General features: G+C 62.1%; 56 protein-coding genes (1 of these 56 cut by a window edge). 29 read left to right on the top strand and 27 right to left on the bottom strand.

Annotation, left to right across the window (positions count from 1 at the left end):
• Positions 1 to 187 carry the 5' portion of a phenol hydroxylase subunit gene (locus AWB80_RS29770; RefSeq protein ID WP_061178276.1) on the bottom strand. Its footprint begins 83 nt before the window's first position, so the window shows 187 of its 270 coding nt (coding positions 1-187); its start codon is at positions 185 to 187; the stop codon falls past the left edge of the window.
• A 438-nt stretch (positions 188 to 625) separates the two neighbouring features.
• Between AWB80_RS29770 and AWB80_RS29765 the strand changes: the two genes are divergently transcribed.
• Positions 626 to 2,365 (top strand): sigma-54-dependent Fis family transcriptional regulator, encoded by a 1,740-nt coding sequence (locus AWB80_RS29765; protein ID WP_061178329.1) that lies wholly within the window; start codon positions 626 to 628, stop codon positions 2,363 to 2,365.
• Positions 2,366 to 2,406: 41 nt separating this feature from the next.
• Positions 2,407 to 3,252 (top strand): DUF3667 domain-containing protein, encoded by an 846-nt coding sequence (locus AWB80_RS29760; RefSeq protein WP_061178275.1) that lies wholly within the window; start codon positions 2,407 to 2,409, stop codon positions 3,250 to 3,252.
• Positions 3,253 to 3,268: 16 nt separating this feature from the next.
• Here the strand turns inward: AWB80_RS29760 and AWB80_RS29755 are convergent, their stop codons facing one another.
• From AWB80_RS29755 to AWB80_RS29735, 5 genes are all read right to left on the bottom strand, one after another.
• The gene (locus AWB80_RS29755) at positions 3,269 to 4,465 is read right to left on the bottom strand and encodes an MFS transporter (protein WP_425266899.1); all 1,197 of its coding nucleotides are present in this window, start codon (positions 4,463 to 4,465) and stop codon (positions 3,269 to 3,271) included.
• Positions 4,466 to 4,552: 87 nt separating this feature from the next.
• Complete coding sequence (locus tag AWB80_RS29750; protein WP_061178273.1) at positions 4,553 to 5,653, bottom strand: porin; 1,101 nt, start codon at positions 5,651 to 5,653, stop codon at positions 4,553 to 4,555.
• Between the two features lie 29 nt (positions 5,654 to 5,682).
• Positions 5,683 to 7,299 carry a bifunctional 3-(3-hydroxy-phenyl)propionate/3-hydroxycinnamic acid hydroxylase MhpA gene (gene mhpA, locus AWB80_RS29745; protein WP_061178272.1) on the bottom strand — a complete coding sequence of 539 codons (1,617 nt, stop codon included), beginning with the start codon at positions 7,297 to 7,299 and terminating at the stop codon, positions 5,683 to 5,685.
• Positions 7,300 to 7,387: 88 nt separating this feature from the next.
• Positions 7,388 to 8,326 carry a VOC family protein gene (locus tag AWB80_RS29740; protein WP_061178271.1) on the bottom strand — a complete coding sequence of 313 codons (939 nt, stop codon included), beginning with the start codon at positions 8,324 to 8,326 and terminating at the stop codon, positions 7,388 to 7,390.
• 58 nt (positions 8,327 to 8,384) lie between these two features.
• Entirely contained in the window at positions 8,385 to 9,230 is an 846-nt protein-coding gene (locus AWB80_RS29735) for a fumarylacetoacetate hydrolase family protein (RefSeq protein ID WP_061178270.1), read from the bottom strand.
• A 175-nt stretch (positions 9,231 to 9,405) separates the two neighbouring features.
• On the opposite strand from AWB80_RS29735, the gene AWB80_RS29730 reads away from it, so the two are divergent.
• Entirely contained in the window at positions 9,406 to 10,092 is a 687-nt protein-coding gene (locus AWB80_RS29730) for a TetR/AcrR family transcriptional regulator (RefSeq protein ID WP_061178269.1), read from the top strand.
• Positions 10,093 to 10,228: 136 nt separating this feature from the next.
• On the opposite strand, the gene AWB80_RS29725 is transcribed toward AWB80_RS29730, so the two are convergent.
• Positions 10,229 to 11,188, bottom strand: a complete 960-nt coding sequence (locus tag AWB80_RS29725) for a GlxA family transcriptional regulator (RefSeq protein WP_061178268.1) — start codon at positions 11,186 to 11,188, stop codon at positions 10,229 to 10,231.
• 133 nt (positions 11,189 to 11,321) lie between these two features.
• On the opposite strand from AWB80_RS29725, the gene AWB80_RS29720 reads away from it, so the two are divergent.
• Positions 11,322 to 12,296: a nitrilase-related carbon-nitrogen hydrolase gene (locus tag AWB80_RS29720; protein WP_061178267.1), complete on the top strand. Its 975-nt coding sequence runs from the start codon at positions 11,322 to 11,324 to the stop codon at positions 12,294 to 12,296.
• A 36-nt stretch (positions 12,297 to 12,332) separates the two neighbouring features.
• Positions 12,333 to 12,875, top strand: a complete 543-nt coding sequence (locus tag AWB80_RS29715) for a carbonic anhydrase (RefSeq protein WP_061178266.1) — start codon at positions 12,333 to 12,335, stop codon at positions 12,873 to 12,875.
• 18 nt (positions 12,876 to 12,893) lie between these two features.
• Here AWB80_RS29715 and AWB80_RS29710 read toward each other — a convergent pair whose 3' ends face one another.
• The gene (locus tag AWB80_RS29710; RefSeq protein WP_341866837.1) at positions 12,894 to 13,679 is read right to left on the bottom strand and encodes a bestrophin-like domain; all 786 of its coding nucleotides are present in this window, start codon (positions 13,677 to 13,679) and stop codon (positions 12,894 to 12,896) included.
• 43 nt (positions 13,680 to 13,722) lie between these two features.
• Positions 13,723 to 15,204, bottom strand: a complete 1,482-nt coding sequence (locus AWB80_RS29705) for an MltF family protein (RefSeq protein ID WP_087131682.1) — start codon at positions 15,202 to 15,204, stop codon at positions 13,723 to 13,725.
• Between the two features lie 193 nt (positions 15,205 to 15,397).
• Between AWB80_RS29705 and AWB80_RS29700 the strand changes: the two genes are divergently transcribed.
• Positions 15,398 to 16,726, top strand: coding sequence for an NAD(P)/FAD-dependent oxidoreductase (locus tag AWB80_RS29700; protein ID WP_061178263.1), 1,329 nt, complete (start codon positions 15,398 to 15,400; stop codon positions 16,724 to 16,726).
• A gap of 13 nt (positions 16,727 to 16,739) precedes the next feature.
• Here the strand turns inward: AWB80_RS29700 and AWB80_RS29695 are convergent, their stop codons facing one another.
• Both AWB80_RS29695 and AWB80_RS29690 read right to left on the bottom strand, forming a co-directional pair.
• Positions 16,740 to 17,381 (bottom strand): DUF1109 domain-containing protein, encoded by a 642-nt coding sequence (locus AWB80_RS29695; protein ID WP_061178262.1) that lies wholly within the window; start codon positions 17,379 to 17,381, stop codon positions 16,740 to 16,742.
• Positions 17,378 to 17,926 carry a sigma-70 family RNA polymerase sigma factor gene (locus AWB80_RS29690; RefSeq protein WP_061178328.1) on the bottom strand — a complete coding sequence of 183 codons (549 nt, stop codon included), beginning with the start codon at positions 17,924 to 17,926 and terminating at the stop codon, positions 17,378 to 17,380. The genes AWB80_RS29695 and AWB80_RS29690 overlap by 4 nt, the downstream gene beginning before the upstream one ends.
• Before the next feature lie 294 nt (positions 17,927 to 18,220).
• Between AWB80_RS29690 and AWB80_RS29685 the strand changes: the two genes are divergently transcribed.
• From AWB80_RS29685 to AWB80_RS44660, 8 genes are all read left to right on the top strand, one after another.
• Entirely contained in the window at positions 18,221 to 18,859 is a 639-nt protein-coding gene (locus tag AWB80_RS29685) for a cytochrome b/b6 domain-containing protein (RefSeq protein ID WP_061178261.1), read from the top strand.
• Positions 18,860 to 18,879: 20 nt separating this feature from the next.
• Positions 18,880 to 19,656 (top strand): molybdopterin-dependent oxidoreductase, encoded by a 777-nt coding sequence (locus AWB80_RS29680; protein WP_061178260.1) that lies wholly within the window; start codon positions 18,880 to 18,882, stop codon positions 19,654 to 19,656.
• A 66-nt stretch (positions 19,657 to 19,722) separates the two neighbouring features.
• Positions 19,723 to 19,971, top strand: a complete 249-nt coding sequence (locus tag AWB80_RS29675; protein WP_061178259.1) for a pentapeptide MXKDX repeat protein — start codon at positions 19,723 to 19,725, stop codon at positions 19,969 to 19,971.
• A 165-nt stretch (positions 19,972 to 20,136) separates the two neighbouring features.
• Positions 20,137 to 20,421: a CopG family ribbon-helix-helix protein gene (locus AWB80_RS29670; RefSeq protein ID WP_061178258.1), complete on the top strand. Its 285-nt coding sequence runs from the start codon at positions 20,137 to 20,139 to the stop codon at positions 20,419 to 20,421.
• The gene (locus AWB80_RS29665) at positions 20,409 to 20,729 is read left to right on the top strand and encodes a type II toxin-antitoxin system RelE/ParE family toxin (protein ID WP_061178257.1); all 321 of its coding nucleotides are present in this window, start codon (positions 20,409 to 20,411) and stop codon (positions 20,727 to 20,729) included. The genes AWB80_RS29670 and AWB80_RS29665 overlap by 13 nt, the downstream gene beginning before the upstream one ends.
• A gap of 75 nt (positions 20,730 to 20,804) precedes the next feature.
• Positions 20,805 to 22,319: an ATPase domain-containing protein gene (locus tag AWB80_RS29660; RefSeq protein WP_061178256.1), complete on the top strand. Its 1,515-nt coding sequence runs from the start codon at positions 20,805 to 20,807 to the stop codon at positions 22,317 to 22,319.
• Positions 22,312 to 23,868: a hybrid sensor histidine kinase/response regulator gene (locus tag AWB80_RS29655; RefSeq protein ID WP_208635708.1), complete on the top strand. Its 1,557-nt coding sequence runs from the start codon at positions 22,312 to 22,314 to the stop codon at positions 23,866 to 23,868. The genes AWB80_RS29660 and AWB80_RS29655 overlap by 8 nt, the downstream gene beginning before the upstream one ends.
• 62 nt (positions 23,869 to 23,930) lie before the next feature.
• The gene (locus AWB80_RS44660) at positions 23,931 to 24,365 is read left to right on the top strand and encodes a response regulator (protein WP_208635707.1); all 435 of its coding nucleotides are present in this window, start codon (positions 23,931 to 23,933) and stop codon (positions 24,363 to 24,365) included.
• Here AWB80_RS44660 and AWB80_RS29650 read toward each other — a convergent pair.
• From AWB80_RS29650 to AWB80_RS29640, 3 genes are all read right to left on the bottom strand, one after another.
• Positions 24,353 to 26,674 (bottom strand): NADP-dependent malic enzyme, encoded by a 2,322-nt coding sequence (locus tag AWB80_RS29650; RefSeq protein WP_061178255.1) that lies wholly within the window; start codon positions 26,672 to 26,674, stop codon positions 24,353 to 24,355. The two genes, AWB80_RS44660 and AWB80_RS29650, sit on opposite strands and share 13 nt — an antisense overlap.
• The gene (gene dctA, locus AWB80_RS29645; protein WP_061178254.1) at positions 26,671 to 28,020 is read right to left on the bottom strand and encodes a C4-dicarboxylate transporter DctA; all 1,350 of its coding nucleotides are present in this window, start codon (positions 28,018 to 28,020) and stop codon (positions 26,671 to 26,673) included. The genes AWB80_RS29650 and dctA (AWB80_RS29645) overlap by 4 nt, the downstream gene beginning before the upstream one ends.
• 159 nt (positions 28,021 to 28,179) lie before the next feature.
• Positions 28,180 to 29,346: a mandelate racemase/muconate lactonizing enzyme family protein gene (locus AWB80_RS29640; RefSeq protein ID WP_061178253.1), complete on the bottom strand. Its 1,167-nt coding sequence runs from the start codon at positions 29,344 to 29,346 to the stop codon at positions 28,180 to 28,182.
• 120 nt (positions 29,347 to 29,466) lie between these two features.
• On the opposite strand from AWB80_RS29640, the gene AWB80_RS29635 reads away from it, so the two are divergent.
• The gene (locus tag AWB80_RS29635; RefSeq protein ID WP_061178252.1) at positions 29,467 to 30,429 is read left to right on the top strand and encodes a LysR family transcriptional regulator; all 963 of its coding nucleotides are present in this window, start codon (positions 29,467 to 29,469) and stop codon (positions 30,427 to 30,429) included.
• Between the two features lies 1 nt (position 30,430).
• Here AWB80_RS29635 and AWB80_RS29630 read toward each other — a convergent pair whose 3' ends face one another.
• On the bottom strand, positions 30,431 to 32,467 hold the full coding sequence (locus AWB80_RS29630) for an NADH:flavin oxidoreductase (RefSeq protein ID WP_061178251.1): 2,037 nt from the start codon (positions 32,465 to 32,467) through the stop codon (positions 30,431 to 30,433).
• 162 nt (positions 32,468 to 32,629) lie between these two features.
• Between AWB80_RS29630 and AWB80_RS29625 the strand changes: the two genes are divergently transcribed.
• Complete coding sequence (locus AWB80_RS29625; RefSeq protein ID WP_061178250.1) at positions 32,630 to 33,256, top strand: TetR/AcrR family transcriptional regulator; 627 nt, start codon at positions 32,630 to 32,632, stop codon at positions 33,254 to 33,256.
• A gap of 11 nt (positions 33,257 to 33,267) precedes the next feature.
• Here AWB80_RS29625 and AWB80_RS44655 read toward each other — a convergent pair whose 3' ends face one another.
• Positions 33,268 to 33,462: a hypothetical protein gene (locus AWB80_RS44655; RefSeq protein WP_208635706.1), complete on the bottom strand. Its 195-nt coding sequence runs from the start codon at positions 33,460 to 33,462 to the stop codon at positions 33,268 to 33,270.
• On the opposite strand from AWB80_RS44655, the gene AWB80_RS29620 reads away from it, so the two are divergent.
• Both AWB80_RS29620 and AWB80_RS29615 read left to right on the top strand, forming a co-directional pair.
• Positions 33,461 to 34,336: a glycine betaine ABC transporter substrate-binding protein gene (locus AWB80_RS29620; RefSeq protein WP_087131681.1), complete on the top strand. Its 876-nt coding sequence runs from the start codon at positions 33,461 to 33,463 to the stop codon at positions 34,334 to 34,336. The two genes, AWB80_RS44655 and AWB80_RS29620, sit on opposite strands and share 2 nt — an antisense overlap.
• 79 nt (positions 34,337 to 34,415) lie before the next feature.
• The gene (locus AWB80_RS29615; RefSeq protein ID WP_061178249.1) at positions 34,416 to 35,312 is read left to right on the top strand and encodes a DMT family transporter; all 897 of its coding nucleotides are present in this window, start codon (positions 34,416 to 34,418) and stop codon (positions 35,310 to 35,312) included.
• 7 nt (positions 35,313 to 35,319) lie between these two features.
• Here the strand turns inward: AWB80_RS29615 and AWB80_RS29610 are convergent, their stop codons facing one another.
• The 3 genes from AWB80_RS29610 to leuC form a co-directional block, all read right to left on the bottom strand.
• On the bottom strand, positions 35,320 to 36,642 hold the full coding sequence (locus AWB80_RS29610) for a 2-hydroxycarboxylate transporter family protein (RefSeq protein WP_061178248.1): 1,323 nt from the start codon (positions 36,640 to 36,642) through the stop codon (positions 35,320 to 35,322).
• A 72-nt stretch (positions 36,643 to 36,714) separates the two neighbouring features.
• The gene (leuD, locus tag AWB80_RS29605; protein ID WP_061178247.1) at positions 36,715 to 37,362 is read right to left on the bottom strand and encodes a 3-isopropylmalate dehydratase small subunit; all 648 of its coding nucleotides are present in this window, start codon (positions 37,360 to 37,362) and stop codon (positions 36,715 to 36,717) included.
• Positions 37,355 to 38,767 (bottom strand): 3-isopropylmalate dehydratase large subunit, encoded by a 1,413-nt coding sequence (gene leuC, locus AWB80_RS29600; RefSeq protein WP_061178246.1) that lies wholly within the window; start codon positions 38,765 to 38,767, stop codon positions 37,355 to 37,357. Before leuC ends, leuD begins: the two co-directional genes overlap by 8 nt.
• A gap of 117 nt (positions 38,768 to 38,884) precedes the next feature.
• Between leuC and AWB80_RS29595 the strand changes: the two genes are divergently transcribed.
• Positions 38,885 to 39,796 (top strand): LysR substrate-binding domain-containing protein, encoded by a 912-nt coding sequence (locus AWB80_RS29595; RefSeq protein WP_061178245.1) that lies wholly within the window; start codon positions 38,885 to 38,887, stop codon positions 39,794 to 39,796.
• A gap of 9 nt (positions 39,797 to 39,805) precedes the next feature.
• Here the strand turns inward: AWB80_RS29595 and AWB80_RS29590 are convergent, their stop codons facing one another.
• Positions 39,806 to 40,135, bottom strand: coding sequence for a DMT family transporter (locus AWB80_RS29590; protein WP_061178244.1), 330 nt, complete (start codon positions 40,133 to 40,135; stop codon positions 39,806 to 39,808).
• Positions 40,132 to 40,836: a glutathione S-transferase family protein gene (locus tag AWB80_RS29585; protein WP_061178243.1), complete on the bottom strand. Its 705-nt coding sequence runs from the start codon at positions 40,834 to 40,836 to the stop codon at positions 40,132 to 40,134. The genes AWB80_RS29590 and AWB80_RS29585 overlap by 4 nt, the downstream gene beginning before the upstream one ends.
• Before the next feature lie 120 nt (positions 40,837 to 40,956).
• On the opposite strand from AWB80_RS29585, the gene AWB80_RS29580 reads away from it, so the two are divergent.
• On the top strand, positions 40,957 to 41,877 hold the full coding sequence (locus tag AWB80_RS29580; RefSeq protein WP_061178242.1) for a LysR family transcriptional regulator: 921 nt from the start codon (positions 40,957 to 40,959) through the stop codon (positions 41,875 to 41,877).
• 2 nt (positions 41,878 to 41,879) lie between these two features.
• Here AWB80_RS29580 and AWB80_RS29575 read toward each other — a convergent pair whose 3' ends face one another.
• Entirely contained in the window at positions 41,880 to 42,167 is a 288-nt protein-coding gene (locus AWB80_RS29575; protein WP_061178241.1) for a hypothetical protein, read from the bottom strand.
• A 330-nt stretch (positions 42,168 to 42,497) separates the two neighbouring features.
• Between AWB80_RS29575 and AWB80_RS29570 the strand changes: the two genes are divergently transcribed.
• Positions 42,498 to 42,701, top strand: a complete 204-nt coding sequence (locus AWB80_RS29570) for a cold-shock protein (protein ID WP_061178240.1) — start codon at positions 42,498 to 42,500, stop codon at positions 42,699 to 42,701.
• Between the two features lie 116 nt (positions 42,702 to 42,817).
• Complete coding sequence (locus AWB80_RS43545) at positions 42,818 to 43,027, top strand: hypothetical protein (RefSeq protein ID WP_143328157.1); 210 nt, start codon at positions 42,818 to 42,820, stop codon at positions 43,025 to 43,027.
• 4 nt (positions 43,028 to 43,031) lie between these two features.
• Here AWB80_RS43545 and AWB80_RS29560 read toward each other — a convergent pair whose 3' ends face one another.
• Positions 43,032 to 43,217 (bottom strand): hypothetical protein, encoded by a 186-nt coding sequence (locus tag AWB80_RS29560; protein WP_061178238.1) that lies wholly within the window; start codon positions 43,215 to 43,217, stop codon positions 43,032 to 43,034.
• Between AWB80_RS29560 and AWB80_RS43540 the strand changes: the two genes are divergently transcribed.
• Positions 43,216 to 43,521: a hypothetical protein gene (locus AWB80_RS43540; RefSeq protein ID WP_143328156.1), complete on the top strand. Its 306-nt coding sequence runs from the start codon at positions 43,216 to 43,218 to the stop codon at positions 43,519 to 43,521. The two genes, AWB80_RS29560 and AWB80_RS43540, sit on opposite strands and share 2 nt — an antisense overlap.
• Positions 43,522 to 43,545: 24 nt before the next feature.
• On the opposite strand, the gene AWB80_RS29555 is transcribed toward AWB80_RS43540, so the two are convergent.
• The gene (locus tag AWB80_RS29555; RefSeq protein ID WP_061178237.1) at positions 43,546 to 45,150 is read right to left on the bottom strand and encodes a hybrid sensor histidine kinase/response regulator; all 1,605 of its coding nucleotides are present in this window, start codon (positions 45,148 to 45,150) and stop codon (positions 43,546 to 43,548) included.
• A 38-nt stretch (positions 45,151 to 45,188) separates the two neighbouring features.
• Positions 45,189 to 45,818, bottom strand: a complete 630-nt coding sequence (locus tag AWB80_RS29550) for an MEDS domain-containing protein (protein ID WP_061178236.1) — start codon at positions 45,816 to 45,818, stop codon at positions 45,189 to 45,191.
• 309 nt (positions 45,819 to 46,127) lie between these two features.
• Between AWB80_RS29550 and AWB80_RS29545 the strand changes: the two genes are divergently transcribed.
• From AWB80_RS29545 to aspA, 4 genes are all read left to right on the top strand, one after another.
• On the top strand, positions 46,128 to 47,042 hold the full coding sequence (locus AWB80_RS29545) for a LysR substrate-binding domain-containing protein (RefSeq protein WP_061178235.1): 915 nt from the start codon (positions 46,128 to 46,130) through the stop codon (positions 47,040 to 47,042).
• 184 nt (positions 47,043 to 47,226) lie between these two features.
• Positions 47,227 to 48,522 carry a dicarboxylate/amino acid:cation symporter gene (locus AWB80_RS29540; protein ID WP_061178234.1) on the top strand — a complete coding sequence of 432 codons (1,296 nt, stop codon included), beginning with the start codon at positions 47,227 to 47,229 and terminating at the stop codon, positions 48,520 to 48,522.
• Complete coding sequence (gene cuyB / locus AWB80_RS29535) at positions 48,519 to 50,006, top strand: cysteate racemase (RefSeq protein ID WP_061178233.1); 1,488 nt, start codon at positions 48,519 to 48,521, stop codon at positions 50,004 to 50,006. The genes AWB80_RS29540 and cuyB overlap by 4 nt, the downstream gene beginning before the upstream one ends.
• A gap of 42 nt (positions 50,007 to 50,048) precedes the next feature.
• On the top strand, positions 50,049 to 51,467 hold the full coding sequence (gene aspA, locus AWB80_RS29530; RefSeq protein ID WP_061178232.1) for an aspartate ammonia-lyase: 1,419 nt from the start codon (positions 50,049 to 50,051) through the stop codon (positions 51,465 to 51,467).
• 19 nt (positions 51,468 to 51,486) lie between these two features.
• Here aspA and AWB80_RS29525 read toward each other — a convergent pair whose 3' ends face one another.
• Entirely contained in the window at positions 51,487 to 52,356 is an 870-nt protein-coding gene (locus tag AWB80_RS29525) for a hypothetical protein (RefSeq protein WP_061178231.1), read from the bottom strand.
• A 71-nt stretch (positions 52,357 to 52,427) separates the two neighbouring features.
• Here AWB80_RS29525 and AWB80_RS29520 point away from each other — a divergent pair, with 71 nt between their 5' ends.
• Together AWB80_RS29520 and dctA (AWB80_RS29515) are read left to right on the top strand one after the other, a co-directional pair.
• Positions 52,428 to 53,363, top strand: a complete 936-nt coding sequence (locus AWB80_RS29520; protein ID WP_061178325.1) for a LysR family transcriptional regulator — start codon at positions 52,428 to 52,430, stop codon at positions 53,361 to 53,363.
• Positions 53,360 to 54,646 carry a C4-dicarboxylate transporter DctA gene (gene dctA / locus AWB80_RS29515; RefSeq protein WP_061178230.1) on the top strand — a complete coding sequence of 429 codons (1,287 nt, stop codon included), beginning with the start codon at positions 53,360 to 53,362 and terminating at the stop codon, positions 54,644 to 54,646. Before AWB80_RS29520 ends, dctA (AWB80_RS29515) begins: the two co-directional genes overlap by 4 nt.
• 12 nt (positions 54,647 to 54,658) lie before the next feature.
• On the opposite strand, the gene AWB80_RS29510 is transcribed toward dctA (AWB80_RS29515), so the two are convergent.
• The gene (locus AWB80_RS29510; protein ID WP_061178326.1) at positions 54,659 to 55,441 is read right to left on the bottom strand and encodes a substrate-binding domain-containing protein; all 783 of its coding nucleotides are present in this window, start codon (positions 55,439 to 55,441) and stop codon (positions 54,659 to 54,661) included.
• Positions 55,442 to 55,465: the final 24 nt, after the last annotated feature.

Raw genomic sequence — 55,465 nt, 5'->3', positions numbered from 1 at the left:
TCACGCGATTCGCGCGGCAGAACGACTGGTATTCGCGCAGCGGCATCACCAGCTCGACGCTCAGCGCCGGATCGCCGATAGAGAAGTCGAACTCAACGAAACCATCGTCGCGCTGCTCCCTGAAGCGCACGAAGCGGCGTGTGATGTCGAATGCGCGCGGCGGCCGCGCATAGGCAGGCGATTGCATCGCTGTCTCCTTGGGTCTTGTGTTCGTCGCCGGCGATCGTTGAATGATTTGATCGAGAACCGGTGTGCGCTCCCTATAAGGCAACAGGCATGCCAGTCGATCGTTGCGGCGAAAGGATCGGCGTACGCGATCGCGGCGATAGCCGCATGGGGCGCGGCTTTCGCGGCATCGCCATGTCTGTGCCGGCACGCGGCGGCGTGCGAGCGCGAACGGAATCGAGTTGATGAAATGCTCGAAAAGCGCGTGATTCGCCTCGCGGCGGTTCGATCAAATCCGCATCAGGGATCACACTAGTACCGCGCGTGATGACGACGCCACGGCATTGCGCGGCACGCGCACATCGCCTATCGTGGTGCCATGAAAACATCCCCACGGCAGGAGATACGCGCAATGCCACGCCGCGAGAAAGCGCCTTCGAAAGAGCAGGAAGGCCTGTCGATGGTGGCGCCCAAGGGCGGTCCCGTCGACAGCCTTCGCTATCCCGACATCGCCGATCTGATGTCGCGTCTGCACTTCTCTCCCGGCGACGGGCGCATCTGGCTCGACGAACAACGCATGCTGCTCGTGCATACCGGCGCGATGGGCACGATGCGCCGCGAATTGATCGAGAGCCTCGGCATCGATGCCGCGCGCGGATTGCTCACGCGCATGGGCTATAACTCCGGCGCGCGCGATGCCGAACTCGCGCGGCGTGTGCGCCCTGAAAACACCATCACGGAAATGTTCGCGGTCGGGCCGCAACTGCACATGCTCGAAGGCATGACCATGGTCGAACCGGTGCGCCTCGAGATCGATGTCGAGCGCGGCCAGTACTACGGTGAATTCATCTGGAAAAACTGTGCGGAGGATGAGGAGCACGTACGCATCTACGGCATCGGCGCGGAGCCGGTGTGCTGGACGCAACTCGGCTATGCGGCCGGTTACACGAGCGTGTTCATGGGAAGGCCGATTCTCTATCGCGAAGTGGAATGCCGCGCGCTCGGGCAGCCGCATTGCCGCATCATCGGCAAGCCGGTGGAGGAATGGGGCGAGGAAGCCGCCGACGATCTGCGCTTCATGCAGGCGCAGACCTTCACGAAAGGACTGTCCGCATCGGGCGCGGCGAGCGAAGGCGCGTTCGGCGACGTGAACATGGTCGGCGCATCGCCGGGCTTCAACGCGGTATGTCACATGATCAAGCGCGTCGCGGGCACGCGTGCGACGGTGCTGTTCCTCGGCGAGAGCGGCGTCGGCAAGGAAGTGTGCGCGCGCACGCTGCACCGGATCAGCGCCCGCGGCGACGGTCCGTTCGTCGCGGTGAACTGCGCGGCGATTCCCGAGGCGCTGGTCGAATCCGAACTCTTCGGCGTGGACAAGGGCGGCTATACCGATGCCACGCAAAGCCGCCCCGGACGCTTCGAGCGCGCGCACGGCGGCACGCTGTTTCTCGACGAGATCGGCATACTCAGCATGACCGCGCAAGGCAAGCTGCTGCGTGCGCTGCAGGAGGGCGAGATCGAGCGCGTGGGCGGTACGGAGACCAAGCGCGTCGATGTGCGCGTGGTCGCCGCGACGAACCTCGATCTGCGCGATGAAATCCGCGCGGGGCGCTTTCGCGAGGACCTGTACTTCCGGCTGAACGTATTCCCCATTCGCGTGCCTTCACTGCGCGAGCGCCGCGAGGATTTGCCGGTTCTGCTCAATCACATGCTGCGCAGATATCGCGAGCGGCACGAACGCGATGTCACCGGCTTCACGCCGCGCGCACTCGATGCGCTGCTGAACTACGGCTGGCCGGGAAATATCCGCGAACTGGAGAACATCGTGGAGCGCGGCGTGATTCTCGCCAACGACGGCGGTGCGATCGATATCGGCCATCTCTTCACGAGCGGCGAGAGCATCGTGACGGAGACGTTCGGCATCGGCGACGATGGGTCGCTGATGGCGTCGCACGCGTTGTCGGCACGCACGGACGATGCGGGTGGCGATGAAGTCGAGCGCGTCACGCGCAAGGTGAATAGTCTGTTGCTGGGAATAGGCGGCGACGTGGAGCCTACATCGCTCGACGATATCGAAACCGCTTTGCTCAGGAGCGCAGTGCAGCGCGCGGACGGCAATCTGTCGGCGGCGGCGCGCACGCTCGGCATTACACGGCCGCAACTGGTGTACCGTCTCAAGAGCCGGGGATTGCGCCTTTAGCGATGAAGGGTAGGTGTACGACCGGTCCAACGGAGGACATCATGCCTGCGACCGAACCCTGGATATGTCCGACGTGTGCTCATCATGTCACCACGCCTTTCTGTCCGATGTGCGGCGAAAGCCCGCTTCGGCCTCCCGATCTGACGTTGCGCGGGATCGGAGCGAAGATTCTGCACGCGGCGACGAGCATCGACGGACGGCTGCTGCGTACGTTCTGGGTTCTGCTGCGTCATCCAGGCGAGCTGACGGTTGCGCATCTGAATGGAAAGCGCATGCCGTACGTGCCGCCGTTCCAGTTGTTCCTGGTCGCAAATGCGTTCTTCTTCGCGTTGCAGTCGCTGACCGACACCCAGGTGTTCGGATCGACTCTGGAGTCTCATCTTTATCATCAGGACTGGAGTCCGCTGGCGCGCTCGCTGGTGGCGGAGCGCGTCGCGAGACTGCGGACGGACGTGGCCCAGTACACGGCAACGTTCGATCGCGCGGCGGTGCTCAATGCCAAGTCGCTCATCATTCTCATGGTGGTTCCGTTCACTTTGTCGTTGCGGATGATCTTTCTCCGTTCGCGCAAACCGTTTGTCACGTTTGTCTATTTCTCACTCCATCTCTACGCGTTCCTGTTATTGGTGTTCTCGCTCGCGCTAGCCGTCGCGGCTATCGATATCCGTCTGGGCGGACTCGGACTCAGTTCGCCATTCATCGACAACCTTCTGTCGATCATCAATCTCTGCTTCTGTGGAGGTTATATCTTTCTCGCCATCAAGCCCGTCTTCGGCTCGCGCGGTAAGGCGCGAGTCGTTCAGGCGGCTGCAATGGCGCTGGTGGCGGGTCTGATCGTTCTTGGCTATCGATTCACCATCTTTCTGGTCACGCTTTATACGACGTGACGTTGAAAATCGTGCCTCAATCCAATGCGACAGCCGGCGCCTGCACACGCTTCCGCGCCGGTGCGGTCTCTTTCAGGCTGAGCGCAACGACAAATCCGATCGCGAGCGCGGCGAGCCCGAGATGCATGATGTACTGAATGCCGAAGTGCTTTGCGATATAACCCGCGATCGCCGGTGCGAGTCCACCACCGAACACTTCGCCGATGCCGACCACCAGACCCGAAGCCGTCGACATCAGTTTGGCCGGCACCGATTCCGCACTCAACGGTCCCACCGTCAGGGTGATCATGCTGAAGACGAACAACAGTGTGAGCGTGAGGTAAGTGAACAGCAACGTCGGATTCGCACCGGTGCGCATGAGAAGAAGCAGAAAGAGCGCCGCGCCGATTACGGAGAAGATCATGACCGGCTTTCTACCGAGCTTGTCGGAGAGAGCGGGCATGACGAGCGTGCCGAGCGTGCCGCCGAAACCGATTGCCGAGAGCACATAACCCATCTGCTGCATGCTCAGATGAAGATAGTCGATCAGATAGCTGGGGAAAAGCGCGCTCAGCACGACGAGGCACGTGAGCCAGCACAGCATGCCGACGATGTTCAACGATATGTTGCGGTAGCGAAAAACGTCGGTCCACTTGTGGTTGGTGGCATCGTGCGTGGCGGTGTGCTGTGCAGCAGATGACGCTTTCGTATCGCGCAACACCTTGAACATCAAGTAAGCAACCAGCAACCCCGGAATCGATACCACCGCGAAAATCCAGTGCCACGGCAAGACTTTGAGCAACTGTGTCACGAGGATCGGCGCGATGCCCAAACCGAAGAGCGGCAACGCCATCTGCTGAATGCCGATGTTGCGCCCGTGGCGCGTCGGCTTCGATGCATCGAGCGTCGCGATGATGCTGGCAGGCGTGTACGCGCCCTCGGCAAAGCCCATCACCGCGCGAATCAGAATCAGGGAGCCGACGCCCGTCGCAAGTCCGCTCAGACCCGCGAGCAGCGAGAACACGACGATCGCCGGAATGATGACCTTGCGGTGGCCCGCGCGGTCGGACAGGTTCCCCATGAACATCGCCGAAACGCCCCACGCGACGGCGAGCGCGCCGGTGATGTGTCCGAGGTCCTGATAGTCGAGATGCAGATCCGTCATCATGACGGGAAAGAGCGGCATGATCATGAACCGGTCGATGCCGACCAGTCCAAAGCCCAGCGACAGCATGGCCACGGCTTTCCACTCATAGGCGGTGTCCCACCTCGAACCGGTGTTGTATTCCATGTTTGCAATCTCCAGATTGATAAGCGCGTGTCAGAAGGAAGTCTGCAGGCCGAGGCGGCCGATGATTTGATGCGTGGTGCTCGACTGTCCCGCACCGTTGATCCAGGCGTTATGTCCGCCTTCGACGTCGCCGCCCGTCCACTGGTAGACCGCTTCGGCGTATAAGGTGGTCCGCTTGGACAGGAGATACTGCGCGACGCTGGTGACTTGTTGCGCCCTGTTGTGGCTCAGTTGCGCGTTGCCCTTCATGTACTGATAGTTCGCGCCGAAGCGAATATCCGGCATGAACGTGTACAGCCCTCCGACCTGAACCGCCTGCACGACGCCTCCCGTCAGCGTATTGCGCGTATTCGTGTAGAGCGCATTGAGATACACGTCGCCGATGGTCTGGCTGATCCCGCCTCCGAAGTTGCGAATCCCGTCGTGACCGTCGTTCAGTGCCGCGTATTTCGTTTCGTTGTAAGCCGCCGCGATGCCGAAGCCGCCGATCGCATAGTTCACGCCGAAGCCGATCGTGTTGTTCGCGGAAAACGAACCGGGCGTATTGCCGAAGCCGTACAGCGCGCCGAGTCTCAATCCCGCGAAGGTGGCCGATACGAGCTTGATCGAGTTCGACACGCGCGACGTACCGCCGGTCTGATCGAAGTCGAACGAGCCGGTAGGATTCTGGGGAATGCCGAGCGCGGCGAACGGACCCTGGCGCATGTTGTACAGGCCGCCATAGGTGAAGGCTCCGTCCAGTTTCGCAGGCGGGAAGAATAGAAAGTCCGCCATCAGGTTGTATTGCTGACCGAACGTAATGCTTCCGATGTCGTCCTTCGACAGACCGACGAAAGCCTGCCGGTTGAAGTCGGCGTTCGGTCCCGGAATGCCTGCGCCGCTGTTCACCGAGAACTGCGACGCAAGTTCGAACACGGCCTTGTAACCACCGCCCAGATCTTCGACGCCGCGCATGCCCCAGATGCTCGGCGTCCAGATCGAGTCGTCGGCCTTGAAGTTGTGGCTGCCGTTTTCGTTGCTCACATAGCTCACGCCGACATCGAGAATGCCGAACAGCGTTACGCTGCTTTGTGCGTGAGCGTGCGGCGTGAGCGCGCATGCAGCAGCCAGCGCGCACAGTGTCTTTCTCATGTTCTCCTCCAGGGGATTTTTACTTGTAGTCAGGAAAGAGCCGCTTCCGTGTGTTCGTCGATCGAAAGCCTTGATACGAGATCGGTCAACAAGGCAGGCAGCTGTTCGAGCGTGCTCACGCCGCCGAAAATGTAATAGTCGGGACGCACGACGATCGCCTTCACGCCGTGCTCGTCGAAGAACCGTTTGTATTTGCCGCTGACGTCGAACAGCACGCGATCCTTGACGGCTTTGTCCGCGTCGGTCGTGATGCCGATCGAATGCCCGCCGATGGCCGCCAGCGCCGCCTTGCCCTGCGCGTCGAGGTACCGGTTCGGATGCGCATCGAGTGCGATGACGTGAAAGCCGTTGGGCAGGGTGTCGTCGTAGCGGGATGCCTCGCTCAGGTTCTTCACCTGACCGTGAACGCTCAGCAAGCCGGCCACGCTCTCGCAGCCGAATGCGGGGTCCTTGCAGATCAGGCCATCGGTCAGGCCGGGGAAGGGCGCAAGCGCGGGCACATCGCCTGCGAGATACGCTTCGTCGCGTCGGGCCGCCTCGTCCTTGTCGGAGATGCACACGACCTGACCCATCGCGATGGATGCATCGATCACGGCACGCACCTGCGGCCGACGTTCGGGCGTATAGCCTTCGAGCACGCGGTCCGAGGCCATGCCCTTCAGGATCAGGTCGAAGCGCCAGGCGAGATTCCATGCGTCGCGGATGCCGGAGCACATGCCCTGACCCATGAACGGCGGCATTTGATGCGCGGCGTCGCCAGCGAGCACCACGCGGCCGCTATGCCAGTTTCTCGCGATCAGCGAACGAAACTTGTAGACGGCATGGCGCACGAGCGTCGCGTTCTCCGGCGTGACCCAGGGCGACAGCAGTTCCCACACCTTCTCCGGCTTTTGCAGGTCTTCGATCGATTCGTGCGGCAGACGCATGAACTCCCAGCGGCGATAGCCGGGGCCGCCCGGCACCATCGTCGTCGGACGCTCCGGATTGCACCACTGGCCGATGTCGGGCACGTCGAGCTTCACGCCATCGTTGGGCTGCAGATCGATGACGAGCCAGTCTTCCTGAAAGCCGAGATCATCGAACTCGATGCCTTGCGACTTTCGAACGAAGCTGTTCGCGCCGTCCGCCCCGACGATGTAACGTGCACGGACCGTCTGCGTCTCGCCGGTCGGCTGCCAGTTCGCGCCGTTCATGACGCCGCGGCGCAGGGTCAATTCGCAGCAGTCGGACAACTGCCGCAATCCGGTCGCTTCCCAGCCCTGCTGCACCGAGACGTTCGGCAACGACTTGGCCTTGCTGTCGAGCAGCGCTTCGAGCGAGGGCTGATTGAAAAGGTAGCCCACCGGGCCGTCGCTGATCGATTCCGCGGACCAGTCGATCTCGACGAGCGTCTTCCAGTCCGCGTTGAACCACTGATATTTGGAAGACGGTTGCGAGATGCGCTCGACCTCTTCTCCCAGGTCCATCGCATGAAATACGCGGCGGATCTCGTGGTCGTGAAAGACGGCACGCGGAAGCGGATACAGCGAAGGCCAGCGGTCGAAGACCGCGACGTCATAGCCGCGCTCTCCGAGAAGAATGGAAAGAGATTGGCCGACGGGTCCGTATCCGACGATCGCGACGTCGAGAATGGTTTGATCTGTCATTTCGGTTCACCTGCTGAAAAATGAGCGAGTTGTGCCCTGGCGCCGGGAATCCGGCAGCCATCGAATCGATGCAAAGGGTGTGAAGCGATCAGTCTTGTGAAACGACGCCGGCTTCGGTGTTATGGATGAAGTCGTCGGGGACCGGCGGGCCCCACAGATAGAGCGAGTCTTCCGGCGCGAAGTCGCCAGCGGGCCAGGCCTGGCCGGCGGACACGAAATCGATGTCGGCGGAGTACTCGCAGAACGAGCCCCACGGGTCCTGCACGTAGTGGAAATAGTTCGAGCCCAGTACGTGTCTGCCTGTGCCCCAGCCCTTTGCGAAACCGGCGGCCGCCATCTGCGACGCGCCCTGACCGACGAGGTTCACGTCATCGACATCCCACGCCGCGTGATGCCAGCCGCGCGCGCTGCTTTTGGCGAACGCGAGCAGATGATGGTCGCTGCCATGCGGCGCATGCGTGAATGCGATGATGTCGAGCGACTTGTCCGACAGACGCAGGCCAAGTGCCTTGCCATAGAACTCGAGCGCACGGAGCACGTCGGGCGAGAACAGCAGCACGTGCGAGAGACGCCGTGGCCGCACGGTTTGCGCGGTTGAGCGCGTGTGCGCACCGCGCTCGTCTGCGTGACTCGATGCGATGACGCACGGTTGCTTGTTGAATGGCGTCGTCTTCGGTCCGACCTTCACCTGAATCAGGTTGCCGTCCGGATCGTGGAACCAGAAACCTTTGTCTGGCGATGCGATCAGGTCCGCGCCTGCGGCCTCAACCTGTTCGCGGATCGCTGCGAAATCCTTTTCGAAGCAATTGAAACTCAGATACGCCAGCGACTTTCCCGACGCGGGGAGCAAGCGCGCCCAGCGATGCCCGTCGGCTGCGCGCAGTTCGAGCGCTTCGGCTGTTGCGGTCACATCGAGGCCGAACGCGCTGAAGAATCGCTCTGCATCGGCGAGCGAAGGAACGTTGAGCGCAAAGTGATCGATCGAGTGAACGCTTGCGCATGCGGATGCTACGGCTGGGTCGCTCATGACCGTGTCTCCATGTTCGATGAGCGCCGGCTCTGCGGCCGGCTACGCGGGTGAGGAATCAACGCGCTTCGTCGGCGATGACATTACGCAGCGTGCCGATTCTCTCGACCGACACTTCGCACACGTCGCCCGCTTTCATCAGAAGGCGCGGCGTGCGCGCCCAACCGATGCCCGACGGCGTGCCGGACACGATCACATCGCCCGCTTCGAGGGTGATGGCTTCGCTGATGACGCTGATGAGCGTCGCGACGTCGAAGACCATGTCGTCGGTGCTCGCAGACTGAACGACTTCGCCGTTCACGCGCGTCTCCAGCAGCAGGCCTTTCGCGCCGGCGGGCAGTTCGTCGGCGGTGACGAGATCGGGACCGAATGCGCCGGTGCCATCGAAATTCTTGCCGACGGTCCACTGCGGTGTCTTGAACTGATACTCGCGAACGGAGCCATCGTTGAAGAGCGCATAACCCGCGACATGCGAGAGCGCGTCTTCTTTCGCGATGTGACGGCCGCCCTTGCCCAGCACGACCGCGACCTCGCCTTCGTAATCGAGGCCCGCCGAATCGGTGACGCCCGGGCGGATCATCGGCTGCTCGTGCGCGACCAGACTGGTGTTGACGCGCAGGAACAAGGTGGGATAGTCGGGTTGTTCGTACTTGCTTTCCTTGGTGTGGTCGGCGTAGTTCAGACCGACACAAACAATCTTGGGCGGTTTCTGCAGCGGCGGAAGGTACTTCAGGCCGGCGGCAGGCACCTTGTCTTCCGTCGCGTGTGTCTTTGCGTACTCGTCGAGACGAACGCCGCGCGCGAGCAGGGACTCCAGTGTCTCGTCACCGAGGATGCGCACGTGATCTCCGTCACGAACGCCGAGGGTTGCCTTGCCATCCTTTTCGAAACTGACGAACCGCATATCTGCCTCCTGTAGACCCGAAGGCAGAACGCCTCGGGTTGCTTGAGTTTCATATTGACGAATGTGTCAGTTCCAATTCTATGCAAATTGACAATATCGTCAATATGAATCGACTCAGGACAAACCCGCACGCGGCACGCGCTGCTAAAATCAAGCCAGATCAACGGGATAGCCCATGGAAGACACAGAATCGACCGAAAATCACCGAACCCGCGTGGGGGCGCAGCGGCGGGAGAAGACACGCATCCGTCTCATCGAGAGCGCGCTGGGTGTGTTCGCGGAGAAGGGCGCGGATGCCCCGACGATCGACGACTTCATCGCTGCGGCGGGGGTCGCGCGCGGGACGTTCTACAACTACTTCCGCACGACTGCGGAGCTGCTGTCGGCCGTGGCGGGCGAGAGCAGCGATGAAGTGCTCGCGATCCTCGACCCGCTCGTGCGCGCGATCGATGATCCGGCGCAACGGGTCGTCGTCGGTTCGCGGCTCTACATGGGGATGGCGGCGCGCTATCCGCTGTGGGGCGCGTTCATCACGCGGGTGGGCACGAAGCGGGGATCGCGCGGCCGCCTGCTCGACGAGTACCTCACGCGGGATTTGCAACTGGCGCTGGATGCGGGCCGCTTCGACGTGACCGATCTGGTCGTCGCGCGGGATATCGCGCTTGGCTCGATCATGTACGGCATCGAAACGCTTTTATCCGGCGATGCGCCCGCCGATTACGCCGAGCAGTCGATGTTCGCGCTGATGCGTGCCTTTGGCATCGGCGCGAAGGAAGCGCGCAAGCTCGCGTATGCGCCGATTGCCGAACCTCCTGCGCCACGTGGCGCTATCTTCGAGCGAGTCGGTGCGTTGGCGGGTTGATGTGCTCGCGTAGGCGGCGGCTTAGCAGGTTTTCCGACGACCGCCTGAAGCGCACCAAGGCGATTATGCCAAGCAACTTTGCATTGCTAAGAAATTCACGACCCACTCCAACATCATCGTTACCGTCCTGAGTCTGTCATTCGACCGGAACCGCGCCCTCCCGACGCGCATTCCTGCGCAGGACATCCGCAGGCACGCCGTACGTCCTCACGAACGCGCGCCGCATGCGTTCCCTGTCCGCGAAGCCCGTCTCCTGCGCCACCACGTTGATCGTATGCCGGCCTTGTTCGATCATGAATCTGGCGGCTTCCAGCCGAAGCTGTTCGACGGCCTTCGCTGGAGACTGACCCGTTTCCGCCAGAAAGGCTCGGCTGAACTGACGCGGGCTGAGGTTGGCCACATCCGCGAGTTCCTCGATGGTGAGCGGATTGCGCAGGTTGCGCCTTATGTGTCCGAGCACCGACTCGATCCGATCCGACTTCGGCGTCATGTCGAGCAAGGCAGAGTGTTGCTTCTGTCCGCCTAGCCGCCGCTGGTTCATGACGAGCAGCCGCGCAACCAGTTTGGCGGCATCGGGTCCCAGGTCGTTATCGAGCAGAGCCAGCGCGAGATCGATGCCGGCCGTCATGCCCGCCGATGTCCATATCGGTCCGTCATTGATGAAGATCCGGTCTTCCTCCGTGACGACGTCCGGGAAGCGTGCCCTGAACTCGGAAGCGTGAGCCCAATGCATGGTCGCGCGTCGGCCGTTCAGCAGTCCCGCTTCCGCAAGCACGAACGCGCCGCTGCAGATGGAAGCCACACGTCGCGACGCTTTCGCGGCTTCCTTCACGAACGCGATCAAAGCCGGATCGAATGGAGGAATCCTGAGCTCCGTGATTGAACCCACGATGACGGTGTCGAATGCCGGCTCTCCGAATGCTTTCGTTTGCAACGTCATTCCGCTGGAAGATTCGATAAGGCCGCCATGCGGCGACAGCAGATGAATCTCGTAGCACGGGCCTCGTGGCGGCATGTTCGCGAGTTCGAATGCCGTGAGCGCCGCGAGGCTCATAAGCTGGAATCTCTGCGGCACGATGAAGCCGATCTGATGCATACCTTCTCCTGCCAGCCGCGCAAGCCCGTTCCCTCACGCGGCCGATGGCGCAAATGGTGGCAACAACGACCTACATGCTAGTGGCATGCGGAGCTAAGGTACAAGCACTTCTTTTCTGCCAGGAAACGACGACATGTCGAAGATCATCCGCGCCGCAGCCGTTCAGATATCGCCCGTTCTATATAGCCGCGAAGGTACCGTCGAAAAAGTTGTCCGCAAGATTCTGGAGCTCGGACAACAGGGCGTGCAGTTCGCGACCTTCCCCGAAACGGTCGTTCCTTACTACCCGTATTTCTCGTTTCTCGAATCTCCGTTCGCCATGGGGGCCGAGCATTACAAGCTCCTCGAACAGGCCGTGACGGTGCCCTCGGATACGACCGATGCGATCGGTGAAGCGGCGCGTCAGGCCGGCATGGTGGTGTCGATCGGCGTCAACGAACGCGATGGCCGCACGCTCTACAACACGCAATTGCTGTTCGATGCGGATGGCACGCTGGTGCAGCGCCGGCGCAAGCTATCGCCGACTTACCATGAGCGAATGGTCTGGGGAATGGGCGACGGCTCCGGCTTGCGCGCGGTCGATACGGCCGTGGGCCGCGTAGGTCAGCTCGCATGCTGGGAGCACTACAACCCGCTTGCACGCTACGCGCTGATGGCGGACGGGGAGGAAATCCATTCGGCCATGTATCCGGGCTCATTCGCGGGCGATCTCTTCTCGGAGCAGATCTCGGTGAACATTCGTCAGCACGCGCTCGAAGCCGGAGCCTTCGTCGTGAATGCAACGGCCTGGCTGACCGCCGAGCAGCAACAGCAGATTCTGCGGGATACCAACACCACACATATCGGCCCGATTTCAAGCGGCTGTTTCACTGCGATCGTGTCGCCGGACGGGGAGTTCCTGGGCGGCGCGCCCTTGCGTGAGGGCGAGGGCGAAATCATCGCCGATCTCGACTTCTGGCAGATCGACAAGCGCAAACGCATGATGGACTCGCGCGGCCACTACAGCCGCCCCGATGTGCTCGGACTCGTGATCGACCGCGCGCCGAAGACCCATGTCATCGAACGAACGCTGCATGCGCCGGCCGTGAACCTGGAAGTCTCCGCCTGAACCGGGCTACGTGCCCACGAACCTGGAGTGAGTGCAATGGACTTCAACGATGTCATGCTCGAGCGCAACGCGGCGTTCGCCAACAGCGCGTTTTCGGCCGAACTCAAGATGATGCCGTCGACCGGAACGGTGGTCGTCGGCTGCGTCGATCCTCGCGTCGATCCGGCGAACGTGCTCGGCCTGAAGCAAGGCGAAGCGGCGGTGATTCGCAATGTCGGCGGCCGGGTCAACAAGCCGTTGCTCGAAACGCTGGCGATATTGGCCGTCGTCGCGAAAGCCGCCGGACGCCCTGACGGCGCGCGCAATCTCGTGCTGCTACAGCATACCGACTGCGGGATCATCGGCTGTCATGCGCATGCGCCGGCCTTGCTGGCGAACCATCTCGATGTCGAAACCGAGGCGCTCGCCGATCTCGCAATCACCAACCCCTACGAGGCGGTCGCGCTCGACGTTGCCGCGCTCAGGGCGAACCGGAATCTGCCGGACGGTCTGTTCGTTTCGGGGCTGGTGTACGACGTCAAGACGGGACTCGTCAAGACGGTCGTTCCTGCTGCGCCTTTGCGCGGGCCGGCGGATTAGCAGACCAGACGCGCTCGATCAGGGTCGCAAGGACTGCGCCGTGCTGATCAGATTCTGCGGCGCCACGCGGATGATGCCGTTGCGAGGACTGTCGATATCGGCGATGAGCATGAACGATAGCGAGACCACCATCGGCATGATCAGAAGAAAGCGGCGGGTCGCGGTCGCGGTTCGTACGCCATAGCCGACGAGCAGGTTCGCGAACAGGCCGACGACCATCAACAACGCCCATGCGGCGCTCGGGATGCGATTCCTCCATGCAGCCTGCGTATAGCCTTGAGTGTTGATCACATCGTTCATGCCGGCGACGACCAGCGCCGTGAGCGGGTTCGGCAACGCCGCGGCATCGGCCGTGGCCGCCGCCCAGAGTTGCGTCTCCAGTTGCGTGGTGGCGGCGTCGATCTGCGTGAGTCGCTGAGCGTCGTGCACCTGATAGTACTGAATGCGCTGGTCGATATACTTTACGAGCAGCGCGCGCACATTGGCGGCGGCCGGGCCGGGCAAGAGGTCCGCGCGGATGAATTCGGTGCCGATGGCGTTGGCTTCTTCTTCCTCGAAGTTCTTGCGCTGGTCGTATCGTCCGACCGCCATCGACAGACTGAAGCCGATCACCAGCGCGAGCAGCGTGAGCACCGCGGACTGCACGACGCCGAAGTCATCGCGCGCGTCGTCATCGAGTGGTTTGGCTCGACGCAGGACCGATGCGCCGAGCCACGCGGCAAACGACATCATCACGATCGACAAGACAAAGACACTAAACGGATGACTCGCGAGTTGCGCCATGCCTGGTGAAGTTCGGTCCACCGTTTGGCACCATTTGGCACCGTTTGGCGCCGGTCGCTCTCGGTCACTGCATATTCTGTATTGCCTTCGCCTTGCTTGCCTGGGCATCCGCGATCAGCTTGTACGCTGCGTAGTATTTGAAGATGTTGCGCACGTAAGTCGTGGTTTCTATGCCGATCTTCTCGGCCACGACGATCTCCACGTTGTTGAACCACTTGTCGGGATCGAGTCCACGCGCGACGGCTTCCTTGCGCATCTTGGCGATATTCCCGGGTCCGGCGTTGTAGCTCGCAAACGCGAAGAGCGGACGGTCGCTGTCGCTGAAGTGCGCGTCGGAGAAATAACGGGTCATCAATTGATCCATGTATTTCGTACCCGCGTGAATATTCGCCTCGGTGACGGAGATGCTGCCGACCGCCATCTGCTTGCCGGTGGCGGGCATGAGTTGCATGATGCCGATCGCGCCGACGTGACTGCGCGCAGTCTGGTTGAGTTGCGATTCCTGATAACCCTGCGCGGCAAGCATCAGCGGATCGAAGCTGTACTGTTTGCCGTATTTGTCGAACAGGGCGAGGGTCTGCTCGAAGCGCTTGCGTTCCGCGTCGTCGGTGTTGTTGGAGATCTGCTTGATCTGCTTCATGAACTGCGCCTGGCGATAGGCCGCCACGCCCAGCTTCTTCACGTAGCTCACGTAGAAGTCGGTGACCGCCGCCTGCAACTGCGGACTGTCCTTGCGGAACGCCCAGCCGACATAACCCTGGGTACGCACGGCGAGATCGTCGCGCACCTTGATGCGGGGCAGCACCTGCGCCCACATTTTCGCTTTCCAGTCGTCGACGATCACGATATCGAGCACGCCCGCGTTCAGCATCTCGAGCTTGTCTTCGTCTTCGAGCGCATCCGGCAGCAAGGTGATCTGCATCGGGGGCTTGCCCGCTGCACGGAACCGCTCGTTCAGCGACATCAGGCTGTCGTAGTAGCTCGTCGCCTTGCGCACGTCGACCTGCTTGCCCGCGAGATCATCCAGCGTGGCGATCGGTGGCGCCTTCGGGCCCGTGACGACCACCTCGCGCACGGACTGACGGTCGCTCGGCGCCACGAAGTCGACGATCTTCTGCCGTTCGGGCGTCGCGGTCAGATTGCCCGCGGAGATGTCGCCGAGTCCGGCCACCAGGTTCGTCAGAAGTTTGTCGCGGGTCGTCGGAATCAGATAGACCGTGACGGGCCGCTTGTTGAGCCGATCGGCATAGCGCTTGTTGATATAGCGTTCGAAGTCGCGCGCGAGCTCTGCCGACAGGCCGCGCTCGCGGCCCTTATCGTTGAAATACAAGGTCCGGCTGTACGGGACGAGAAACCGGATCGTGCGCCGCTCCAGCATGGCGTCGAAGTCGCCGGTCCATGGCTTGTTCACGAGGTTCAGTTGACGCACTGCAGCGGGCGGTGTGCCCGCGCTCGCCGAGGCGGGCTGCGGCGACGCCGCTTGCGCTCCCTGGAACGCCATCAGGATGCAAACGAGTGAAACGGTGAATCGACGATCTGCTTTCATGACGACGCGTCCCCCGAGTGTTGACGAGTGCCTGGCCTGGCCGACTACTACCCATCATAGGACAGCGATTCCGAGGTTCTATATGTCGATGCAGAACAACAGGATCGTCCTATCAACGAATCGGTGGCAGACGGGAAAATCGAACTGCGGCATACGACCTCCCCAAGAGACAGCAATCCAGCGGCTGTGAACCATGCTCAGGATCGACGAAGTCACGAACAGCGAAGGTTTCCCCGATCGATGCGATGTCGCGGTGATAGGCGGTGGCATCGTCGGCGTGAGCATCGCGTACGAACTGGCGCGGCGCGGTGTATCGGCGGTGCTGCTCGAAAAGGGCGTCATCGGCGGCGAGCAGTCGGGGCGCAACTGGGGCTGGGTGCGTCAGCAGAATCGCGATCTCTACGAGTTGCCGCTCGCCATGCAAAGCCTCGCGCGCTGGAGCGAACTCGGCGATGAACTGGACGAGGACGTCGGCTTTCGCCGTGCGGGCATCCTGTACGGGACCGAGCATCAGTCCGATGTCGCGCAATGGGAATCGTGGCTCGCCCGCGCGCGCGAAGTCGGCTTCAACAGCCAGATCCTGAGCGCGCGCGAACTGGCGGCGCGCATCCCGTCCGGACGCGCGAAGTGGGCCGGTGGCCTGTGGTCCGTCACGGATGGCCGCGCCGAGCCGTCGAAGGCCGCGCCTGCGATTGCGCGCGGCGCGCAAAGACTCGGCGCGAAGGTGTATCAGAACTGCGCGGTACGCGCGCTCGACACGAGCGCCGGCCGCGTCTCCGGCATCTGGACGGAGCGCGGGCGGCTCGCGGCCGAGACGGTCGTCGTCGCGGGCGGTGCCTGGAGCGCATTGTTCTGCCAGCGTCACGGCATCGACCTGCCCGCCATCAACGTGATGGGAACGGCGTTGCGGACCGCCGAAGCGCCGGGCGTCATCGAAGGCTGTTTCGCCGGGCCGAGTTTCGCCTTGAGGCGGCGGCTGGACGGCGGCTACACCATCGCCGTTCCCGGCTACGGCCGCGTGGAACTCGCGCCGCAAAACCTGCGGCATTCGGTGAAGTTCCGCACCATGTTCCGCAGCAAGATCGACAAGAAACTGAAGATTCGCGTCGGCGCGAGTTTCTTTCATGGGCCGGAGGCCAGCGCGAACTGGCGCGACGGCGACATCTCTCCGTTCGAACAGACGCGCGTGCTCGATCCACGGCCGGATAAAGAGTGGCTCCAGCGCGCCCTGCAAAACGTCGCGAGCGTGTTTCCGGAATTGTCGGGCTTGCGGATCGCGCACGCGTGGGCCGGCGCGATCGACACGACGCCGGACCTCATTCCCGTCATATCGAAGGTCGATGCGAAACCGGGACTCGTGATTGCATCGGGCTTCAGCGGGCACGGCTTCGGACTCGGTCCGGGCGTCGGCATGCTCGTGAGCCGGCTGGTGATGGGGGACGCGCCGCAGTGCGACATCGCGCCCTTCAGATTGACCCGCTTCAGCGACGGATCGAAACTGGCCAGCCCGGAAATGATGTGACCCGCGCTTGAGGCTACCAGCGCAGCAGCCGCGGACCCAGCCAGGCCCCGACGAGCGCCGGCAGCGCCATGCCGATCGCATACCACACGCCCCAGAACGCCGGGCTCATCTCAGGGCAATGCAGGCAATAGACGATCGTCGCCGTCGAACTCGCGAGCAATCCGGCGATGGCGCCCGCAAGCCGCAGCCGCGTCGGCGCGAGCGAACGCATCGCCCAGATCGCCGCGGGGAACGTGGGCACCGAAAGCAGCAGGATGTTGAACGGGCAGGTGCGCCACGTCTGCCCGAGCACGAGCGCCCAGCGCGCGGCAGAATCCGTCCCGTCCAGCACCAGCCAGCCGGCGATCCAGACCGCCGCGAAGGGCGCCGCGACGATCGTCCACGAATATCCCACGCGCGCGCCCGGCCTGCCGATCCGCCCGATGGTGACGATCGCGCCCACGGCGATGGCCAGCGGAAACGCGAGCTTCGCCCAGAAGAGACCCGTGCGCGCGACGACGCCGAGATCGTGCCGCACGCCGAACACGATGCTCATCAGAATCAGCGAGCCCGCAGCCCCGAGCAGCAGCGCCTGCACGAACCGGCGCGAAACCGCCGCGCGGTCGACCCGCGTCACCTGATTCGAAAGGAGGGTGATCAGTTCATCGGTCTTCATCGAAGTCCCCGGATTTTGGCGGCGAGTGCCTTGAGACCGCGATGCACGCCCACTTTCACGGCCGATTCCGAAAGGCCCGTGACCCGCGCGGTTTCCGTCACCGAAAGACCTTCGAGTTTCATGTGGATGATGGGCAAGCGTTGTTTGTCCGGCAGATGCTCCAGCAGCTTGCCGACATCGTGGCGCGCCTGAGCGGGCTCGTCGTCGATGGCGGCGAGCAGTTCCTCGTGATCGTCGAGCGGCACGTTCAGCGACTCGCGGCGCGCATGGGCGCGGAAGAAGTCCATCAGCTTGTAGCGGGCGATCGCGTGCAGCCAGGCCGTCAGAGGTTCATCCGCGCGATAGGTGTGACGCGCGTTATGCACCGCCAGCAGGATTTCCTGGACGAGGTCTTCGACGTCATCGGGACGATGCGCGATGCGCTTTCGCAGATAGCCGCGCAAATGCCGCGTGAGCGCCTGCAGGAAACTGCGATATGCGTTCGGGTCGCCATCGAGTCCGCCGACGAACAGCGCTTTCAGCCGGCTTTCCGCATCTTGCGACATGGTTCCTGTGGGTACGGTGTAACGGGCGAGCAGAGCACCGCGCGCCGGATCGAGCGTTTCAGCGTAGCCGAAGCCGTGATGCGCCGCAATAGCGCTGTCCTGATCCATGGTCGTCGTTCGCCTCCTGTCCTGTGTTAGTTCGCGGTTTCGCCGTCGCGCGTTACAGCGCGACCTGTAACTTTTCGCGGGCGGCCACCGAACTGACTCATGACGACGCGGATTCGATGCAACGGCTGTAACCGGCGACGCGTCCGCGACGAATTAACCGGTAACCAACGCTTGAGTCCGACCGACATGAAAACGATGAAAGCACCGCTTGCCGCCGCGCACGAACGCGCACCCCGCGAAGCGCCGATTCACCCGTTCTGGCTGCGCATCACGCACTGGCTCAATGCGTTCGCCGCGCTGATCATGATGTTGTCCGGCTGGCGCATCTACGACGCCTCGCCCGTGTTCCGGCAGATCGTCATTCCGCCGTCGATCACGCTCGGCGGCTGGCTCGGCGGCGCGCTGCAGTGGCACTTCGCCGCGATGTGGCTGCTCGTGTTCAACGGCATCGTCTATGTCGCGCTGAATGTCGCGAGCGGGCGCTTCGCCTCGAAGTTCTTTCCGCTGTCGCCGCGCGCCGTATTGCGCGATCTCATCGCTGCATTGAGCGGCAAGCTTTCGCACGCCGATCTGCGCCAGTACAACGCGGTGCAGAAGCTCGCGTATCTCGCGATCGTCGTCGATCTCTTCGTGCTCGTGCTCTCGGGACTCGCAATCTGGAAGTCGGTGCAGTTTCCGTTGCTGCGCGAACTGATGGGCGGTTACGACAACGCGCGCATCGTGCATTTCTGCGCGATGGCGGTGATGGCGGCGTTCGTCGTCGTGCATGTGGCGATGGTCGCGCTCGTGCCGCGCTCGCTGCTGACGATGCTGCGCGGCCGCTGATGAACTCCGGAACACACGCCATGAAATCCGACGACAAACGAATCATCGCGGTGGATCGCGCCTCCGTTCTGGCGGACGCGCGCCGCGAACTGGAAATGCCTTCGCGGCGCCTCTTCGGCAAGCGCATGCTGACCTTGGGCGGGCTTGCGCTGCTGACGGGCTGCTCGATCACCGACCACGATTCGGTCAACAAGTTTCTCACCGCCGTATCGCGCCTGAACGATCGCGCGCAAGCGCTGCTCTTCGATCCGAAACAGCTCGCGCCCACCTACACCGAGGCACAACTCACCCGGCCGTTTCCCTTCAACGCGTTCTATGGAATCGACGACGTGCCGGAAGTCGACGGCACGGACTATCGCCTGAAGGTGAGCGGCCTCGTGACGGGGCAGCGCGTATGGACGCTGCCGCAGTTGTACGCGCTGCCGCACGCGGAGCAGATCACCCGGCATATCTGCGTCGAAGGCTGGAGCGCGATCGGCCGCTGGGGCGGCACGCCGTTCTCCGAATTCCTGCGGCGCGTGGGCGCGGATACGACGGCGAAGTACGTGGGCTTTCGCTGCGCCGACGACTACTACGAAAGCATCGACATGCCGACGGCGCTGCATCCGCAGACGCTGCTCACGTTCGAATACGACGGCGAGCGCCTGCCAGCGAAATACGGCTATCCGATGAAGCTGCGCATGCCGACCAAGCTCGGCTACAAGAACCCGAAGCATATCGTCGAGATATTCGTCACCAACACGTATCCGGGCGGCTATTGGGTCGACCAGGGATACAACTGGTTCGGCGGCTCCTGAGCCCCGCGCCATCCACCGGTTCCGGATCGTCCGGATGCCATGTCTGACTCACCAAGGAGAAACGCCATGAAACGATTGATGACGGCAGTACTCGCGGCGGCACTGACGATGGGCGCGACGAGCGTCTTCGCGCAGGCGAGCGGCGCGATGTCGAATGACGCGATGTCACACGACACGATGAAAAAGGACAGCATGTCCCACGACAAGATGAGCAAGGGCGCGACGTCGCACGACTCGATGAGCAAGGGCGACAAGATGAAGAAAAACGATGCGATGGGCATGGACCATCCGGCATCGGGCGCGATGTCCCAATAACGCGCGAGGCGACCAGATCCGGGCGCGGGGTCACGCCCGGACCTAAAAAATTCAATAGAATCATAAAGTTATCCAAGTAACGAACATGAGCGAGCCGCTGCTGCTTGCAATCTGCGCGAGTCCGCGTAAGATGTAGCACATCTGTAGCACAATGGGATGTCTACCATGTCGACCACCACGCTTCGCTTGCCACCGGATCTGCGCGACCGTGTCTCCCGGCTCGCCCAGCAGTCCGGCACCACGGCGCACAGTTTCATGCTGGACGCGATCGCGGAGCGTGTCGCGAACGAAGAATTGCGGCAAGCATTTCTCGACGAAGGGAACGCACGGCTCGCGAAGATGCTCCAAACGGGCGAAGGTCTCGACTGGGCCGATATGCGCGACTACCTGCGCGAGCGCGCAGCGGGCGATAATCCGGCGGCACCCCAGGCCAGGCGATGGCGCGCGTAATCCTCGCGCCCGAGATTCGCGAGGACTTCGATCGCATCTTCGAGTTTCTCTTCGAGCACACGCCCGAGCGTGCAGTCGAGCGCATCGAAGAAATCGTGGCCGCGCTCGATATTCTCCAGTCGAGTCCGATGATCGGCCGCACGGTCGAGAACCAGTCGGGCATGCGCGAACTGGTCATTTCGAACGGCGCCCACGGTTATCTGGCGCTGTACCGCTTCATGCCGGAACTGGACGCGGTGTTCGTCGTGGCGATTCGAAGCCAGCGTGAATTGCGCTATCGACGAGAGTCCAACGATCCCGATGCGTGAAATAATCGAAGCTGCAGCCAGACGGTCTGCGGCGCAACTTTCCACGCGTGATCACGAAACCGACCGGAGCGCCCGATGAACGCTGGCAATGACTCGCTTCCTCTCGCACGGACCGGCGTACCGGGGCTCGACGACATCCTCATTGGCGGGCTCACGCAGGGCAATCTCTTTCTTCTCGAAGGCGATCCAGGAACCGGCAAGACCACGATCGCCATCCGTTTTCTCATGGCGGGTGTCGAGGCCGGCGAGCGGGGCCTGTACATCACGCTGTCGGAGACCGAGAAGGAACTGCGGCACGGCGCGGCTTCGCACGGCTGGCAACTCGACAATGGCATCGCCATCTTCGAAGTCGTTCCGCCGGAAAGTCTGATGGAGGCGGATCAGCAGCAGAGCCTGCTGTATTCGTCTGATCTCGAACTGGGTGAAACGACGCGTCTGATCCTCGGCGAATTCGAGCGGATCAAACCGCAGCGCGTCGTGATCGACAGCCTCTCCGAAATCCGCTTGCTGGCGCAAAGTTCGTTGCGCTATCGCCGGCAGATCCTGGCGTTCAAACACTACTTTTCGCGGCACGGCGCGACGGTTCTGCTGCTCGACGATCTGACCTCGGACGCGGCTGACAAGACCGTGCATAGTGTGGCGCACGGCGTCATCAAGCTCGAAGAGTTGTCGCCGGAATACGGCGCCGAGCGGCGCAGACTCAAGGTATCCAAGTATCGCGGGCAGGCTTATCGAGGCGGGTTTCACGACTTCACGATCAAAAAGGGCGGCGTGTCGGTGTTCCCGCGTCTCGTTTCCGGCGAGCATTACACCAAGTTCGCGCGTCACCAGGTGAAGAGCAACGTCGAAGGACTGGATGCGTTGCTGGGCGGCGGCATCGAGCAAGGGTCCAGCACGCTCATCCTCGGGCCGGCGGGTACGGGCAAAAGCCTCTTTGCGCTGCAGTTCATCGTCGCGGCCGTGGCGCGCGGGGAAAAAGCCGCCTTGTTCGTGTTCGACGAAGAACTGGGCCTCCTGTTCGACCGCGTGCGCGGAATGGGCATAGACCTCGAAGCCTTGCGCGATGCCGGCAGTGTGCAGATCGAACAGGTCGACGCGGCGGAGCTGTCGCCCGGCGAGTTCGCGCATCGCGTGCGCGCGCGGGTCGACATGGCGCAGGCGAAGACGATCGTGATCGACAGCCTCAACGGCTATCAGGCGGCGATGCCGCAGGAAAACGCGCTGATCCTGCATGTGCACGAGTTGCTGCAGTATCTGAACCGGCAGGGCGCCAATACGTTTCTTACCGTCGCGCAGCATGGCCTCGTCGGCGACATGAAGGCGCCCGTCGATGTCACTTACCTTGCCGATACCGTCATCCTGCTGCGTTATTTCGAGGCTTTGGGCCGGGTTCGACGCGCGGTTTCCGTCATCAAGAAGCGCACCGGTCGTCACGAAGAAGCCATCCGCGAGTTCCGCATCGGCGATACCGGACTCAAAGTGGGCAAACCATTGACCGAATTTCAAGGCGTATTGCGCGGCGTGCCGACCTTCGTCGGCAATGCAATCCCTTTGCTCACACCGAACGAAGGCGGCGGGAGCGATGTCTGACGTCGACCCGTGTAGGACGCTGATTCTCGCGCCCTCGGGACGCGACGCCAGTATCGCCGCGGCGATGCTCAAGGAAGTCGGCGTCGCATCGCAGGTGTGCCGCGATGTCGGTCATTTGTCGTCGCTGGTGGGGGACGATACGTGCTGTGTGATCGTCACCGAGGAAGCACTCGTCGCTGCTGATCTCAAGACGCTCTCCGAGTGGATCGGCGCGCAGCCGGCCTGGTCGGATCTGCCGTTCATCGTGCTGACGCGGCGCGCAGGTGTGGCGGACCGCGCGCCCGAAGGACGTCTCGCCACGACATTGGGCAACGTGACCTTCATCGAGCGGCCGTTTCACCCGACGACTTTCGCGAGCGTGGTCGGGACCGCCATTCGCGGACGCCAGCGGCAGTACGAAGCGCGCTTGCGCATCGAACAGTTGCACGAAGGCGAAGCGCGCCTCCAGACCGCGCTGACCGCGGGTCATCTGGGGTCGTGGGATCTCGACCTGTCCACCGGGATTCTGACCGCGTCCGCAACCTGCAAGGCCATCTTCGGTCACGCCGCGCATGATGCCTTCACCTACGACACGCTGCTTGCCAGTATTCACCCTGAAGACCGGGATCGAATGCAGGCTGCGGTCAAGGCGAGCCTGGAAACGCGCTGCGACTACACCATCGAATATCGAAACGTCTGGCCGGATCGCAGCGTTCATTGGGTCGACATCCGCGCGAGGTTTCTGTCCGGCGATGGCGTGAAGCCCGACCGCCTGGTCGGTGTCTCGTCGGACATCACGGCGCGCAAAACCGCCGAGGACGGACTTCGGCGTCTCAATGAATCGCTCGAAGCAAAAGTCGCCGAGCGCACCGCCGAACTTCGAAAGACCCATCAAAAGGTCCTCGATGAAATTCGTCAACGGGAACAGACCGAAGAACTGTTGCGGCACATCCAGAAGCTGGAGATGGTGGGACAACTCTCGGGCGGTATCGCGCACGACTTCAACAATTTGCTGATGGCGATCATCGCGAATCTGGAACTGGCGCGTAAAGAAGTGCTGGCGGACTCGCGGATGCTGAGACTGATCGACGGCGCGTTCGGCGGCGCGCAACGCGGCGCGGCGCTCACGCAACGACTGCTGGCCTTTGCACGCCAGCAGGAACTCAAGGTCGAGCCCGTTTTGATGTCGTCGCTGATCGCGGGCATGTCGGATCTGCTCGAACGCTCGATTGGCTCCGCGATCGAACTCGTCATCGAAACCGGTCCCGCGTCGCCGCCCACGATGCTCGACGCCAATCAGGTCGAACTCGCCATTCTCAATCTGGTGGTCAACGCCCGCGATGCGATGCCCGATGGCGGAACGCTCACGATCAGCGTGGACACGGCGCAGTCGTCGGGATCGAAAGAATTGCGCGCGGGAAACTATGTTCGCGTCACGGTGAGCGATACCGGCACGGGCATGGACGCGCCCACGCTCGCGCGGGCGACCGAGCCGTTCTTTACGACCAAGGAGATCGGCAAGGGCACGGGCCTGGGTTTATCGATGATTCATGGGCTGGCGCACAGTTGAACGGCTCTTTGCGGCTCGAAAGCAGCCCCGGATGCGGCACGCGGGCGTCATTATGGTTACCCGTGAGCGAACATGTCGTGAGGATCGTGCAGGATGCGCCTGCCCTCGTCGAACGACACGACGATGAAGTGCAGGCGCGCGCAACCATTCTCGTCGTCGACGACGACCCGCTCATTGCGACGAGCACCGCCTATCTGCTCGAAGATCTCGGACATGAGGTGGTGGAAGTCGGCTCGGGCGCGGCGGCGCTCGAGGTCCTGAAGAACGGCAAGCGCGTCGATCTCATCCTCACCGACTATTCCATGCCGCGCATGACGGGCCTCGAACTGGCTCATGCGGCGCGCGCCCTCAGGCCGGACTTGCCCGTCATCCTTGCGACCGGATACGCCGAGCTACCCGAGGGCGCGGACAGCAACATTCCACGCATACGCAAGCCGTATTTGCAGAATCAGCTGGTCGCTGAAATTCGAAAAGCGCTGCACCATCAAGCCGGTTGATGTGAAGCGCTGTTCGAGTTTGCGCTGACGTCCGCCACCAGCAATGCCGTCATGTTGACGATCCGGCGCACCGTCGCCGAAGCGGGCAACACATGTACCGGCAGCGCCACGCCCAGCAGAATCGAGCCGATGGCGACGTTGTTGCCCGCAGCCGTCTTCAGCAAGTTATACGAAATATTCGCCGCATCGATATTGGGCAGAACCAGCAGGTTCGCGTCGCCTGTGAGCGTCGAATCCGGCATCGCTGCGCGGCGTAGTGTGTGATCGAGCGCGAGGCCGCCGTGCATTTCTCCGTCGATCTCCAGATGCGGCGCGCGCTCGCGCAGGATCGCCAGCACATCGCGCATCTTCTGCGCGCTCGGTGCGTTGCTCGTGCCGAAGTTCGAATGCGACAGCAGCGCGATCTTCGGCTCGACACCGAAACGTCGCACCTCTTCGGCGGCCATGATCGTGATTTCGGCGAGCTGAACGGCGGTGGGATCGACGTTCACGTGCGTATCGACCAGAAAGATCTGTCGGCCCGGCAGCACCAGCGCGTTCATCGCCGCGTAGACGCTGCAGCCTTCTTTCTTGCCGATCACCTGATCGATGAAGTGCAGATGACGATGCGTCGTGCTCACCATGCCGCAGATCATGCCGTCCGCTTCGCCGCGCTTCACCAGCATCGCGCCGATCAGCGTGGTGCGCCGGCGCATTTCGAGCTTCGCCATCTGCTGCGTGATGCCCTTGCGAGACATCATCTGGTAATACGCTTGCCAGAAGTCCCGGTAGCGCGCGTCATGATCGGTATTCACGACGGTGTAGTCCCGACCTGCAGCCAGCCGCAGACCATAGCGCGCGATGCGTTGCTCGACCACCGCCGGACGGCCGATCAGGATGGGCGTCGCGAGCTTCTCATCGACGATGATCTGCACGGCGCGCAATACGCGCTCTTCCTCGCCTTCCGCGAACACGACGCGCTTCTTCTGCGGCTCGACGCCGCGCGCGAGCTGGAAGACCGGCTTCATGGTCGTGCCGCTCTGATACACGAACTGCTGCAAATGCTGTCGATACGCCTCCATGTCTTCGATAGGACGTTCGGCGACGCCCGAATCCATGGCCGCCCGCGCGACAGCCGGCGCGAGCTTGACGATCAGACGCGGGTCGAACGGCTTGGGAATCAGGTATTGCGGACCGAAGGAGAGATCGCGAATGCCGTATGCCGTCGCGACGATATCGCTCTGTTCCTGACGCGCCAGTTCGGCCAGCGCGTTGACCGCCGCGATTTCCATTTCGCGCGTCACCGTCGTCGCGCCGGCGTCGAGCGCGCCACGAAACAGGAACGGGAACACCAGCACGTTGTTGACCTGATTCGGAAAGTCGGCGCGTCCCGTAGCAAGGATCGCGTCCGGACGGACCTGCAGTGCCAGTTCCGGCAGGATTTCCGGTGTCGGATTCGCGAGCGCCAGGATCAGCGGCTTCGCGGCCATCCGTTCGACCATATCCTGCTTGAGCACGCCGCCCGCCGACAGACCAAGAAACACGTCCGCGCCGTCGATGACTTCAGCGAGCGTGCGTGCGCGGGTCTCGCGGGCGAAGCGTTCCTTGTCCGGATCCATGAGTTCGGTGCGGCCCCTGTAGACCACGCCCGCAAGATCGGTCACCAGAATGTTTTCCAGCGGCAGGCCAAGGTCGACGAGCAGGTCGAGACAGGCGAGCGCCGCCGCACCCGCGCCCGACGCCACCAGTTTCACTTCCTTGATGTGTTTGCCGACGACCTTCAGGCCATTGATGATCGCCGCCGCGACGACGATCGCCGTGCCGTGCTGGTCGTCATGGAACACCGGAATCTTCATGCGCTTGCGGCATTCACGCTCGACGATGAAGCAGTCCGGCGCCTTGATGTCTTCCAGATTGATGCCGCCGAAAGTCGGCTCCAGCGCGGCGATCACGTCGACCAGCTTGTGCGGATCAGTCTCGTTCAGCTCGATATCGAACACGTCGATGCCGGCGAACTTCTTGAACAGCACCGCCTTGCCTTCCATCACCGGCTTCGATGCAAGCGGCCCGATGTTGCCAAGACCCAGCACGGCCGTCCCGTTCGTGACCACGCCGACGAGATTGCTGCGAGCCGTGAAGCGCGCGGCGTTCAGCGGGTTATCGACGATTGCTTCGCACGCGAATGCGACGCCGGGGGAATAGGCCAGCGACGGATCGCGCTGGTTGATCATCTGCTTGGTCGGGACGATCGCCAGCTTTCCCGGCGTCGGGAACTCATGGTAATCGAGCGCGGCTTCGCGAAAGCTCGTGGTATCGGATTGCGTGGTCATTTCATCGATTCTGAAAGGGGTTTTTGCGTGGGAAGCAAGTCGGTGGGCGTTCGGTCCGGCACCAGTGCCTCGATGCTCGTGTCGCCTTCCCGATCGAGCATGGCTCGCGCGACGTTCATATCGAGCGCGCCTTCCCAGCGGGCCACGACGACTGTCGCCACACCATTTCCGATCAGATTCGTGACGGCTCGCGCTTCGTTGAGAAAGCGGTCGACGCCGAGCAGGAGCACCAGTCCTTCCACGGGAATCTTGTGCATCGACGCGAGTGTCGCGGCCAGCGCGACGAAGCCCGCGCCCGCCACACCGGCGGAACCCTTCGAGGTCAGCAACAGCACGCCCAGCACGAGCAACTGGTCCCAGATCGTCAGATGCACGTTCATCGCCTGTGCGATGAACATCGCCGCCATCGTCAGATAGATCGCCGTGCCGTCGGCGTTGAAGGTGTAACCCGTGGGCAATACCATTCCGACCACCGGACGCGAGCAACCCATCTTCTCCATCTTGATGAGCATCTGCGGCAGAACCGCTTCAGTCGATGCAGTGCCGAGCGTGATGAAGATTTCATCCTTGATGTAGCGCAGATACTTGAAGAGCGACAAGCCGCACATACGCATCACGACGCCGAGCACGACCACCACGAAGAAGATCGAGGTCAGATACAGGCACAGCATCAACTGGCCGAAGGACGCCAGCGTGCCGATTCCATACTTCGCGATGGTGAACGCCATGCCGCCGAATGCGCCGATCGGTGCGACGTACATCACGATTCGAACCACGCCGAACATGCCTTGCAGGAACATGTCGAGCAGGTCGACAAACGGCGCGGTGCGCGGTCCCAGTTTGGCGAGCGCGATGGCCAGCAGCAGCGAAAAGAAGATGACGGGCAGGATCTCGCCGTTCGCGAACGCGCCGACGATGCTGTTCGGCACGATGCTCATCAGGAAATCGAGCGTGCCGTGCTGCTTCGCCGCCTGCGTATAGGTCGCGATCGCCGAACTGTCGATATGCGCGGGATCGATGTTCATGCCGCTGCCGGGCTTGAACACGTTCACGACCACGAGACCGACGACGAGCGCGATCGTCGAGGCGATTTCAAAATACAGCACCGCCTTTACGCCAACGCGGCCAGCCTCGTGAAGATCGCTCATGCGGGCTATGCCAACCACGACCGATGCAAAGATGATCGGTGCAAGCAGCATCCGGATCAGTTTGATGAAGAGATCGCCGAGCGGCTTGAGTTGCGAGCCGATATCGGGGTAGAAGTGCCCTAGAAGAATACCGGCGATGATGCCGATGAGAACCTGCACATAAAGCTTCGAAAGCGATTTCCTGATTGATACCAGCATGTCTGTCTCCTATGCATGGCGTCTTCGATGGAATCAGGGCGAGCGAACGCAGCGCAGTCGAGCGCTGCGAGTAGCACGGCCGGATTTCTTAGCGTTCTTTTGTTGTTGTGTGAACGCCGCGCCGACGTCTGAGTCGGCGCGTGCATGCCTGCTGGAGACTTATGAGGACAGCTTCTTCATCTCGGCGAACAGGTCGGCTTTTCCTTCGAAGCCGATGCCGGGCAGATCGGGCATGGTGATATAGCCGTTGTCGACCTTGACGCCATCGGGGAAACCGCCGTACGGCTGGAACAGGTCCGGATACGATTCGTTGCCGCCGAGTCCGAGGCCTGCCGCGATGTTCAGCGACATCTGGTGGCCGCCATGCGGAATGCAGCGGCTGGGCGACCAGCCATGCTCGCGCAGCATGTCGAGCGTGCGCAGATACTCGACCAGACCGTAGCTCAGCGCACAGTCGAACTGCAGCCAGTCGCGGTCCGCGCGCATGCCGCCATAGCGGATCAGGTTGCGCGCGTCCTGCATCGAGAACAGGTCTTCACCGGTGGCCATCGGCTTGGTGTAGTAGTTGCGCAGTGTGGCCTGCAATTCGAAGTCGAGCGGATCGCCCGGTTCCTCGTACCAGAACAGGTCGTACTGCGAAAGCGCCTTCGCGTACTGAATCGCGGTGTCGAGATCGAAGCGGCCGTTGGCGTCGACGGCGAGCTTCTGGCCGTCCTGCAGCACGCTCAGGATCGAGTCGATGCGACGCAGATCTTCATCGAGCGATGCGCCGCCGATCTTCTTCTTCACGACCGTGTAGCCGCGGTCGATATAGCTGCGCATTTCGTCCTTGAGCTTCTCGTGATCCTGGCCGGGATAGTAATAGCCGCCCGCCGCGTACACGAAGATCTTGCGATCCGGCTGGCCGTTGCCGTAACGATCCGCGAGCAACTGGAACAGCGGCTTGCCTTCGATCTTCGCGACGGCATCCCAGACCGCCATGTCGATCGTGCCGATCGCAACCGAACGCTCGCCGTGACCGCCGGGCTTTTCGTTGGTGAACATCGTCGCCCAGATCTTGTGGGGATCGAGGTTATCGCCGGCATCGTTGACGAGCGTCGCGGGGTCGGCTTCCAGAATGCGCGGGATGAAGCGCTCACGCATCAGCTTGCCCTGACCGTAGCGGCCGTTCGAGTTGAAGCCGTAGCCGATCACCGGCTTGCCGTCGCGGATCACGTCGGTCACGACCGCGACGAGACTCAGCGTCATCTTGCTGAAATCGATATAGGCGTTGCGGATCGGCGAGCTGATAGGAACGGTCTTTTCGCGGATTTCGACGATTCTCATGGCTTTGTCTCCTGAGTGTTTTGAACGGAATTGCGAGCCATCGGCTGCAACATGAGACGTAGCTTAACCGCGAAAAACACTGCTAAACTGCACTTTCATTCACTTCATTTTTCACATCCGGTGAATACTGAAACCCAGACCGCGTCCGATTTCGAGTTCTTCATTCTTCTCGCGAAACTCAGGAGCCTGTCCGGGGCCGCGCGCGCACTCGATCTTTCGCCGCCCGCCGCGACGAAGCGGCTTGGCGTCATCGAGCAGCGGCTCGGCGTGCGGCTGGTGAATCGGACGACCCGGAGCGTGAGCCTCACGCCCGAAGGCGAGACGTATCTGCGCTACGCGTCGCAGATCGTCGGGCAGGTTCGAGAAATGGAGGAGGCGATTTCCGGGGCGAAGCGCGACCCGCAGGGTCTGCTGCGCATCAACGCGACGCTCGGATTCGGCCGCACGACCATCGCGCCGCTCGTCTCGGAGTTCGCGAAGCGATTCGCGGGCGTCGAGGTTCAGTTCGAAGTGACGGACCGGCCGGTCGACCTGGTCGAAGGCGCTTTCGATATGGCCATCAGATTCGGCGAGCTTCCCGACAGTCGCCTGAGCGCACGGCGCATCATGAGCAATCGCCGCTTTCTCTGTGCGTCACCGAAATATCTGGAGAAGTACGGCACGCCGGAACGCGTCGAGGATCTCGCCGAACACCGTTGCATCATCCATCGGCAGAACGACGACGCCTACGGGGTGTGGCGTTACATCGTCAACGACCATACGGAGGCGATCAAGGTGAAGGGCGCCCTATCGAGCAACGACGGCGATATCGTGTTGCGCTGGGCGCTGGAAGGGCATGGAATACTGATCCGGTCGGAGTGGGATCTCGCGAAGTACGTGCAGAGCGGGCGGCTGAGTCTCGTGTTGCCGAACACGGTTCTGCCTTCCGCCGACCTGTTCGTCTACTATCCGCGGCAAAAGAATCAGACGGCCCGCGCACGCGCTTTCATCGATTTTCTGGTGAGCCGGTTTCAGGCTCCGTTCACGCCGGTCGATACGGGAACCGAGCCGCGTGAACGGAAAAAGCGCAGTCCGCGCCGATGAGTCAAAGGTCTTTTACGAGCCGAAGCGCATCGTAGATCGCGGCATGCGTGTTTCGCGCGGACACCGCATCGCCGATTCTGAAGAGCTGAAAGCGTCCCTCGGGATTACGTTCGACGACTTGCGGCTTGCCATCGATGAGATCGTCGTAGTCGATCGCGCCGAGGTTCGTCGATACCGGCCTGAGCTCGAAATAGAGTTCGTCCATCGGAATGGTGCCGTGATTCACGACGATCTGGTCGTAACGCTGCTCCTTCGTCACGCCGCCGTAATCGCTGCCGATCGTCGCGACCAGTTCGGCGCCTTCGCGGCGAACCGATTCGAGGCGGAACGTCACCGTGAACGTCGTCGCGAGCTTCTGCAGCGAGCGCATGTAGGGCACGAGATTCATGCTCATGACCTCGGGCGAGAAGGTGCGGTCGGGCGTCATCACCTCGACGCGCCCGCCCGCCTGCGCGATCGTCTCCGCTGCCTGAAGCGCGGCATGATCGCCGGCATCGTCGAAGATCAGTACGTTGGCGCCGGGCTTCACGTCGCCCGAAATGATGTCCCACGACGACACGACATGCTCGTTGCCCTGCGAACACACCTCCGTGTGCGGCATGCCGCCGGTCGCCACGATCACCACATCGGGGTTGTGCGAAAGCACGGTTTCCGTGTCGGCCCATGTGTTGAACGAGAAGCGCACGCCGAGCTTTTCGCATTGCGCCATGCGCCAGTCGATGATGCCCATCATCTCCTTGCGGCGAACGTTCTGCGCGGTCAGACGGATCTGTCCGCCGGGATCGTTCATCGCTTCGAGCACGGTGACATCGTGACCGCGCTCGCCTGCGACACGCGCCGCCTCCAGCCCAGCCGGTCCCGCGCCGACGATCACGACCTTGCGTTTCGTCTCGGCCGGCCTGATGGTATGCGGCATCTCCAGTTCGCGCCCGGTCGCGGCGTTGTGAATGCACAGCGCCATGCCGCCCTGATAGATGCGATCGAGACAATAGTTCGCGCCCACGCAAGGACGGATATCGTCTTCCCTGCGCTCGATGATCTTGCGCACGATATGCGGATCGGTCATGTGCGCGCGCGTCATGCCGACCATGTCGATCCTGCCCGACTCGATGGCAAAGCGCGCCGTCGCGACGTCCTGGATGCGCGCGGCGTGGAAGGTAGGAAAGTCCGTCGCCTGACGAATTTCGCCCGCGAAATCCAGATGCGGCGCGCTCTTCATGCCCATGATGGGGATGGTGTCGGTGAGGCCCGCATCGGTATCCAGATGGCCGCGAACGACGTTCAGGAAGTCCACGAGGCCGCTATTCTTGAGCCGCTTCGAAATCTCGATGCCGTCTTCCTTCGTGAGGCCGCCTGCCAACATCTCATCGGCGGTGTAACGAATGCCGAGCAGGAAGTTATCCCCGACGCGCTCGCGCATCGCCCGCATCACGTCGAACGTGAAGCGCAGGCGATTATCGAGCGATCCGCCGTAAGGGCCATCCAGCGTATTCGTGAGCGGCGACCAGAACTGGTCCATGAGGTGTCCGTAGGATTCGATTTCGAGCCCGTCCATACCGGCCGCTTTCATGCGCTCGGCGGCATCGGCGAAGTCGCGCACGATGCGCTCGATGTCCCAGTCCTCGATCTTCTTCGGAAACGCGCGATGCGAAGGCTCGCGGTTGTGCGACGGCGACACGGCGGGCAGCCAGTCACCCTTGTCCCAGCGCGTGCGCCGGCCGAGATGCGTCAACTGGATCATCACCTTCGCGCCGTGCTCGTGGCATTCGTCGACGAGATCCTTCATCCAGGGCACGACCTCGTCCTTGTACACGAGGATGTTGTTGAACACCGGCGGGCTGTCCTTCGACACCGCGGCCGAACCTGCCGTCATCGTCAGCGCGATGCCCGCCCTCGCCCTTTCGACGTGATACGCGCGATATCGCTCCTTCGGCATGCCGTCCTCGGCATACGCCGGCTCGTGCGACGTCGTCATGATGCGATTGCGGAACGTGAGATGTTTCAGCGTGTACGGCTGGAGCAACGGGTCCATGGACATGGGCGCCTCATCGAAGCGAGTGGGGATCGAATCACGTGTTGTGCGCTCAGAGTAGGTCGTATGTACACAGGTGTCAAGTATCGCGACAATGGTGTACAGTGAGTCAAAGCAAAAAGGAATCGCGGTCGTCGATTCGCGAAACCATCACACGAAAGGAACGGTATGGATCAGACAGTTGAGACCGTTCGCGGCTCAGCCGACATGTGGCTGGATTGCGCATACGAAAGTCTGCTGGAAGGCGGCGTCGATTCGGTTCGCGTGCTTGCGCTCGCCAAGAAACTGAATCTCGCACGAACGAGCTTTTACTGGTTTTTCCGCGATCGGGAAGAACTGCTCGATGCGCTCATCGCGCGCTGGGAAGAGAAGAACACCGGCAACTGGATCAGCCGCAACGACGCGTATGCGGACAGCATCTGCGAAGCGATGCTCAACGTGTTCGATTGCTGGTTCGACGATGCGCTTTTCGACACCCGTTTCGAAGCCGCGATCCGCAACTGGGCGCAGCAATCTCCTGACATCACGCGACTCATCCAGACGGACGATGCGAGACGCATCGAAGTGCTGACCGCGACGTTCGTGCGCTTCGGCTATGAGCCGGCCGTGGCGGATGTGCGAGCACGCACGACCTATCTCACGCAGGTCGGCTATGCGGCGACGCGGCCGAACGAGGAATTCGCGACGCGCATGAAGCGCATTCCGGAGTTCGTCGAGGTTTTCACCGGCGTGCGTCCGCAGGACCACGAGATGCAGCGCTTTTATGCGCGCCGGCAGTACGTGAACGAGACGTGATCGACGCCTCTTCACGCATAACTTAAAGTAATGCGGCGGTGAAAACAAATCACGTTGACATCGCTTTTATGCACTCGAATACTCAAGCGCCAAATCCTGGCGCGTATTTCGCGCTCCGTTTTTTTCAACCCTCGGAAGATTAGATCGTACGCATCCAAGCTCGTTTCGTTGTCACCATCGCGATAAGAACACAGGGAACCTGACATGAAGAATTCCTCCGCCGTACGCTTCATCCTGAACGTTGGCATGGCGGTTTCGACCGTTACTTTCGCGATGTCCGCCAGCGCCGCCGATCCGATCAAGATCTCTCTGGCCAACTGGGCCGATACGCAAGCGGTCACGTACACGGCGAAGTACGTGCTGGAAACGAAGCTGCAGCAGCCCGTGACGCTGATCGTCGCCGATCTGGGCATCCAGTTTCAGGGGGTCGCTCGCGGCGACGTCGATCTGATGCTCGGCGCATGGCTTCCGGTCACGCACGCGGCGTACTACGCGCGCTTCAAGAACGAGATGGACGACCTGGGCGTGATCTATACGGGCGCGAAGATCGGCTGGGCGGTGCCGGACTATGTGCCCGAGAGCGAGGTCTCTTCGATTGCCGATCTCAACAAGCCCGAGGTCAAGAGCAAGCTGAACGCCACGATTCAGGGCATCGAACCGGGCGCAGGCGAAATGGTCGCGTCGGAAAAGGCGATGAAGGACTACGACCTTGCGGGTTACAACCTGATCCGGGCGAGCGAGGCGGGCATGCTGACAGCGGTCTCGCGCGCGTATCAGTCGAAGAGCTGGATCGTCGCGACGGTATGGAGCCCGCATTGGCTGTGGCAAAAGTACAAGATGCGCTATTTGAAGGACCCCAAAGGCGTGCTGGGCGGTGACGAGCAAATCCGTGGGTTCGCTTCGAAGCAATTCGCGCAGAAGTATCCGCGCGCGAACACGTTCATACGGCATTACAAGCTGACCCTGTCCGATGTCGAAGCGATCGAACTCGACGGCAATGCAACGAACGACTGGAATGCGGCGGCGAAGAAGTTCGTCGATTCGCATCCCGAGAAAGTGAAGGCATGGCTTCAGGAGTGATTCGCGAGGCCGGGATCATCCCGGCCTATTGCCGTCCCGGCGCCGCCATTCGTCATGACGTACGTGGAATAGCATCGACATGAAGCTTGCGCGGCTTGCGTTCGTCCTGCTCGGTCTCTTCTGGGGATCGAACTTTATCTACATGAAGTGGGCGTCGTCTTCGATCAGCCCGATGCAGATAGCCTTCCTGCGCGTATTCTTCGGCTTTCTTCCGCTGGCTTTCGTTGCCTGGCGAAGGAAGGTTATCCGCTTCGATCAATTGCGTTACCTACATCATTTCATCGTGATGGGGTTCGTTGCGACCGCGTTCTATTATTTCGCGATCACCAAAGGAACAGCACTGCTTCCGTCTGGAATCGCCGCCGTGTTAGGCAACGCGGCCACGCTTTTCACGGCGATTTTCTCTGTCTTCTTCCTGAGAACAGAGAAGATGAACAGCACGATGGCCATAGGCGTTCTACTCGGCTTCGTTGGCATCACGTTGATCGCGCGGCCATGGGAAGGCGCGGCCGGTTCGATCGAGTTCGCAGGTGTTTGCTGGCTGCTGACCAGTTCACTCGTGCTCGGACTTTCTTATGTTTATGTACGCGCATTCCTGTCGCCATCGGGACTGGCTCCGCTCGCACTGGCAACCTGGCAGATGGGCATCGCGGTCGTGGTTCTTGCGGCCGTCACCGATTTCGGCGGAGTGACGAACATCCTCCACGATCCATTGGCCGCCGTCGGCCTGGTGATGGGAGGCGGAGTTCTCGGGACCGGCGTTTCCTTCTTCCTGTATTACTACCTCCTCGAAAAGTTCGGCGCGGTGGCGTCGTCCGGCGCCACTTATATGGCGCCGGCCGTCGCGCTGATCATCGGTTGGGCGGTTGGAGAGAAGTTCGGTCTGCTGGAGTTCGCGGCGCTCGTACTCATCATCTTCAGTGTGATGGTCCTGCACCTTGGCCGCCAGCGTACGCTGCAACGTGCGGTCGGCTAGTGCGGCTTCAGGAAAACCACTTCATCATCAGCGTGGCGAAGACGACCATCCCGGCGCCGCCGATGCGCGTGGAAATCTGCGCGAAGGGCATCAGACCCATACGATTCGACGAAGACAGAATCGCCACGTCGCCGGTACCGCCAAGGCCGCTATGACACGCGGTGATGATCGCGGATTCGACCGGGTACATCTTCAGCCACGCGCCTACAAAGAAGCCCGAGATGATCATCGCGACGACGGTCGCCGCGCAAATGACGAAGTATGCCGGCGAGAACGCGCCTACCAGCTTGTCCCACGACACGAACAGCGTGCCCAGTCCGACGAGAATGGCGAAGGTCAGGTTCGTCGACATGAACTTGTACATCTGATACGCGCCGACTTCCATCGATTCCGGAATTGCCTTGAATAGCTTCAATACGGCGGCGGCAATGATCATCAGCACCGGACCGGGAATACCCGTCATGGGTGATAGCAGCGCGCCGAGAATGAAGAGGGTGCAGCCGAGGAGCAAACCGAAGCCCATCAACCTCAGGTCCAGCGCCGCTTCGGTCTTCTGCGTCTTGAGCAGCGCCTGATCTTCGCCGGTCCTGACGAGCGTGCCGTCGCCGCTGTATTGGCGATACTTCTCGCCGAAGCGTTTCAGAATACCGCTGCCGAGAATCGCAACGACGTTGCCGATCAGCGCGGCGGGAACCATCATCGCAATCAGGTGGCCTTGCGCCGCACCCGTGATTTCCGAATACCCGATGGAAAGCGGAAGAATGCCCTCGCCAATGCCGCCGCCGAGAATCGGTATCACGATATAGAAGAACACATGCTTCGGATCGTAGCCGAACATCAGGCCGACGAGGACGCCCGCCGCGATTGCCGTGATGGTGCCAATCAGCAATGGCACGAACATCTTCAGAAAGCCTTCGATGAGGATCTTCCGGTTCATGCCGAGAATGCTGCCAGCCACGAGACACGCGATATACAGGTACTGAAGATTCGCCGTCTTCATCGTCGTAGTGATGGCCTTGAGCGAGGCGTCATCCATCAACTTGTATCCGAGCAGCGCGGAGGGCACGAACAGGCAGAGAATCGCGGGACCGCCGATATGCCTGAATAGCGGAATTCTGCTTCCGATCTCTCCCAGCAAAAGTCCGGAAAGCATGAGAACGGCGAAGCCACCGATCATGTCGTTCGGAAGCTTCTTCGTGACGGCTGCCAGTATGGTCACGAGCGCGAGCGCGGCGAACATCGCGACCGGCATTCCGCCGATGTTGACGTTATTGATTCTCGCGAGGAATCCCGACGGCGCATTGCATGCGCGCACGGAAGAGGTTTCCATGATTGTCTCCTGATGGATTGCGGGCTCTGCGGGCCGTGAGAGGCCCTTGGGAATGGACGCTTGGCGCGTCTCTTATCGAGCTGCTTTTTGCTGTTTCGGAAGGTCGATCTTCATCCACGGATGCGCGGCGTAATGCTTCGCTTCGAATGCGCCGATGGCATCGCTATCGCTCAGCGTCATGCCGATCATGTCCAGCCCTTCGATGAACATGTGCTTCTGCCGGGCGGGCAACTCGAACGCGTATTTCGTTGCGCCGTCCGCTGTGAGGACGCGTTGCTTCTCGACATCGATGGTCAACGTGCTCGTCGCCGGGTCGCTGGCGAGCGCGGTCAGCTCCGCGATGATGTGCGGTTCGAGCATGATCAACAACAGGCGGTTGTTCAGCGCATTGAAGTAGAAGATTTCACCGAAGCTCGGCGCGATGACTGCATCGAAGCCCGCCTGCTGCAAACCCCACACGGCGTGTTCGCGGCTGGAACCACAGCCGAAGTTCGCGCCCGTTATCAAAATGCGCGCACCTTGGTATTCGGGGCGATTCAACACGAAGTCGGGTCGGGGCGTGCCTGTGGCCGCGTTCGTACGCAGGTCGTATAGAACACCCCGCGCGAGTCCTGACTTGTCGATACCGAACAGAAACTGCTTCGGCATGATCTGGTCGGTGTCGAGATTGTTCAGCGGCAGCGGCGCGGCAACGCCCGTGAGCGAAGTGTTCTTAGACATGAGCCAACTCCTTGCGTACGTCGACGATATGGCCTGCGAGCGCGGCAGCCGCGGCCATGGCAGGGCTCATCAGATGCGTGCGGGCGCCGCGACCTTGCCGCCCTTCGAAGTTTCGGTTGGTGGTCGAGGCGCAACGCTGGCCCGGTTCGAGAATGTCGTCGTTCATTGCGAGGCACATCGAGCAGCCCGGCTGACGCCATTCGAAACCTGCTTCGATCAACACCCCGGCGATGCCTTCGCGTTCGGCCTGCTCACGCACCATGCCGGAGCCTGGTACGACCATGGCCCGAACCGAAGAAGCGACCTTGCGGCCACGCACGACATCGGCGACCGCGCGAAGATCCTCGATACGCGCGTTGGTGCATGAACCGATGAACACATGATCGATGGCGAGACCGTCGATGGCCTGGCCGGCGTCGAGACCCATGTAGTCCAATGCCTTCGCTGCGTTCCTGCCTTCGACCGGCTCTTCGGGAAGGCCCGGGATGCGCGCGGTAACCGGAATGGCCTGGTCGGGACTGGTGCCCCAGGTGACGAACGGCGCAACGTCCTGCGCGTCGAACCGGTGCGTGACATCGAACACGGCGTCCGCGTCGGACTTCAGTTCGAGCCACGCGTGTGTTGCGGCGGTGATTTCGGCTTGCGAAAGGTCCTTGATGCGCTCGGCCACGTAACGGAGCGTCGTCGCGTCGGGCGCGATTAGAGCGCCGCGCGCGCCGGCTTCGACGGTCATGTTGCAGAGCGTCATGCGCGCTTCCGCAGACAGCGACTCGATCCCCGTTCCGGAGTATTCGACCGCGAATCCGCGAGCGCCTTGTGCGCCGATCTTCGAGATGATGTAAAGCACGAGGTCTTTCGACGTCGTACCCGCCGGCAACGTACCGTCCACGACGATGTGCATGTCGCGGGCCACGCGATAGACCAGCGTCTGCGTTGCAAGCACGTGCTCGACTTCCGACGTTCCGATGCCGAAGCCGAGCGCGCCAAGCGCGCCATAAGTCGTCGTGTGGCTGTCGCCGCACAGCACCACCATGCCCGGACGAATCAGGCCGATCTCGGGCGCCACGACGTGCTCGATACCTTGTTCGCGGTCTTTGACATTGAACAGATGAATGCCGTGTTTCTGGCAGTTACGTGTGAAGTTGGCGGCCTGATTGGCGGCGGCGTCGATGAAGATGGTTCGCTTGTCGACGGCGACGGGATGCGTCGGAATGACGTGATCGACGATGCCCATCTGCTTTTCGGGGCAGCGCACGGGCAGGTTCTTCTCGGCGAGCCCCGCGAATGCCTGCGGACTCGTGTACTCGTTCATGATGTGCAGATCGGCATACAGCGCGACGTGCTGCTCATCGACGCGCAAGACCGTGTGGCTATCCACGATCTTCTGATAAAGCGTCCGTGCCATTTGTCTCTCTCCGGTACTGGGGGCGCTCGCTTGTCCGAGCGTTGAAGAGAGTGTAATTGCGTCCTTGTTTCCGTAAAATACGGCATGACTTAACCTATTCTTAAGATAGGCTTATAAATGGACGCGATATCAGACCTCGAGTTCTTCGGCCGATTAGTCACTCAGGGAAGCCTGTCCGCGCTGGCGCGTGAACTGGGCGTGACGCCTCCATCGATCAGTCTGCGCCTGAGCCAACTGGAACGGCGACTCGGCGTGAAGCTGCTCAACAGAACGACGCGACGGCTCGCGATGACGCAGGAGGGCGAGTTGTATCTGAGCACCGGCACGAAGCTGCTGGAGCAGGTTCGTGAGCTCGAGAGAATGGTGTCGAGCAGTCGCGATCTACCTCAAGGTCTTTTGAAAGTGAACGCGACCTTCGGCTTTGGCCGCCGATACATCGTTCCCGCGTTGTCGAAGTTTCGCCGGCAATATCCGGATGTCGAAGTGCAACTGGATCTGACCGACCGGCCCATGAATCTGGCCGAATTCGCGTTCGATGTAGGCATCCGCTTTGGCGAATTGCCCGACATGCGTGTCGTCGGCAAGAAGCTGGCGTCCAACCGGCGTTTCGTGTGCGCATCTCCCGCGTATCTGAAAGCGCACGGCGTTCCCGAAACGCCGGGTGATCTGCGCGGCCATGCCTGCATCGTCCTGAGAGAAAACGACACGGCCTATGGAACATGGCACTTCACCAAAGGCAAGCGGCACGAGATGGTGAAAGTGCATGGTTCGATGAGCAGCAACGATGGCGAAGCCACCCTGCGTTGGGCGCTCGAAGGACACGGTGTACTCGTTCGTTCCGAATGGGATGTCCAGCCGTATCTGAACACACAGTCGCTCGAACGCGTGCTCGTGGACTGGGCTCTGCCGTCCGCGGATATCTACGCGATTTATCCGGAGCGTTTGAATCTGTCGGCGAAGGTGAGGGTGTTCGTCGCGTTCCTGGAGGCGTATCTCAAGACGCCGCATGAGGGCCACGAGGGCTGTTGATTGCTCGCGTCAGGCGGGCGCCTGCTTCAATGCCGCAATTCCGGCGATGACCAATACCGCACCGACAACCCGCAGCGCGCTCACGGTCTCGCCGAACAGCACGACGCCGAGCAGCACGGTTCCCAACGCGCCGATGCCGGTCCACACCGCGTATGCGCTGCCCACGGGCAACACGGTCAATACCTTGCCGAGCAGATAGACGAAGGCCGCGAGCAACACGATCGACAGCGCTGTCCAGCCGGGCCGCGTATAGCCTTGCGTGAGCTTCATCGAAACGGCCCACGCGACATCGAGCAATCCGGACAGGATGAGCAGCAGCCAGCCCAGACTCTGGCTCATATCGTTCTCTCCGTGCTTTCGCGAAGCAGGTACGCGTCGCGACTATGCAGGAACGTGCGCAAGCGCTGTGCGTAGTCGGCAGGCACCGCGCCGATCACGCTCGGGCGTGCCGCGAGTGCGTCTCGCCATGCGGTGACTTTCGGCGTATCGGCGAACACGTGAAGATCGGCGAGTTCATCGAATACCTCGAAGTAGCGGAAGATCGGCGCGAACACGGCGTCGACCATGCCGAATTCGCCGCCTGCGAACCACGGCCCCGCGCCCAACACGCGCTCGACCGTCGCGAAGCGCTGCGCCAATGCCTTGACTTGAGCGTGATACGTCGGCGCATCGGTGGCGATTTCCAGCTTCCAGATCTCGGCAAGTATCGACGAACCGAACTCGATCCATCCGCGATGCCGCGCGCGTTCGAGCGCATCGCGAGGAAGCAGCGCGCGGCCCGGTTGGGTTTCGTCGAGATATTCGCAGATGACGGCGCTTTCGAAGAGCACGGCGTCCTCGTGGCCATCACGCGCGATCATCAGCAACGGCACTTTCCCGAGCGGCGAAAGCGCGTCGAACCACTCCGGCCGGTTCGCCAGATCGACATAACGTTTCTCGAATCCGGCGCCTTTCTCCGCCAGCACGATGGCGGCGCGCTGCACGTAAGGACAAAGCGGATGACTGACGAGCGTGAGTGTCGATGTTTCATGGAGCTTCATGGAGGATCTCCCGTTTGATGCGTTCGGATAACGGCAGAGTAGTGATTGCACGCGTGCAAGTCCATTGTCATGGTGAAAACCATGCTTGCAGCGATGCAAGCGCCGTATTAGCCTCGACGCATGGAAGACTGGAACGAACTCCGACTCGTGCTCGCCATTCAGCGTGACGGCAGTCTCACTGCCGCATCCGAAACGCTGGGCATCGATCATTCGACGGCCTATCGCCGTTTAAAGGCGCTCGAAACGCAGCTCGGCGCGCGTCTGTTCGAGCGTTTGCCTGGCGGCGTGTATCAGCCGACCGAGGCCGGCGCGCGTATCGCGGCCGGCGCCGAGCGAATGGAGGATGAATTTCTGGCGCTGGGCCGCGATGTCGTCGGCGGCGATCACCGGCTCAGCGGGCGCTTGCGCGTCACGTCGTCCGAGACGCTCGCGTATAGCCAGCTCACCACGCATCTCGCGGCATTTCGCCGGGCGCATCCCGGCATCGTCGTCGAGTTGTCGATCGAAAATCGCGTGCTCAGTCTGGCGCGGCGCGAAGCGGATATCGCGTTGCGTCCGGTTCGGCCGAAAGAGGGCGAGCTGTGGGGCAAAAAGCTTGCGGGCGTCGCGTGGGGCTGGTACGCCGCGCCGTCGTATGTCGCGGAGAAAGGGGCGCTTTCGCGCAGCCAGAAGCTCGACGGTCACGCGTTGATCGGCTGGGACGAAGCGGCCTCAGGCATTCGCGCGGCGCAATGGCTCGCGCTCAACGCGGCTTCGGCGTCGGTCGTGTACCGGACCAACAGTCTGGTGAATCAGTTGATCGCGGCGCGCGCGGGCGTCGGCCTTGCGCTCTTGCCGTGCTATCTCGGCGACAGCGACACGGGCGTTGCGCGCGTGGCCGCGAATCCGGTCGCCGAACTGGAAGGCGAATTGTGGATCGTCACGCATGCCGATCTGAGAAAGACCGCGCGCGTGCGCGCCTTCTTCGATGTAGTGGGAGAAGGCCTGGCCCGACAGCGTGAACTCTTCGAAGGCAAACGCGGTATTTCGAGGAAGCGTTAGCCTCACATATCGACGACGGAAGCGCCCTCGACCTTTCCATCGATGATGTCTTCACCGCGCTGACGGGCAGCGCGCCGGGCAATGCCGAAGTCCGCGAACACGTCTTGCCGGTCCATCTTGAACACGCGGCTCGTGCTGGTCTCACCCGATGCGACCGGGCGACAGATGCGAACCGCGACGTCGTAACCTTCGGCGTAGCGCGAATGCCTGTCGAAGCGGTCGAATGCGCGCGAGAACACAAGGGGATGAAGTTCGAACCCTTTGTAGAGGAGAGGCGGGAATGCTGGCATGATCGTCTACTCCTGATTGGAGCTTCACTATACCTGCAAAACTGGCTGGCACCCGCAATTATCGTTCTCGATCTCGTTTAGATAGTAGGAATGCTAAGTGATAACGCATTCGTGCCATTGGTGATTTCACCATTTCTTTGCGCATCCGAAATAGCTTGACGGTTTTCCAGCCAAAGCGTAATTTTCCTGATGAAGCCTTCAAGAAGCGCGATTGCTGCTCATCATTAACCGCAGCCCTGCGGTGTTCGTTGTCCTCTCCCTCCTTGATCCTTTATTCCGGGACCTCTATTGCGGCGGTCTCGTTTGTTCGTCCTTTTTCAGGAGAGTTTCATGGATACCGGCACCGTCAAGTGGTTCAACGACAGCAAGGGATTCGGATTCATCACGCCCGACAGCGGCGGCGATGATCTGTTCGCGCATTTTTCGGAGATTCGCGGCGAGGGTTTCAAGACGCTCGCCGAAAATCAAAAAGTCAGCTACGAAACGAAAAACGGTCCCAAGGGCTTGCAGGCGGCGAACATCACGCCGCTTTAACGCGCCTCTCTCTGCCGGCCGGTCCTCGTGCGACGCCGGCAGCGTCTCCGTCTATCTGCTGGTCCATGCTCGCGTGATACGATGATCCGCCACCACTGGAGTTCTCGATGTCACGCATGTTGAAAGTTGGAAGCCATGAATTCCATGTTGTGGTTCAACCGCTTGCTGCGGGTGGCTTCACCTATGCGTGCGTCGACGTCGATCTGAGCGGCCCGAACGTCAGCGAGATTCGCTACGACAGCCATCTGCGCTTCGAGACCGAGGACGAAGCCTATGAAGGCGGATCGGCCCACGCCAGGCGTCAGGCCGCGAGGCTGAGGCGATAGAAATCTAACCCTTCGGCGAAACGTAACGCCACTTCGCGGCGTGCACGTCGATACGCGCATCATCCTGGAGTCGCTTTTCCGCGCGGTCGGTTTCGGCCTGCCGCAAGGCTTCGGCGCGACTCTTCTGCGTGGCCGTGAGGTCCTGCTTTTTGAAGTGTGTAGCCGAATCGGCCGAGGTTCGCTTTAGCATGTCGATGTCCGAAGTAGAAGGGCGTGTGGGCGAGCGTGCGCTCCATGCCGGAACAAAGCAAGAAGAATCGTCGATTCATCAAATAGATCGCGACAGCAACCGAAAATGCGCCCAGAATGAGCGAGGAGCGACCCTTTCCGTGGTCGCCAGACGGGGGTGTGAAATGGCAAAAGGTCAGATGCGAAGTAATCGCGAGGCAAAAAAACCCAAACAAGCGAAAAAGCTGACCTCTCCAGTCGCCGAGCCGTTCAAGGTTCCGGTCCCGAAGACTTCAGGCTCCACGAGCGTCGCGAAAAAGAAATAGGCGTTACCGCCAGCTTAGCGATCCTTACTGATTGTCGTTCAGCACACGAATTAAATCGGGCAATACGACAGGCTTCACGAAATGTCGTTCGAAGCCGGCCGCATGCGCCCGCTTCACGTCTTCGGAATGACCATAGCCCGTGAGCGCGAACAGGCGGAGTGCCGCGTGCTGCGGTTGCGCGCGCAAGGCGAGCGCCAGTTCGTATCCGTCCATGCCGGGCAGGCCAATGTCGAGAACGGCGACGGCAGGCGAGAAGCGCGCCGCGATGTCCAGAGCCTGAAACGGATCCAGAGCGGTTGCGACCTCGAAGCCGAGTTCCGTCAGGAACGCTTCCATCGAGAGAAGACCATCGACGTTGTCGTCGACCAGCAGAACGCGCAATCCGGCCTGGCTCGACGTCACCGAAGCGGAGGGTAACGGCGAATTCTGCGAACCCGCGATCTCTGCGCGTGTTGCAAGCGGCAGTGTCACCGTGAACGTCGCGCCTGTGCCGGGGCCGTCACTGCTCGCATCGACAGTGCCTCCATGCAGTTCCACCAGATTCTTCACGAGCGCCAGGCCGATGCCCAGACCGCCTTTCGACCGGTCGATCGTCGTGCGCCCCTGCTCGAAGATCCTGAAGAGCTTGGGCATCAATTCCGCGCTGATGCCCGCTCCGTTGTCCTGGATGAAGACCGCGACATGGCCGGGCGTCGTTCTAGCCTCGACGCGAATCTCGCCGCCGATGTCCGTGTATTTGGCTGCATTGTTAAGCAGGTTGCTGAACGCCTGCGTCAGACGTGTGAGATCGCCGAATATCTGCGTGCCATCGTCGGACAAGGCCACAGTGAGCCGCTGATTGCGCTGTTCCACCAGCGGGCTGGCCGCCTCGACCGCACGCGTGATGACGGAACTGATACGCAGGCTCTCGCGCTTGAGCTCGATCTTTCCCCGCGTGATGCGGCTGACGTCCAGCAAGTCTTCGACGAGACGAGACAGATGCGCAACCTGGCGCTCGATGATTTCGTGGTAGCGGTCGGCGACATCGCCGCGTTCGCGCCGGATCAACGCCAACGCGGTGGAAATAGGTGCAAGCGGGTTACGCAATTCATGGCCGAGCATGGCGAGAAATTCATCCTTCGCCCGGTTCGCCTCTTCGCGCTCGTGTGCTGCTCTGGCGGCCTGAATGCCTGTCGCGGCCTGCGAGGTGGCCGCGCGCAGGAAGGCGATCTCGTTGAGTGTCGGGAACGTCGAAGCCGCGGCCCCGAACCACACGCTGCCTTGCCCGGAGCTGAAGCCCATGCTCAGCCGGATCATGCGCATCGGGCCGGCGGGCGTGTCGCACAGACTGACCCGGGTTCCGATCGGGAGCCGGTGCCATCGGGCTATCGTTTCCTGCCATGCCGGCGAAGCATCCGCCGCGACAGTGCGGCCGTACATGCGCATCTGCACGAACGGCGCGACTGCCGGCAGCAAGGGAACATCGACATAGCAGATGTCCAGCGGAACGATCCGTTCGATCGCCTGCGTCATCAAGCCGACGATCGCCTTGCCGTCGCCACCCGCCCAGAGTGCCGGAAGCGCCAGCAAACCCATCAGGTCCCTGAGCGCGTGCTCCGCACTTTCACCGCTGAATCGGTCGATGTCCATTCTTCTGTCGCGATGGCTCTACTGGTTCGATAAGCAACTCAGGCCTCCGCCCGTCTTTTGCGGGATTCCAGTTCCTTGATCATTTCCGATGGCCGGATGAAGAACGGATTCTCCTGGACGATTCCATTGATGAGGGTCAGCGGATGCGTGCGCAAGACATCCATGAGCATGGCGCCCGAGAGTTTGGCCATATCGTAGACGCACACGGCGGGTTGACGGTTGCGCTCGATGATCTCGTTGACTTCGGCTTCATACGCCATGAGTTCCGGTGCGTTCGGGGTTTCGCCAAACGCCCAGTCCATATTTCCCATGATGCGAAGCTGGGTGAAACCCTTGTCGCGTCCGGAGCCGGTGAGCCGGTCCACCAGTGCGAGCATGCGATCCTTGTCGAACTTGCCTTCGTCATCCAGATAGGCTTCGGGCCATGTGATGACTTCCAGCTGTCCGCACGCTTCGCATGCGTGCACGTCCATGCCCGCATCCGCTAGCCGGGCCTTGTGGTCGGCGAGATTCGCGGGATCGACGATATGAAAGTTCTTTTCTCCGTTCTCTACCGCCTGTTTGTAGAACGGATTCAGCGCGTCGTATTCCTCATCGCGGCTATTGAAAAACGCGCACACATGATAGGCGTCCATCGGCGTGCCGGCGATGGTGATTGGACTGTCCATGACCCTTCCTTACTTGACCACTTTTGAGGAGCGGCGGCGGAACAACCCGGCGCTGGTCGGCGACCCTGACGCGGTCACAGCGGAACTCATTTTATGGCATCGCTCTCGCAGATGGCTTCGCAATTCAAAACTCATCGCTGACAGAAAACGCGAATGCGGTAACGACGACCTGAATCATGCGCGCCGACAGACCGATCGGCATAATTTGCAAGCCGCACGCGTGAAGCCGGATCTCGCGCAGCAAGCAGGCGTAGAATTTCCGCCTCGTGGCGGCGAGCCCATTCGTCGCCATCAGCAGACGGATGGCTCATGGAAATCAAGTGGATCGAGGACTTCATCGCGCTCGCCCGCTATCAAAGCTTCTCGCGTGCGGCGGAATTTCGCAACGTCACGCAATCCGGATTCAGCAGGCGAATCCAGTCGCTCGAACACTGGGTCGGCGCCGATCTCGTCGATCGCAGCGGCTTTCCACCGACCCTTACACCAGCGGGCCAACTGTTTCGCGATGCCGCCGAAGACATTCTCGACAAGCTCTTCGATACGCGCGCCATCATCCGCACCGAGCAGCGCATCGCGGGCACGAGCCTGCAGATCGCGGCGGACCATACCATCGCGCTCAATTTTTTGCCCGCCTGGCTCCGAACGCTCGCGAAGCAGGTCGGCGAAGTGCGCGCGCGGGTGATTCCGGCGAACGTGCACGATTCGATTCTCATGCTCGTCAACGGCAACTGCGAGTTGATGTTCGCGTATCACCATCCGCGCTTGCCGCTGCATCTCGATCCGCAGAAGTACGAGTACGTGACCGTCGGCGTCGATACGTTCATGCCGGTCTGCAAGCCCAATCAGCGGCTCGCGCCAACCTACCGTCTGCCGGGCGCGAAAGATCGTCCGATGCCGTACATCGCCTATACGGAGACGAGTTATTTCGGGCGCTGCTTCGCGTCGTTGATGGAGCAAGCGAATGTATCGCCCGCATTACGGCTGCATTACGAATCCGATATGGCCGAAGTCGTGAAGAAGCTGGTTCTCGAAGGCGAGGGCGTCGCATGGCTGCCGAAAAGCTCGATCGCAGCCGAACTCGATGCCGGCGCGCTCGTTGCCGCCGGCCAGTCCGATTGGCAACTGGCGCTTGAGCTGCGCGTGTACCGCGACCTCAGCAATCGCAACGACTTGCTCGATACGATCTGGCGGCATCTTCACGCTTCGTCGGGCCCGGCCGAATAGCGCCGTCCGACGTTATGCGAAACTTGCATAGCCATATGCAGCACTGGCATTCACGTTTTTTCTGCCTTCCCTAAGATTCCGTCCTGACACAAAAAAGCGGCGTGTCGAGCTTCGATGCGCCAGCCATTCAGAACGCACGATGGTCGCGACCGACCGTTCGTGCGTCATCCCAGGACGGAGACACATGAAGAATCGCCTCACCCTTTATATCCTCGCCGGCATGGTGCTCGGCGTGGCTGTCGGCTACGTCTGTCATCGCACGGCGGCGGATGCCGAGCAGGCCAAGGTTATCGCCGGGTACTTTTCCATCGTCACGGATATCTTCCTGCGACTGGTGAAGATGATCATCGCGCCGCTCGTCTTCGCGACGCTCGTATCGGGTCTCGCCGGCATGGAAGGCACGAGCGATGTGCGCCGGATCGGCTTGCGCTCGATCGCGTGGTTCGTGTGCGCGTCGCTCTTTTCGCTCGCGCTCGGACTCGTGCTCGCGAATCTGCTGCAACCGGGCGCGGGCCTGCACATGACGCAGACGAGCGCCGATGTCGCCACCGGCCTCAACACCTCCGGCCTGAACTTCAAGGACTTCGTGACGCACGCGTTTCCCACGAGCGTGATCGATGCGATGGCGCGCAACGACATCCTGCAGATTCTCGTGTTCTCCGTGATGTTCGGCATCGTGCTGAGCGTGATCAAGTCGGACCCGCGCGTGGCTCCGCTGATCGCCGGCGTGGAAGGACTCGTGCCCGCGATGCTGAAGCTGACCGACTACGTGATGCGCCTCGCGCCCATCGGCGTGTTCGGCGCGCTCGCATCGGCGATCACGGTGCATGGACTCGATGTGCTCACCACGTACGGCAAGCTCGTCGCGAGCTTCTATGTCGGGCTCGCGCTGTTGTGGGGCGCGCTGATCCTCGCCGGTTACGCGTTCCTCGGCAAGCCGGTCTGGGCTCTGCTCAAGTCGATCCGCGAGCCCGCGATGCTCGCGTTCTCCACGGCCAGCAGCGAAGCCGCCTATCCGCGCCTGACCGAGAAGCTGGAGGAATTCGGCGTCGACAAGAAAGTGGTCGGGTTCACGTTGCCGCTCGGGTACGCATTCAATCTCGACGGCTCGATGATGTATCAGGCGTTCGCGGCGATTTTCATCGCCCAGGCGTTCGGTATCGACATGCCGATCGGCACGCAGATCGTGATGCTGCTCGTGCTGATGGTGAGCAGCAAGGGCATGGCCGGCGTCGCGCGCGGCTCGGTGGTGGTCGTCGCGGCCGTGGCGCCGATGTTCCATCTGCCGCCCTCGGGCGTCGTGCTCGTGCTCGCGATCGACCAGATTCTCGACATGGGGCGCACCGCGACCAACGTGATCGGCAACAGCATCGCAACCGCGGCCATCGCGAAGTGGGAAGGCAAGCGCGCCGCGCGGCAGGAGCGCCGCGCGGTGATGAGCGCGCCTTCGTTCGGTCAAATGGAAGGCGAGACGAAATGAACGGCACGGACGGCGCGCTCATGCGCAAACTCGGCGTGGTGGGCGGACTCGGTCCGCTCGGGAGCGCGGACGTATTCTTCAAGCTGATCAAATCGACGCCCGCCACGCGCGATGCCGAGCACTTCGACGCGATCTTCGAGCAGCAGCCGTTTCGTAGTGCGGATGCCGAGAGCGAGACGCTGACGCAGCGCAAACTGTATATCTTCGATCTGATCGGCAACTTCGAGAAGCGTGGCGTCACGACGGTCGTGCTGCCGTGCTTTCTGAGTCACACGTTCATCGACGAACTGAAGGTGAATTCGCCGCTGCAGATCGTCGACATGATCGACGCGGTCCGCAGCCACGTGCGCAGAAAGTTTCCGACGGTTCGCCGCGTGGGCGTGCTCGCGTCCGGCTATACGCGTCGCAGGCAGTTGTTCGAAAAGTATTTCGCGGCGCCCGAGTTCGAGGTGATCCATCCGCGCATGAGCGACGGCGTCGATCTCGTCACCGAAGCCGTCTATGGCGCCGATGGCGTCAAGAGCGGCAATCTGCGCGGCCGTCCGGTCGAGCTGTTGCGCGCGGCATGCGAGGATCTCATCGCGCAAGGCGCCAATGTGATCGTGCCGGGGCTCACCGAGATCGCCCTCGTTGCCGACGAGCTGGGCAGGTTGCGCGTTCCGCTCGTCGATTCGAATCTCGCTTATGCGCAGTATGTCGTGTCCGGTCAGTACGACTCGCCCGCGACGATCTTCAAGGTTGGCGTGGTGGGCGGCGTCGGGCCGGCGGCCACGGTGGATTTCATCCACAAGATCGTGCGCGCCACGCCCGCGAAACGCGACCAGGATCACATCAAGCTGCTCGTCGAACAAAACCCGCAGATACCGGACCGCACGGAGAACCTGATCGGCGACGGACCCGATCCGACCGTCTCGCTCTATGCGACCTGCAAGAAGCTCGAAACGGGCGGCGCGGATCTCATCGCGATTCCATGCAACACGGCGCACGCGTATGTCGAGCGCATCCAGCCGTATCTCGGCATACCGATCGTCAATATGCTGACGGTGACGGTGCGCTATCTGCGCGAGACGTTCCCGTCGCTGCGCTCGGTCGGTTTGCTCGCGACGTCCGGCACGATCGCAAGCGGCGTCTACGAACAGGCGCTCGCATCGCAAGGCTTGCGGCAGGTCGTGCCCGGCCCGGCCTTGCAGGCGCGCGTGATGGATGCGATCTACGGCAAAGAGGGCGTGAAAGCCGGCTTCACGACCGGACAGTGTCAGAAAGATATCGCCGCCGCGATCGATGGTCTCATCGCCGAGGGCGTCGAGGTGGTCATTCTCGGCTGCACGGAACTGCCGCTTCTGCTGCGCGAGACGCATGTCGTCGGCGCGAACGGCGCGCGCGTGCGCACAGTCGATCCGACCGATGTGCTCGCGAAACAGTGCGTCGCGTATGCGACTTCGGCGGCGGAGTTGGCGCCTCTGGAAGTCAACCGAGTCAACTAGCCGATCTGCCCGATCGAATCATCCAGAACCCGAGAGAAACCCATGCTTAACATAACTGAACGTATCGAACACGACCTTCTCGGCGATCTCGCCGTGCCCGCCACGGCGTACTACGGCGTGCATACGCTGCGCGCGCTGGAAAATTTCCCGATCACGGGCATTCCCATCTCGGTCTATCCGAATCTCGTCAACGCACTGGCGAGCGTGAAGGAAGCCGCGGCGCTCGCGAATCACGATCTTGGGCTGCTGAGCGAAGTGAAGATGCAGGCCATCGTGCAGGCGTGCAGGCAAGTGCGCTCGGGCACGGCGCACGAGCATTTCGTGGTCGATGTCATCCAGGGCGGCGCGGGCACGTCGACCAACATGAACGCGAACGAGGTCATCGCCAATCTCGCGCTCGAACATCTCGGGCATCAGCGCGGCGAATATGGCGTGCTTCATCCGAACGAAGACGTGAATCTCGGCCAGAGCACCAACGACGTCTATCCGACCGCGCTGAAGATCGCCACCTACGCGGGCATCGTGCAGCTCGTCGAAGCGATGGCCGTGCTGCGCGCGTCGTTCGAACGCAAGGCGCAGGAATTCGCCAGCGACCTCAAAATGGGCCGCACGCAGCTTCAGGACGCGGTGCCGATGACGCTCGGCCAGGAGTTCAGCACCTTCGCTGTGATGCTCGGCGAAGACGAAGCGCGGCTCATGGAAGCGGCCGGGCTGATCTGCGAGATCAATCTGGGGGCGACTGCGATCGGCACGGGCATCAACACGCATCCGGACTACGCGCGCCTCGCATGCCGGCACTTGAGCGAAGTAACGGGCATCACGCTCACGACGTCGCCGAATCTCGTCGAAGCGACCCAGGATGTCGGCGCATTCGTGCAGCTTTCGGGCGTGCTGAAGCGCGTCGCGATCAAGCTCTCGAAGACCTGCAACGATCTTCGCCTGCTTGCGAGCGGGCCGCGCGCGGGTCTCGGCGAAATCAATTTGCCGCCCGTGCAGGCCGGCTCCAGCATCATGCCGGGCAAAGTGAACCCGGTGATTCCGGAAGTCGTCAACCAGATCGCGTTCGAAGTCATCGGAAACGATGTGACCGTGAGTTTCGCCGCCGAAGCCGGCCAGCTTCAGCTCAACGCGTTCGAGCCGATCATCGCGCACAGTCTGTTCAAGAGCGTCGCGCACCTGCGGGCAGGATGCCTCACGCTCGCCTCGAAATGCGTCGACGGCATCAGCGCGAACCGGGAGCGGCTGCGCGCGATCATCGAGAGCTCGATCGGCATCGTGACGGCGCTCAATCCGTACATCGGCTACACGCACTCGACGGAAGTCGCGAAGGAAGCGCTCGCGTCCGGCAGGAGTGTCGCGCAGATCGTGATCGAAAAGGGACTGCTGAGCCAGGCGCAACTCGACGAAATCCTTCATCCCGCGATGCTGACGCAGCCCAGAACACTGGCCTCGATGGTGTGATGCGGAACGCGCGCCGCACTCATATGCGGTGCGCGAAACGCGTGGCGAGCGCGGCCCTGAAGCGGGCGGCGATGGCGGCGAAGCCGGCGCCGGTCGGGTGCAGTTCGTTGGCCCAGTCGTTCGCGTCGAGCGTGCCCTGCGTCTCGACCAGCACCATATCGTGGGCGGGGACGCTCGCGAGCCGCTGCAGCATCGCGCGGAATTCGACGAGGATCGTCTTCACAATCAGCGCGCCCGGCGCAAAGTCGGGCCAGCCCCGGTCGACGAGCGAAGGACGCAGCCACGGTCCCGCGAGATGGCAGGCCGACATGCCGGTGGGGAGCGCGAAATCGTAGGCATGCACGAAGATCGGCGCGTGAGGCGCGAACTGATCGCGGATGCGGATCAGATCGAGATAGGCGCTTTCGACCACGCCGAAGATATGGGCGAGCCGCTGATCGTCGACGCCCCGTGCGGGGTCGTTGCCGACGGCGCTCGCGTCGTTGAGCCAGAAGCGGAACTGGTCGCCGACCACGTCGTTGCCGCCGCCGGAAAACAGCAACGCATCGATCGGTCCGTTGGCCGGGTCGTTCAACTGGTCGATTAGACGGTTGCGCCTGGTCACGCCGAGCAGCGTCGTGGTCGCGTCGCTGTAATGCGCGAGCTTGAGGATCATCGGCGTGGGTGTGCCCGCGGTGCGCAGGGCTTCGAGCACGTCGGTGGCGTGGAGCGGATCGGGCAGCGGGTAGTCGAACCAGGAATCGCCATCGCCGAGCAGGATGAGCGGCGCGGGTCCGCCGGTCTGAACGCGCAGCGCGTTCGCCTGCCGCACCGCATGCTGATGCGCCTTCACGCGCGCATTCAGATCCTGCTGGATCTGCTCTTGCCAACTTTCGTAGAGGTTCGTCATGGTGCCTCCGTAGCGAGCCGCAAACTCATGCAAAATACGCCGGTTCAATGGGTAACGGCAAGGAGCGCCTCGTGGGCGTCAATTTCGATCTGAATGATTTGCAGGCGTTTCGGGCGGTCGTCGAGCTGGGTAGCTTTCGCAAGGCGGCGGATGCGGTCAACATCTCCCAGCCCGCGTTGAGCCGCCGGATCGAAAAACTGGAGGATGCGCTCGGCGTACGCCTCTTCGACCGCACCACGCGCAGTGTGACGCTCACCACGGTCGGCCGCGTGTTCGCGCCGAGCGCCGAGCAATTGCTCGACGATCTCGATGTCGCGCTGCTCGGCATCCGCGACGTATCGTCGAGCCGTCTCGGCCATGTGACCATCGCGTGCGTGCCGTCGGTCGCCTATTACTTTCTGCCCAACGTGGTCGCGAGCTACCATCGCCGCTATCCGCGCATCCGGGTCAAGCTGCTGGACTCCAGCGCCAACGAGGTGCTCAGCACCGTCATGAGCGGCGAGGCGGATTTCGGCGTGAGCTTCCTCGGCACGCAGGAACCGGAGATCGAATTCAAGGTGCTGTTGCAGGAACGTTTCGTCGCCGCCTGCCGGCGCGACCATCCGCTCGCGCGCAAGAAGCGCGTCACCTGGAACGAGCTCTATGAGCACGAGTACGTATCCGTCGACAAGACTTCTGGCAATCGTCTCCTGCTCGATCAGGCGTTGTCGGCCGTCGCGCCGCGCGCGCCGAGCGTGTGCGAAACGCGCCACGTCACGACGATGCTCGGCCTGATCGAAGCCGGGCTCGGCGTCGCGGCGGTTCCGTCGATGGCCATGCCCGGGCGCGATCATCCGGTCCTGACGAGCGTGCCCCTGGTCGATCCGGTGGTGCGGCGGCGCGTGGGCATCGTGCGGCGGCGCGGCAGAGCGCTCACGCCGGCGGCGCAGCAGTTCTACCGCGAAGTCATGGAGATGAAGCGCAGCGGCGCCGGCAAGGGCGAGAGCGGCGACGGTGACGCATCGTGAGCCTGCCCTGGCCGCTCCGGCTGCTCTACGTGCAGGTCCTGCTGGGGATGGTGCTCGGCATGGCGCTCGGCCATATCTGGCCGCAGACGGGGGCGCTGCTCAAGCCAGTCAGCGACGCGTTCGTCGCGCTGGTGCGGATGATGATCGGGCCGATCGTCTTCTGCACGATCGTCTCGGGCATCACGTCGCTGGCGAGCGGCGCGGCCATCGGACGAACGATCCTGAAGGCGCTCGCGCTCTTCTACTTCCTGACGGCGATCGCGCTCGTGCTCGGGCTCGCGACCGCCTATGTGCTGCATCCGGGTGCGGGCATGCATATCGACGTGCGTCATCTCGACACGGGCATCCTCTCGCAATATGTCAAACGCTCACAGCCGCACGGACTCGTCGAGTTCGCGCTCGGCATCATCCCCGAGACGATGCTCGGCGCGTTCGAAAAAGGTGAAGTGCTGCCGATTCTCCTGCTCTCGCTGCTCTTCGGCTTCGCGCTGAACTTGCAACCGCGCGCGGGCAAACCGGTGCTGGCGTTCATCGACGGCATCGCGCACGCGCTCTTTCGCATCCTCTCGATGATCATGCGGCTCGCGCCGATCGGCGCATTCGGCGCGATGGCCTTTACGGTGGGGCGCTTCGGCATCCGCTCGGTCGGCTCGCTGGGCATGCTGATGGCGTCGTTCTACGTGGCATGCATCCTGTTCGTCATGCTGGTGCTCGCGCCGCTCGCGCGACTGCACGGCTTCGCGCTGTGGCGTCTGTTGCGCTATCTGCGCGAGGAACTCGTGATCGTCCTTGCGACGTCGTCGACGGAACCGGTCCTGCCGCGCCTGATCGGCAAGCTGGAGGCGCTCGGCTGCGACAGGGGCATCGTCGGGCTCGTGCTGCCCGCGGGCTATTCGTTCAACCTCGACGGCACCGCGATCTATCTGACGCTCGCGTCCGTGTTCATCGCGCAGGCGTGCGACGTGCAGCTCTCGGCCGCGCAGATCGCGACGATGCTCGCCGTCATGCTGATCACGTCGAAAGGGGCGGCGGGCGTCTCCGGAAGCGGACTGGTGGCGCTGGTCGCGACCTTGACGGTGATTCCCGACCTGCCCGTCGCCGGCGTGGCGCTGCTGGTGGGCATCGACCGCTTCATGTCGGAGGCGCGCGCGTTGACGAGCGTGATCAGCAACGCGTGCGCCGTGATCTTCGTGTCGATGTGGGAAGGCGCGTGCGACCGCACGCGCTTCAGGGCGATGCTGCATGCCGCCGCCCCGCAAAACGCCGACGCGGCCACCGAATGACCGTGAGGCGGATCAGTGCGAAGTGACGGAATCGAGACCGGTCGCCTTCACTTCCGGCTGAACCTCGGGTGAAGCGAGATAGTCGAGCAGCGCTTTCGCCTCCTTCGGATGCTGCGCGCCGACAGGAATCCCGGCGGCAAAACGCGTGACCGACTGCAAGGACTCGGGAATCTTGCCGACGAAAGTCGCGCCCTTCACCGGCAGGAGTTCGCTGACCTGCTGAAAGCCGATTTCGTAGTCGCCGCTCGCCACCACGGAGGCGACGGGAATGCGCGGAATCATCTTCGCCTTCTGCTTCATCTGCTCCTCGATGCCGAGCCGCTTGAACAACTCGCGCTCGATATACACGCCGCTCGCACTGTCGGAGTACGCGACCGATTTAGCCCGCAGCAGTGTTTCCTTGAGCCCTTCGACTGATTCGACATCGGGCTTCGCCGCGCCGTCGCGCACGACCACGCCGATGCGCGAATCCGCCAGTTCGACGCGCGATCCGGGCACGACCTTGCCGGCCTTGATCAGTTCGTCGAGCGCGTAGCCGACCATGATGACGGCGTCGGCGGGCTCGCCGCGTTCGAGCCGGTTGGGAATGGCCTCGGGCGATTTGCCCATCGACGGGCCGAGCGCCGTGTCGAGCGTGTTGCCGCTCGCGGCGGTGAATTTCGGACCGAGCAGCTTGTACGCGGCGGTGAAACCACCCGAGCTCATGACGTGCAACTCGGCCGCCTGCACGCCCGCCGACGCCACCGAAGCCGCGACGAGCCCCGCCGCGCATACCTTGAGAAACAGATTCGTCATCGATGAGGACATGTGACGTTGCGT

Source organism: Caballeronia pedi, from assembly GCF_001544915.2.
Lineage (GTDB): Bacteria > Pseudomonadota > Gammaproteobacteria > Burkholderiales > Burkholderiaceae > Caballeronia > Caballeronia pedi.
This window is presented reverse-complemented; position numbering and strand designations above follow the sequence as displayed.

Bases quoted from the DNA above. Each gene is read 5' to 3' on its own strand.
- AWB80_RS29630 (WP_061178251.1), bottom strand. From the start codon at position 32,467: ATGTCCATGGACCCGTTGCTCCAGCCGTACACGCTGAAACATCTCACG.
- AWB80_RS29755 (WP_425266899.1), bottom strand. From the start codon at position 4,465: ATGCTGTCGCTGGGCTTTGGACTGGTCGGCATCGACCGGTTCATGATC.
- AWB80_RS29715 (WP_061178266.1), top strand. From the start codon at position 12,333: ATGGACTTCAACGATGTCATGCTCGAGCGCAACGCGGCGTTCGCCAAC.
- leuC (WP_061178246.1), bottom strand. From the start codon at position 38,767: ATGGCACGGACGCTTTATCAGAAGATCGTGGATAGCCACACGGTCTTG.
- leuD (WP_061178247.1), bottom strand. From the start codon at position 37,362: ATGTCTAAGAACACTTCGCTCACGGGCGTTGCCGCGCCGCTGCCGCTG.
- AWB80_RS29735 (WP_061178270.1), bottom strand. From the start codon at position 9,230: ATGCGGTTCGTCAGTTTCGAAAAGGATGGCAAGGCAACCCTCGGCGTT.
- aspA (WP_061178232.1), top strand. From the start codon at position 50,049: ATGCTTAACATAACTGAACGTATCGAACACGACCTTCTCGGCGATCTC.
- AWB80_RS29560 (WP_061178238.1), bottom strand. From the start codon at position 43,217: ATGCTAAAGCGAACCTCGGCCGATTCGGCTACACACTTCAAAAAGCAG.
- AWB80_RS29725 (WP_061178268.1), bottom strand. From the start codon at position 11,188: ATGCATCAGATCGGCTTCATCGTGCCGCAGAGATTCCAGCTTATGAGC.
- AWB80_RS29610 (WP_061178248.1), bottom strand. From the start codon at position 36,642: ATGGAAACCTCTTCCGTGCGCGCATGCAATGCGCCGTCGGGATTCCTC.
- AWB80_RS29690 (WP_061178328.1), bottom strand. From the start codon at position 17,926: ATGTCGCAAGATGCGGAAAGCCGGCTGAAAGCGCTGTTCGTCGGCGGA.
- AWB80_RS29525 (WP_061178231.1), bottom strand. From the start codon at position 52,356: ATGACGAACCTCTACGAAAGTTGGCAAGAGCAGATCCAGCAGGATCTG.
- AWB80_RS29590 (WP_061178244.1), bottom strand. From the start codon at position 40,135: ATGAGCCAGAGTCTGGGCTGGCTGCTGCTCATCCTGTCCGGATTGCTC.
- AWB80_RS29545 (WP_061178235.1), top strand. From the start codon at position 46,128: ATGGAAATCAAGTGGATCGAGGACTTCATCGCGCTCGCCCGCTATCAA.
- AWB80_RS29650 (WP_061178255.1), bottom strand. From the start codon at position 26,674: ATGACCACGCAATCCGATACCACGAGCTTTCGCGAAGCCGCGCTCGAT.
- AWB80_RS29640 (WP_061178253.1), bottom strand. From the start codon at position 29,346: ATGAGAATCGTCGAAATCCGCGAAAAGACCGTTCCTATCAGCTCGCCG.
- AWB80_RS44655 (WP_208635706.1), bottom strand. From the start codon at position 33,462: ATGTCAGGTTCCCTGTGTTCTTATCGCGATGGTGACAACGAAACGAGC.
- AWB80_RS29750 (WP_061178273.1), bottom strand. From the start codon at position 5,653: ATGAGAAAGACACTGTGCGCGCTGGCTGCTGCATGCGCGCTCACGCCG.
- AWB80_RS29595 (WP_061178245.1), top strand. From the start codon at position 38,885: ATGGACGCGATATCAGACCTCGAGTTCTTCGGCCGATTAGTCACTCAG.
- AWB80_RS29760 (WP_061178275.1), top strand. From the start codon at position 2,407: ATGCCTGCGACCGAACCCTGGATATGTCCGACGTGTGCTCATCATGTC.
- AWB80_RS29620 (WP_087131681.1), top strand. From the start codon at position 33,461: ATGAAGAATTCCTCCGCCGTACGCTTCATCCTGAACGTTGGCATGGCG.
- AWB80_RS29720 (WP_061178267.1), top strand. From the start codon at position 11,322: ATGTCGAAGATCATCCGCGCCGCAGCCGTTCAGATATCGCCCGTTCTA.
- AWB80_RS29585 (WP_061178243.1), bottom strand. From the start codon at position 40,836: ATGAAGCTCCATGAAACATCGACACTCACGCTCGTCAGTCATCCGCTT.
- AWB80_RS29740 (WP_061178271.1), bottom strand. From the start codon at position 8,326: ATGAGCGACCCAGCCGTAGCATCCGCATGCGCAAGCGTTCACTCGATC.
- AWB80_RS29705 (WP_087131682.1), bottom strand. From the start codon at position 15,204: ATGAAAGCAGATCGTCGATTCACCGTTTCACTCGTTTGCATCCTGATG.
- AWB80_RS29700 (WP_061178263.1), top strand. From the start codon at position 15,398: ATGCTCAGGATCGACGAAGTCACGAACAGCGAAGGTTTCCCCGATCGA.
- dctA (WP_061178254.1), bottom strand. From the start codon at position 28,020: ATGCTGGTATCAATCAGGAAATCGCTTTCGAAGCTTTATGTGCAGGTT.
- AWB80_RS29555 (WP_061178237.1), bottom strand. From the start codon at position 45,150: ATGGACATCGACCGATTCAGCGGTGAAAGTGCGGAGCACGCGCTCAGG.
- AWB80_RS29510 (WP_061178326.1), bottom strand. From the start codon at position 55,441: ATGACGAATCTGTTTCTCAAGGTATGCGCGGCGGGGCTCGTCGCGGCT.
- AWB80_RS29580 (WP_061178242.1), top strand. From the start codon at position 40,957: ATGGAAGACTGGAACGAACTCCGACTCGTGCTCGCCATTCAGCGTGAC.
- cuyB (WP_061178233.1), top strand. From the start codon at position 48,519: ATGAACGGCACGGACGGCGCGCTCATGCGCAAACTCGGCGTGGTGGGC.
- AWB80_RS29695 (WP_061178262.1), bottom strand. From the start codon at position 17,381: ATGAAGACCGATGAACTGATCACCCTCCTTTCGAATCAGGTGACGCGG.
- AWB80_RS29670 (WP_061178258.1), top strand. From the start codon at position 20,137: ATGTCGACCACCACGCTTCGCTTGCCACCGGATCTGCGCGACCGTGTC.
- AWB80_RS29575 (WP_061178241.1), bottom strand. From the start codon at position 42,167: ATGCCAGCATTCCCGCCTCTCCTCTACAAAGGGTTCGAACTTCATCCC.
- AWB80_RS29675 (WP_061178259.1), top strand. From the start codon at position 19,723: ATGAAACGATTGATGACGGCAGTACTCGCGGCGGCACTGACGATGGGC.
- AWB80_RS29685 (WP_061178261.1), top strand. From the start codon at position 18,221: ATGAAAACGATGAAAGCACCGCTTGCCGCCGCGCACGAACGCGCACCC.
- AWB80_RS43540 (WP_143328156.1), top strand. From the start codon at position 43,216: ATGTCGATGTCCGAAGTAGAAGGGCGTGTGGGCGAGCGTGCGCTCCAT.
- AWB80_RS29730 (WP_061178269.1), top strand. From the start codon at position 9,406: ATGGAAGACACAGAATCGACCGAAAATCACCGAACCCGCGTGGGGGCG.
- AWB80_RS29540 (WP_061178234.1), top strand. From the start codon at position 47,227: ATGAAGAATCGCCTCACCCTTTATATCCTCGCCGGCATGGTGCTCGGC.
- AWB80_RS29660 (WP_061178256.1), top strand. From the start codon at position 20,805: ATGAACGCTGGCAATGACTCGCTTCCTCTCGCACGGACCGGCGTACCG.
- AWB80_RS29570 (WP_061178240.1), top strand. From the start codon at position 42,498: ATGGATACCGGCACCGTCAAGTGGTTCAACGACAGCAAGGGATTCGGA.
- AWB80_RS29615 (WP_061178249.1), top strand. From the start codon at position 34,416: ATGAAGCTTGCGCGGCTTGCGTTCGTCCTGCTCGGTCTCTTCTGGGGA.
- AWB80_RS29550 (WP_061178236.1), bottom strand. From the start codon at position 45,818: ATGGACAGTCCAATCACCATCGCCGGCACGCCGATGGACGCCTATCAT.
- mhpA (WP_061178272.1), bottom strand. From the start codon at position 7,299: ATGACAGATCAAACCATTCTCGACGTCGCGATCGTCGGATACGGACCC.
- AWB80_RS43545 (WP_143328157.1), top strand. From the start codon at position 42,818: ATGTTGAAAGTTGGAAGCCATGAATTCCATGTTGTGGTTCAACCGCTT.
- AWB80_RS29655 (WP_208635708.1), top strand. From the start codon at position 22,312: ATGTCTGACGTCGACCCGTGTAGGACGCTGATTCTCGCGCCCTCGGGA.
- AWB80_RS29680 (WP_061178260.1), top strand. From the start codon at position 18,880: ATGAAATCCGACGACAAACGAATCATCGCGGTGGATCGCGCCTCCGTT.
- AWB80_RS29765 (WP_061178329.1), top strand. From the start codon at position 626: ATGGTGGCGCCCAAGGGCGGTCCCGTCGACAGCCTTCGCTATCCCGAC.
- AWB80_RS29665 (WP_061178257.1), top strand. From the start codon at position 20,409: ATGGCGCGCGTAATCCTCGCGCCCGAGATTCGCGAGGACTTCGATCGC.
- AWB80_RS29625 (WP_061178250.1), top strand. From the start codon at position 32,630: ATGGATCAGACAGTTGAGACCGTTCGCGGCTCAGCCGACATGTGGCTG.